The sequence below is a fragment of the Kitasatospora misakiensis genome (assembly GCF_042656005.1).
In the GTDB taxonomy this organism is placed as follows: domain Bacteria; phylum Actinomycetota; class Actinomycetes; order Streptomycetales; family Streptomycetaceae; genus Kitasatospora; species Kitasatospora misakiensis.
This window is the reverse complement of sequence record NZ_JBHSOF010000010.1, coordinates 110,415-165,562: the sequence shown is the minus strand read 5'-3', so window position 1 is coordinate 165,562 and position 55,148 is coordinate 110,415. Positions and strand designations below refer to the sequence as shown.

Sequence of the window (55,148 nt, the reverse complement as noted above, 5' to 3'; positions counted from 1 at the left end):
CCAGGAGGGCGACCTCTCGAACCAAGTGCTGATGCTGCGCGCCGGAACCGCCAAGGTGGTGACCCGCACTGCAGATGGCACCGAGATCGTTCTCGGGCTGCGAGAGAGGCCAGAGATCATCGGCGAGCAGGCCGCCCTCAACGGCACACCGAGGTCGGCCTCGGTGATCGCGTTGACCGACGTGACGGCCCTCGCCATCTCCGCCGAAGACTTCCGAGCCCTGGTGGGAAGCCAGCCCGCGGCCGCTACCGCCGTGCTAGGGATTGTGACCCAGCGACTCCGCGAAGCCGACCAAGGCCGGCTAGAGCTGGCCACCCACACCGTTGCGCAGCGGGTTGCCGCACGCCTGGTGGCGCTGGCGCCGCAGATCGGAGTGGTCGACGAGGCGACGGGCTCCGTGCGGCTGCCCCTGTCCCAGCAAGATCTGGCCGGATGGGCAGGCGCGTCCCGCGAGGCGATCGTGAGGACTCTGCGGCTACTGCGAGACGAAGGCGTCGTGACCACCGAGCGACGGCAGATCATCATCCATGACCTGGATGCTCTGCGCGCCAAGGTCTCTGAGTGACCATCAGAATGGTATTCTGACTCAGTTGGAACGCTGAGGAATACCACTCTCGGGGGCGTGACCGCTTGATCAAGCACGTTCGCAAGATCTTCTTTGGCCTGGACATAGCTGGCTTCAACCAAACGGGCCGCACAGACATCGCCTGCCTCGCGATGCGACAAGGCCTGTACGAGGCGCTTGATCGAGCCCTGTCCGTCGGTAGTCTGGCGGCGGACAGCTACGACCTACTTGATCGCGGTGACGGCATCATGGCCGTGATCGACGACTCCGCAGGGCTCCATACCCTGGCGTGCACCGTGGCCCCAGCCCTGGCCGCTGCCATTCACGAGTACAACGACACTGCGCGCCCAGATGCCCATATCCGGCTCCGTACGGCACTGCACAGCGGCGATGTCTTCCGAGACGACCACGGCTATGTCGGCCGACACGTGAGCCACGCCTTTCGGTTGCTCGACGGCCCCGAACTGCGGGATGTGCTGTCGGGCAGCGCGTCGACCCTGGTCCTGGCCGTATCCGAGAGCGCGTGGCGCGAGCTAGAACCCTCAGGCCCTGGCTGGCCTGGGTGCACCGACATCTTGATCAGCACCAAGGAGCACGCGACCCGAGCCTGGGTCGCCAAGTTCGGGGCCAGCCCCGCCCTGGCCGGGTGAGCGCATGATCGACGCCCCGTCCTTCGCCCGCGCCTTAGCCCTTCCTCTTCGAGCCGTTCCAGCGGTACTGCTGGTCCTCTTTGCCGGCCTCATCGGGATCATCGCGCTGATGTGCCCCACTGATCGCAGGACCGACGGCATGGAACTCGCTCAGATGTGGACAGCGGCTGCCTGCGCCATCGCAATTGGGCAGAAGCCGAGTTGGCCCCGTCGCACCAGCCGAGTGCAGACGAAACCTGAGCTGCCAATATAGTCGCCCAAATACACTCGACCATGACGGGTGAAGACATTCGCCCCCAATCCAACATGGCCGACATGTAGAGAATCAGACCAAGCCCAGGCCAGCCTCGACACTGCCAGCAAGATTGCACAAGGGATAGGGCATTCACATCTCAGTGCTCTCGGATTCTTTTCAGAAATACCTGGACCAGTTTGTCGAGCTCAGCATCATCACTGGTTTCCTCCACTAGGATTCGCTCGATGTGAACGAATCCACTGTTCCGCCAATGCCGATCCCTAGTGCTGTCCGCTGCACGCCTGCCAGAATGCTGCGGACCATCCACCTCAATAATCCCCACACGCCCACCCCGGACTACCAGAAAGTCTGGCGTCCAGACATTTCCGACACCAACCCTGCCAGCAGGAAGAGGGAAGATCGATATCGTTGCATCAGACGGCAGGGCCGCTTGAGCACGCTTCAATGCTTCGTAAACGCGAACCTCCTCCCGGGAATCAAACACGCATCCGTCTCGCATTATCACCGGCCTGACGGAGCGAGTCCGGGAACGAATGGCTTGATTCGAGGAGTTTTCGTCCGAAAGCTGTCGCTGGAGCTCTTGCCGCCAGTCCGGGCCGACCGAAGGGAGCGCCGGTATGGCCGAAATCCCATGAACATCTTCCAGGCCGTTACGATGCGCAACCTGTTCAAAGATTGGCGCAATCTCCTTAAGCATCGCTTCCGTGAATCTGGGAACGAGGAACGATGGCACAACGAGCTGCGCCTCCTCGTAATCGCCGAATGAGTTCCCAGGAACCAGTTCCACAGCCTCGACATCCAGCAGCAGGGCTGCAGCTTGCGACTTTCCCTGCTCGTGCATCAAGAACGCCGTCTGCGCCAAAATTCGCTCCATCGCAGGAGAAGCAGACGGCTGGGCCGACGGGCCGGCCAATTCGATCGCCAAGGTTGAAGCCGTGCTCGAGTTCGGCGCCAGATCACTGGCAGGCTCACCTTGAACTGCAAAAAGGATCTCCGACTTGAGGCCCGTCACAGCCTCCACCGCAGCTTGCAGCACTTCGACGCTACCAGAGCTCAGGATCACATCGCGGGCTCCAGCGTTGGTCATGTCCAAGACCAACGCGTGCTCGTTGAACAGCGTTGGCGTGGCGTTCTGTGCCAGAAGGATCCAGGTGAAGCGCCGACGCTTCTTCACTTCTTCTAGGGCCTGTTTCAGAAGTGGATCAAGGCCATGGGATGATCATCTCTCGTGGCTCGGGGAGATCTGACAGACACACAGTGGGCGGTGCTGGAACCTTTGCTGCCGACCGGCATCAAGCCCGGTCGGCCGCCGGTCCACACCAAGCGCCAGCTGATCAACGGCATACGGTTCCGAACGCGCACAGGCATACCGTGGCGCGACCTTCCCGAACGGTACGGTCCGTGGGAAACGGTGTACGGCCTTTTCCGCCGCTGGCAGCGTGACGGAACCTGGCACCGGATCCTTGAGCAGCTCCAGGCCCGGGCCGACGCGAGGGGCCTGATCACCTGGGACATCTCCGTCGACTCCACGATCGCCCGCGCGCACCAGCACGCGGCTGGTGCGCGCAAAAGGGGGACCTGCAGGTCGAGCCGCCCGGCGGCGTCCTCGCCGAGCCCGACGACCATGGACTCGGACGCTCTCGCGGTGGACTGACCACCAAGATCCACTTGGCGGTCGAGCAGGCCCAGAAGGTGATGTCGCTCGTGATCACGGCCGGGCAGCGCGGAGACTCACCGCAGTTCCAGGTCGTCCTGGGCCGCATCCGGGTGCCGCGGCTCGGCCCGGGACGGCCGCGCACCCGACCGGACAAGGTCCGCGCGGACAAGGCCTACGGCTCCCGCGCGAACCGCGTCTACCTGCGCCGACGCGATATCCGGTGCACGATCCCGGAGAAGCGCGACCAGGTCGCCAACCGCAAGAAGCGCGGCGCCCACGGGGGTCGGCCGCCGAAGTTCGACAAGGACGACTACAAGCAGCGCCACGCGGTGGAATGCGGGATCAACCGCCTGAAGCGCCACCGCGCGGTGGCCACGAGGTTCGACAAGCTCGCTGTCCGCTACGAGGCCACTGTGCTGGTCGCGGCGATCAGCGACTGGCTCTGAGGACAGCAGCCAGCGCAGGAACGTCGACAGGGCCGATGGTGTCCACGCGGTGGACGGTCCCCAGCCCGAGCGGCTCGGCACTGCGAGACCACAACTCCCAGTCCCCGCCGAAACCGCCAAGGCGCTCGGGATGCACCGGATGCCGTTCGGCCATCCGCTCAGCAAACCGGCGGCGGGCCACGTCCACCGGCACCTCGCACCAGACCTCTTGCACCTCGGCCACGCCCGCGCGTTGAAGGCCGGCCTTCACGATCGGCCGCATGTGGGCCAACCAAGGGTTCTCCAGAACGGCCCCGCCCCGCGCGTCGGCGAGCAGCGTCCACAGGGTCTCGCCGGCGGCAACCCCCAGAATCCGGCTCCACTCGTGATCTGGATACTCTGGCGCCCGAAGGCCCGCCAGAGTATCCGCCAAGGTCTCCTTGACCGCGTCCTTGCTGAAGAGCGGAAGACGCATCTCAGCCGCCAAGGCCCGCGCGAGCGTTGTCTTCCCCGCTCCAGGAAGCCCGTTGACCAGCACCGTGACCATCTGATGACCCTATCGCCAGATGCTCAGGCCCCTGAGCCGCAGTCGGCCGGAAAGATCCACTTCTGAAACAGGCCCTAGGATCACCGGCCAGCGCCCCACCAGGCTAGCCCCACCATCAACGCTCACAGACACGCTGCCTCCCAGCTTCCGGCTGCACCAAGGGTAGGGCCTACCGCCGACAACTGACCTTCGCTGCAAGGGATAGCGGCCAACATGCGACTTCAGCATCCTGCTGGCCCCCTGCGGCTCGCACCCCAATGAGCGCATGAACGGACAGAGCGCACTCCTGTCCGCCGTGTTTGCCCTACCGTCGATCCATGCCCACTCTCCCCACGCCGACCTCCAGCAACGTCGACCTGACCCCCGCCCTACGGGAGGCGATAGCAGGGACCATCCTCGACTGCTTGGTGATCGCAGAAGCCGCCTTCCCCGACCTCGCCTCCGGACAGGGCGCCCAGGCAGACAAGGCCGCCATTCGGGAGAACTCCATGGAAGGCATGGAGCTTGCAGGACGACTCACCTTGCATCGAATCGCCCTCGGCGTCGGCAAGATCACCTGGAGTAGCGGACGCGACTACCTGCGCGCCGCCGCACACGATCTCACCCGTCACGACCCAGACGCTGCCTGGTCCACCACATCCCTGGTGCGCAGCGCGCTGGAAGCCGAGGCGGGGTTCGGGTACCTGTTCAAGGCGGAGTCGAACGTCCAAAAGCGCCTTGGTCGAACCGCTTCCATGCTGCTGACTGACGCGCGTTACGTCAGCCAACAAGCAAGGGCGCTGGGGGAACCAACGATCAGCAAGATCGACAGCTCCGCGCACGGTCTTGACCGGATCTGCAGCCACGCCGGCGTTCGAGTTCTGGAGGACGGTGAGAGGAGCAAACAGCAGATCGAGGTCGGCGGAGCGAGGGTCAGCCACGAGCTGGTCATAGCGAACGTCATCAGCGGGTTCTGGCCGAAGGAGGCTGTGCACCCGTACACGTTGCTCTCCGGCGCCGCTCACAGCCGCCCGTGGATGCTTGCTTCTGGTGTCTCACGTGGTCCCACCGCGATCAACGTGCTGATCGTCAGCGGCTTGGTGCTTTCGACGTGGCTCGATCTGGCCGGAACGTACGCAGGGGTCGATCTGACAGCGGAGATGGACCAGGTAAGCGGGTACATAGCCGGGACTGCCACCGAAGCATTGAACGGCGTCCACTCCTGATCAACGAAGGATGCCAGGAGTGCCCACCGAGGGCACATCCAGGGCACATGCGGACGGAAAACGGCGCCGACCAGTGAAAACTCCCGACAAGAGTTTTCCCAGGTCAGCGCCGTGATCACCGAAAACCTGCAGGTCAGCGCGGCGCTCATGCAGTACGTGAACTACCGCTGATCGAACCCTCCGGGGGCGGGCACATCGAGCCCGCCCCCGGCGGCTTTCGGGACGGGCGGGGCGTGGGGTGCGGGCAGACCATACGATCGGGGGCATGGTCGCGTATGACGTCTTCCTGTCCGACTGTCCGGCCCGTACGACGTTGGACCTGGTGTCGGACACCTGGTCGCTGATGGCCGTCGTGGCGCTGGCGGACGGGCCGGCCCGATACTCGGAACTGCGGGAGCGGATCGGTGGGGTGAGCAAGAAGATGCTGACCCAGACGTTGCGCCGGCTGGAGGCCAACGGTCTGGTGGAACGGCGGGTGCTGCGGACGGCGCCGCCCGGGACGGAGTACCGGCTGACCGCGCTGGGTGGCACGCTGCTCGCGCCGGTGCGGGCGCTGACCGAGTGGGCGGAGGTGCACACCGGCGAACTCCTGGACGCACAGGACCGGTTCGTGGGGGCGGGGTGATCCGTGGGGAACCCGCGGGTTCCCCACGGCCTTCTAGCGTGATGGCCAACGGTTCATCACCAGGAGGAAATGCCATGCGAATCGGGATACTCGGTGCCGGTCGGATGACCGAGGCGCTGGCCCCGCAGTGGATCCGCGCCGGACACGAGGTGCTGATCGGCGGCCGGACGCCGGGGAAGGCGAAGGAGCTGGCCGAGCGGATCGGCGCCCGGGTCGGAACGCTGCGCGAGGCGGCCGAGTTCGGCGAGGTCGTGCTGCTCGCCGTCCTGCACGAGGGGCTTGAACCGACGCTGGCGGAGGCTGGCGCGGCGGAGGGCACGCTGGCCGGGAAGACCGTCATCGACTGCGGGAACGCCGTGCTGCTCGACGGCTACACCCAGGTCACCTGGGACGGCCGCTCGATGGCCGAGGAGCTGGCGCGGCTGGCGCCCGGCAGCCGGGTGGTCAAGGCGTTCAACCTGTCCCACGCCGACGTCTGGGCGCTGACGCCGCCGGCCTTCGACGGTCGGCCGCTGACGGTGCCGTTCGCCGGCGCGGAGGAGGGCAAGGCGGACGCCCGGCGGCTGATCGCCGACCTCGGCGCCGAACCGCTGGACGTGGGCGACCTCTCCCAGACGCGGCACCTGGAGGCGATGGCGATCATCGTGATCCGGCTGCTGTTCGCCGGGGCCCACCCGCACTCGGTGTTCACCTACCTCAGCCCGGACCGGGGTGACGCCCCGGCCCCGGCCTGATCCCCGGGATCCCCGGAGCCGCCGGGATCCCCGGGGCCGCCGGGACCACCGCACGCCGGCGGCCCCGGTCGGGAGCCCGCTGGGGGCTTCCGACCGGGGCCGCCGGCGTGCGTCGTCAGCGGGTGGCCGCCGTGGCGGCGGCCGCGTCGCCGAGGGCCTTGGCCTGGGACTTGAGGGTGGCCAGTTGGTCCGTCAGCGAGGCCGGCGGTGCCGGGGTGGTCGCCCTCGGGGGCGTCACGCCCGGGGGTGTGACGGTCGGGGGCGGGGTGGGGACGGTGGGCGGGGCCGGGAGCTGGCCGAGCAGCGCCGCGATGGTGCTCTGCAACGTGGCGAGGAGCCCCTGGACGGCGCTGAGGTCGACCGCGCCCAGCAACGGGGTGACGGACGAGAGCAGCCCGCCGACGAGGTCGAGGACGCCACCGAGGGCGGAGGTCGGGTCGGGGGCCGCGGCCGGGAGCCCGGGGGCAGCGGGGAGTCCAGGAGCAGCGGGCAGCCCGGGGATCGTGGGAGCCGCGGGGAGTCCGGTGAGCGCCGTCGGGGCGGCGGGGGGCGCCGGGACGGCAGGCGCGGCGGGGATGCCGGGCACGCCGGAGAGGCCGGGAAGGCCGGGGACGGTGATGGGGGTGAGGGGGCTGGTCGTGCGGTGGGGGGCGGCAGCTCCGTTGCCGACGGCGGCGGAGGCCGTCGCGACCGGGGTCAGCGCGAGGGCTGCGGTCAGCGCGGCGGCCATCCAGGTGGTGCGCATGGGGGATGCTTTCCTCTCGGTGCGGATCAGGCGAGATGCCTGATTCACACCGTGGGGCAGCCCCCTCGGCCCAGCCACCGCGTGTACGCCGAACGGTGCACGACACGCGGCGACACGCGGTGACACGCGACGGCAGGCGACGGCAGGCGGCGACACGCGGTGGGGATCCGGCCGCGGGTGAGCGGGCGTCAGCCGGCCGAGACCCAGGAGACCGTGGCGCGGTGCGCCCCGAGCCCGACCGCGTCGAACTCGTCCCGGACGGCGTCGTCGCCCTCCGTCACCCGGGCGCCGAGCCGGCGCAGCGCCCGGGAGATCGGGCTGCCCTCGGGCGGGAAGGGTTCGAGCTCGGCGCTGGTGATCGGGCCGAGGTCGAGCCGGCCGTCGGCCCAGACGGCGGCGCGCTGGGTGCCGGTGCCGCCGAAGTAGTCGGCCTCGACGCAGGCGATCGGCCCGGCCTTGGACCAGGCGGCGAGCCGGCGTTCGAGACCGCCCGGGAACCAGTCGAAGCCGGCCGAGGCGGCCGTACCGCTTGGGGAAACGGCAGCGGCCGGAGCGGCCGTTGCCTCGTCGCCGACCCGGAAGGCGGCCAGGAACTCGGGGGTCGCCGGTATCAGCGCCAGCCCCTGTGCGAGCAGCCGGGGGCGGGCCGCCGGAACCTCGGCGGCCGCCACCGCGACCAGTTCCGCCGGGCCGATCAGCGCCTGAAGTTCGTATGACATTCAGTCATCCTGAACCATGACACTGACAGTCCGCCCGGCGTTTACGATTCCGTGCCCCGGCGGCTACCGCTCCGAGAGTCGGCGACCGACGTCGGCGGAGGCCCCGGCAAGTCGATCGCCCGTGCGGGCGCACGCCGCATGCGGGCGCATCGCCAACCGGGTGAACTGGCCGGGTACGGCCCGCCCCGGGGCCACCCCCGGACCAGTGCTGTCGGGCCACCCCAGGAGGACCCATGAGCTCCATGGACATACCGTCGTCCGGCCGAGGAAGTCCCGGCGGCGGCGTACCGGGCACAAGCGGCAGTCCCGGCGGCGGCCGCTCGGCGCAGGCGACCCGCGAGCGCACCGGTTCGGTGGCCACCAGAATCGCGAACGCGCCCCGGATGTCCTGGCTGACGCTCGCCCTCATGACCACCAGTTCGGTCGCCAGCCTCCGCGCCGCCCCGACCATGGCGGTCTACGGCCTCGCCTGCGTCTTCCTCTACCTCCTCCCCGCCGTGGTCTTCCTGCTGCCGACCGCGCTGGTCTCGGCCGAGCTGGCCTCCGGCTGGGAGGGCGGCGTCTACCGCTGGGTGTCGGAGGGCCTGTCGAAGCCGCTGGGGTTCCTGGCCGTCTGGTGCCAGTTCGCGATGACGATCTTCTACTACCCGTCCCTGCTCGCCTACGTGGCGTCCACCATCGCCTACGTGGTCGATCCCTCGCTCGCGAGCAACGGCCCGTACACCGCGATCGTGATCGTGGTGCTCTACTGGGCCGGCGTCTGGGTGTCCTCCCGGGGCACCAAGGCGGTGGCCGGGCTCTCCTCGATGGGCCTGGTCATCGGCACGCTGATCCCCGGCACCCTGCTCGTCGTGCTCGGCCTCGTCTTCCTCGGCCAGGGCAACAGCTCCGCCGCACCGATGGACTCCGCCCACCTGTTCCCGCAGTGGACCGGTCTGGCCAGCCTGGTGCTGATCGTCAACAACTTCCTCAGCTACTCCGGCATGGAGATGAACGCCGTCCACGTCTCCTCGCTGCGCGAGCCGGCCCGGGAGTTCCCGCGGGCGATGTTCACCGCCTCGGCGATGGTGCTGGCGATCTTCATCCTCCCCGCGCTGGCGATCAGCTGGGTGGTGCCGTCCAGCGAACTGAGCCTGACGGCCGGCGTGATGCAGGCCTTCGACTCCTTCTTCCAGTACTTCCACATCGGCTGGCTCACCCCGGTGATCGCGGTGGCGCTGATCGCCGCCTCGCTCGGCGGCATGCTCACCTGGCTCGCCGGACCCTCCAAGGGCCTGCTGATGATCTCCCGCCAGGAGGGCTACCTCCCGCCGTTCCTGCAACGGCTCAACAAGGAGGGCGTCCAGCAGAACCTGCTGGTCACCCAGGGTGTGGTCACCACGGTCATCGCGCTGGCGTACGCGCTGATCCCGAACGTCTCCAGCGCCTACTGGATCTTCTCGGTGATCACCACGCAGGTGTACCTGATCGTCTACCTGCTGATGTTCGCGGCGGCGATCCGGCTGCGCCGCACCCGGCCCGACCACCCGCGCGGCTACCGCGCGCCGGCGCTGGTGCCGGTCGCCGTCACCGGCCTGGTGGCCTCGGCGGCGGCCATGGCGATCGGGTTCGTGCCGTCCTCGCAGTTCGGCAGCGGCTCGGTCTGGTCGTACGTGCTGATCGTCGGCGGCGGCCTGGTGGTGCTGGGCCTGCTGATCCCGTACCTGTTCCTGCGGCTGCGCAAGCCGGAGTGGCGCACACCCGGCGGCGCTCCCGGCGGCGCTCCAGGCCCGAAGCAGGGCGGCACACCCGTCCCGGAGACGGGCGGTGCGGCATGACCCGCAGCATGATGGCCTCCCGGCACCGCTGGATCTACCTCGGCGCGATCGTCCTGCTGGTCGGCATGCTGATCACCGGCCTGCTCACCTACACCCAGCTGCACGAGACCAACGAGGCCAACCGCAAGGCCCAGCAGCTGAGCGAGGCGCTGAGCGCCGCCGACTACCCGGTGCCGGCCCAGCACCAGATCGTGCACACGCTGGGCGAGGACGGCGGCGCCGTCTGCGAGGACCCGGCCAACGCGCTGAAGCAGGCGCAGTGGAAGTACGGCATGTCCAACGGCGCGGGCGGCCCCGGCCAGCGCCCGGTGCTCTCCGACCGCGAGGTGGTCTTCGCCGAGTCGATCGTGCTCTCGGTGTACTGCCCGGACAGGCTCGCCGCCATCAAGGACAGGATCGCGGACCTCAAGCTCCACGACACCGTCCGCAACTGACACCGTCCGCAACTGACACCGGCACACTGCCCGCCGCACCGCACGCCCGGCCCACAGTTCCCGGAGGAGCCGCCCCCATGACCGACGAACTCGCCCGCCGGATCGCCGACCTGATGCCGCGGGCCAAGGCCGACCTCGCCGAGCTGGTCGCCATCCCCTCCGTCGCCGACCCGCGCCAGTACCCGCCCGAGCAGTGCCGCCGGGCCGCCGAGTGGGTCGCCGGGGCGTTCGCCGAGGCCGGGCTGCGCGACGTCCACCTGGAGGAGACCCCGGACGGCAGCCACGCCGTGATCGGCCACCGCCCGCCGCCGCCCGGCGCGCCGACCGTGCTGCTCTACGCCCACTACGACGTCCAGCCCCCGCTCGACGACGCCGCCTGGACCTCCCCGCCGTTCGAGTTCACCGAGCACGACGGCCGCTGGTACGGGCGCGGCACCGCCGACTGCAAGGGCAACATCGTCATGCACCTCACCGCGCTGCGGGCGCTCGGCGACGACCTGCCGGTCGGACTCAAGCTGGTCGTCGAAGGCTCGGAGGAGCAGGGCACCGGCGGACTGGAGGCCTATGTGCCGCCGCACGCCGGGGAGTTGCACGCCGACGCGCTGCTGATCTGCGACACCGGCAACGCGGCCGTCGGCCTCCCCACCGCCACCACCTCGCTGCGCGGCCTGGCCAACGTGGTGGTCGCCGTCTCCGCGCTCCGCGGCGACATGCACTCCGGCATGTTCGGCGGCCCGGCCCCGGACGCCCTGGCCGCGCTGATCCGGGTACTCGACTCGCTGCGCGACGCCGACGGCGGCACCCGGATCGACGGCCTGGACTGCACCGGCACCTGGAGCGGCGTCGGCTACGACGAGCAGCGGTTCCGCGCCGACGCCGGGGTGCTGGACGGCGTCCGGCTGACCGGCTCCGGCACCGTCGCCGACCGGCTGTGGGCCCGGCCCGCCGTCACCGTGCTCGGCATCGACTGCCCGCCGGTGGTGGGGTCCGCCGCCGCGATCCCGGCCACCGCCCGGGCCCGGGTCAGCCTGCGCGTCCCGCCCGGGACCGACGCGTCCGCCGCCCGGGCCGCGCTCACCGCCCACCTGGAGGCCGCCGCGCCGTGGGGCGTGCGGATCGAGGTGACGCCGGAGAGCACCGGTTCGCCGTTCCGCGCCGCCACCGGCGGGCCGGCGTACGCGGCGCTCGACCAGGCGGCGCGGGAGGTCTACGGCCGGCCGCTGTCCTTCCTCGGCCAGGGCGGCTCGATCCCGCTCTGCAACGTGTTCGCCCGGACCTTCCCGGAGGCGGAGATCATCCTGATGGGCGTCGAGGAGCCGCGCTGCCTGATCCACGCGCCCAACGAGAGCGTCGACCCCGGCGAGATCGAGCAGATGGCCAACGTCGAGGCGCTGTTCCTCCGGTACTACGCCGACTCGCGCCGTCCGTGATGAAGTTGACGCGCACCCGGCCGGCGAGCAGCCGGCTCCCGCCCGTCCGCGTCGCGACCAGGAGACCCGCATGCCCGATCCAGGAGAATCCCGGATGCCCCGCCCCTTCACCACCGAGGACTACCGCGTCCGCCTGGACCGGGCCGGCGCCGCCGCCACCGCCGCCGGACTGGCCGGCCTGGTCGTCGCCCCCGGCCCCGACCTCGTCCACCTGACCGGCTACCGGCCCACCGCGATCACCGAACGGCTCACCGCCCTCGTCCTGACCGCCGGACGCGAACCCGCGCTGATCGTCCCCACCCTGGAGCGCCCCGACGCCGAGCGGGCGCCCGGCGCCCCGGCCGTCCGGCTGCTCGACTGGACCGACGGCCAGGACCCGTACGCCACCGCCGCCCCGCTGCTCGACCCGGCCGGGCGGTACGGGATCTCCGACAACGCCTGGGCGATGCACCTGCTCGGCCTGCGGGCCGCCCTGCCGGGCACGAGCTGGACCTCGCTCACCGAGACCCTGCCGATGCTCCGCGCGGTCAAGGGCCCGGACGAGCTGGAGCGCCTCGCCGCGGCCGGCGGCGCCGCCGACGCCGCCTACCGGGGCATCCTGGAGGTCGCCTTCGCCGGCCGCCGGGAGACCGACGTGGCCGCCGACCTCAGCGCGCTGCTCATCCAGTACGGGCACAGCCAGGTCGACTTCACCGTGGTCGGCTCCGGCCCCAACGGCGCCAACCCGCACCACGAGGCCGGCGAGCGGATCATCGGGGCGGGCGACACCGTCGTACTGGACTTCGGCGGACTCAAGGACGGCTACGGCTCCGACACCACCCGCACCGTGCACGTCGGCACCGACGTCCCGGACGAGGTGCGGAAGGTCCACGACGTCGTCCGGCAGGCGCAGCAGACCGCGTTCGAGGCCGTCCGGCCCGGGGTGAGCTGCCAGGAGATCGACCGGATCGCCCGCCGGGTGATCACCGAGGCCGGGTACGGGGAGTACTTCATCCACCGCACCGGCCACGGCATCGGCATCACCACGCACGAGCCGCCGTACCTGGTCGAGGGCGAGGAGCAGCCGCTCGTCCCCGGCATGTGCTTCTCGATCGAGCCGGGCGTCTACCTGCCGGGCCGTTTCGGGGTGCGGATCGAGGACATCGTGACGGTCACCGAGCACGGCGGACGGCGGTTCAACAACACCCCGCACGAGTTGGGCATCGTGTCCTGACGCCGCGCGGCCCGGCCGGCTGTGACTCCCGGTCAGCCGCTCCGCCCGGTCGGCCCGCAGCCCCCGGTCGGCCGATCCGCTGCACCAACCGGGGCAATTCTGAACACTTCCTGAACGGACCGGACGTTCGGAGCAAGAGTTCTCAAAGAATGGCTTGCTAGCTTCGGCCGCCATGACCAGAATGCTCCGCCCGGCGTCGCCCACACCGTCCGCGAGCGCCGGGCGGCTTCGTCCGGCCACCGGTTCCCGGAGCGGCGCGCGCACCGGCGCCGCGGCCCGGCTCCGGCTGCTGGCGTGGCCGCTCTACCTCGCCGCCCTGCTGTGGTACCTCCGCGCGTACGGCCTGCCGTACACCAATGACCTGGTCTTCCTGTGGCTGATCGGCGCGCTGCTGGCCGCCGGCGTGCACAGCGGCCACGGCCCGCGCGGCTTCCTGCTGGTGCTGCGCGACTGGGTCCCGGTGATGGCCGTGGTCTGGGCGTACTCGCTGCTGCGCGGCTACGGCGCGCACACCCCGTGGGGTCCGTACCTGTGGCCGCAGCTGCGCGCCGACGAACTGCTCGGCTTCGGCGAGACGCTGACGGTCCGGCTCCAGCACGCGCTCTACACGCCCGGCTCGCCGCAGTGGTACGACTACGCGGCGGTCACCGTCTACATGTCGCACTTCTTCACGGTGTTCGTGGTGCTCGCGGTGCTCTGGCGCCGCCACCACGACCGGTTCCGGCAGCTGCTCACCTGCTACCTGCTGCTGACCTTCGCCGGCTTCGCGACCTACCTCCTGTACCCGGCGGTGCCGCCGTGGCTGGCGGCCCAGGAGGGGCACCTGCCGGCGCTGACCCGGGTGGTCTCGGACGTGCTCTCCCAGAGCGGGCTGCCCCGGGCCGCGTCGGTGTTCGAGAACGGCAGCCAGTTCGCCAACGACGTCGCGGCGATGCCCTCGCTGCACTCGGCGTACCCGGCGATGCTGCTGTTCTTCTTCTGGCCGACCGCCGCCCGGTGGCTGCGGGTGCTGCTGGTCGCGTACCCGCTCGCGATGACCTTCACCCTGGTGTACGGGGCGGAGCACTTCCTCGTGGACGTCTTCGTCGGCTGGGCGTACGCGGCGCTGGCGGTGTACGGCGTGCGGTGGCTGCGGGAGCGGCGCCGGGCCCGGTCGCTGGCGGCGAGCGGGCCGGTGCCGGTGCCGGCCGTGCCCGAGGCGGCGGGCGCGGGGTCGGGCGTCGGAGCGACGGTGCCCACCGGCAGACTGGACCCGTGACCGAGAAGCCGCCCGCGGACCCCGTACCCGGTCCGGTGGTCAAGCCGACCGCCGAGCAGCTGCTGGCCGCCCGCGACACCACCATCGAGGACGTCGTCGCGCCCGGCCTGCGCGTCCTGTTCTGCGGCATCAACCCCGGGCTGTGGTCCGGCGCCACCGGCCACCACTTCGCCCGCCCGGGCAACCGGTTCTGGCCCGCGCTGCACCGCTCCGGCTTCACGCCCCGGCAGTTCCGCCCGGACGAGCAACGGCAGCTCCTCGACCTCGGCCTCGGCATCACCAACGTCGCCCCGCGCGCCACCGCCAAGGCCGACGAGCTGACCGCCGAGGAACTGCGCGCGGGCGGTGCCGCGCTCACCGAGCGGGTGCTGCGGCTGCGTCCGCGCGTGCTCGCGGTACTCGGCATCGGCGCCTACCGCACCGCCTTCGGGCGGCGGACGGCGTCGATCGGGCGGCAGGAGCAGGGCATCGGCGACTCCGCGGTCTGGGTGCTCCCCAACCCCAGCGGCCTCAATGCGCACTACACGCTGGACGCGCTGGCGGCCGAGTTCGCCGGGCTCCGCACGGCGCTGGACTGACCGGCCGGTCGCGGAACGGCGCACGCGGGTCAGGCCCGGAGGAACTCCAGCACCGCCAGCACCCGGCGGTGCGTCTCCTCCGCCGGCGGCAGGTCCAGCTTCATCAGGATGTTGCCGATGTGCTTGCCCACCGCCGCCTCCGACACCACCAGCGCCCGGCAGATCGACGCGTTCGACCGGCCCTCCGCCATCAGCGCCAGCACCTCGCGCTCGCGCGGGGTCAGCCGCTCCAGCGGGTCCCGCCGGCGGCGCAGCAGCTGCCGGACCACCTCCGGGTCGACCACCGTCCCGCCGGCCGCCACCTCGGCGACCGCCGCCACGAACTCCTCGATCTGACCGATCCGGTCCTTCAGCAGGTAGCCGACCCCGGAGCCGTCCCCGGAGTCCAGCAGCTCCGCCGCGTACGAGCGCTGCACGTACTGGCTGAGCACCAGGACCGGCAGGCCCGGCCGCCGCTCGCGCAGGGCGACGGCCGCGCGCAGCCCTTCGTCGGTCTGCCCCGGCGGCATCCGGACGTCGGTGACGACGAGGTCGGGCCGGTGCTCCTCGACCGCCGCGCGCAGGGCCTCGGCGTCGCCGACGGCGGCCACCACCCGGTGTCCGAACCGGCCCAGCAGGCCGACCAGCCCCTCCCGGAGCAGGACGCCGTCCTCGGCGAGCACGATCCTCAGGTTCATCGGGCGGATTCTCCTCCGTCGGCCGGGGCGCAGGGGATCTCCACCCGCACCAGGGTCGGTCCGCCGGGCGGACTGCTGACCGTCAGTGTGCCGTCCACGACCGCGACCCGGTCGGCCAGCCCGGTCAGTCCGCTGCCACGCCCCGGGTCGGCGCCGCCGCGGCCGTCGTCGACGACCTCGATGGTCAGCCGCCCGTCCGCGTACCGGCCCTCGACGCTCGCCGTGCCCGCGCCGCTGTGCTTGGCGATGTTGGCGAGGGCCTCGGTGACGGCGAAGTAGCCGGCCGACTCGACCGGCGCCGGGAGCCGGCCGGGCAGTGCGAAGCGGGTGGCGACCGGGACCGGCGAACGGTCGGCGGCGTCCGCGCAGGCCTCCGGCAGGCCGCGGTCGGTGAGCACCTGGGGGTGGATGCCGTTGATCAGCTCCCGCAGTTCGGCGAGCACCTCGCCGGCCTCCCGGTGCGCCTCGGTGAGCCGGGCGGCCAGCGGTCCGTCCGGCGGGGCGTCCAGGCGGGCGAGGCCGAGCGTCATCCGCAGGGCCACCAGGCGCTGCTGGGCGCCGTCGTGCAGATCGCGTTCGATCCGGCGCCGCTCCGCCTCGAAGGCGTCCACCAGCCGGGCGCGGGAGCGGACGAGCTCACCGATCCGCCGCTCCTGCCGGCCGGGACCGAGCAGCCTCCGGACGAGACCCGCCCGGGCGGCCGCCACCAGCGCCAGCGGGTGGCCGAGGAGCGGCAGCAGGGCGAGGCCGGCCAGCCCGCACAGGGCCGCCGCCCCGAGCGAGTGGACCTGCCAGAGCTTGAGCACGTTGACCTGCTCGCCGTCGAGCAGCAGCAGCGGGACGGCGGCCAGCAGATGGGCGGGGACGACGAGGGCGCCGCCGGCCAGCGTCAGGTCGACCGGCCAGAGCACGAACGCGGCGAGCACGGTGAAGCCCAGCTCCCGCCAGGTCGCCCGCTCCCGGTAGCGCAGCCGCAGCCAGGCCCCGAGGCCGGGGCGGTCGGGGACGCGGTGCGGGTCCGGCACCCGGCCGCCGTCCAGGAACCGGGCCAGCCGGCGCTCCCAGGCCGCGACCGGCAGGCCGACCAGGGCGAGCGCGGCCAGCAGGGGCAGCCCGACCAGCAGGGCCGCCAGCACCCCGCCGGCCGCCAGCGACACCAGCAGTCCTGCGCAGAGCAGCAGCCCGGTCAGCCCGGTCGCCAACAGGTACCCGGCCGCCCGCCACGGCGCCGCCGACCGCAGGAACCCCGGCCGCAGCACCGGGGCCCACCAGCCGTCGTCCATCCCGCCTCCCCCTGCTGTCGGCCGTCGGACCGACACGGCTGCCCACCCTAGGACCTCGCCGACGGCCCGTCGGTAGGGCCAGGGCCACCTTCCGCCGGCCTCGTGCGTGGGAAGTCGGCGGGGCCGACTTTCCACGCACGATCCCCTACGGGTAGGGCCTGCCCCACCTCCCGAAGTGGCCCCTGGCCCGCTGCGCCGCACCGCCCCGTGGCGGTTCGCTGGACGCCATGAGAATGCTGCGGATCGCGCTCAGGTCCCTGAAAGCCCGCCAGGTGTCGTTGCTCGGCGCCTTCCTCGCGCTCGCCCTCGGCGTCGCGATGACCGCCGTCATGCTGCTCGGCCTCGCCTCCACGCTCGGCGCCCCCGGCGGGGAGGACCTGGTGTCGCTGGTCGCCGCGCTCGGCACCGCCGGCGGGGTGAGCGCGTTCGTCTCGGCGTTCGTCGTCGCCTCCACCTACTCCTACGCCGTCGCCCAGCGCCGCCGCGAACTCGGTCTGCTCCGCCTCGCCGGCGCCACCCGCGCGCAGGTCCGCCGGACCGTCCTCGCCGAGGCGCTGCTGCTCGCCGGGGCCGCCTCCGCCACCGGCTGCCTGCTCGGCCGGCTCGGTGCTCCCCGGCTCGTCCGCTGGCTCGCCGAGGTCGGCATGGCCCCGCCCGGCTTCACCCTCGCCCCCGCCGCCTGGCCGCTGCCCACCGCGTTCGGCACCGGGCTGCTGGTCGCCCTCGCCGGCGTGGCCGTCGCCGCCCGCCGGGCCGGCCGGGTCGGACCGCTCGACGCCCTGCGCGCGGCCGACCTCGACACCGGCGTGCTGACCGCCGGGCGACTCCTCACCGGCCTCGGCCTGCTGCTCACCGCCGCCGCCCTGGCCGGCACCGCGCTCGCCACCGACCCCGCCGACCTGCTGCACCGCAAGACCTGGACCACCCAGCCGATGTGGCTGATCTCCGCGGCCGGGCTGCTCTCCCCGCTGCTGGCCCCGCCGCTCGTCCGCCTCCTCGGCCGCGCCCCCGCCCGCGCCCTCCCCGCCCGGTTCACCGGGTACGCCGGCCGCCTGGTGCCCGCCAACGCCGCCGCCGCGCTCCGCCGCACCGGCGCGGTGGCCGCGCCCGTGCTGGTCGCGGTGGCGCTGACCGGTTCGCTGGCGGGCGCGTTGGACACGGTGGGCGCCGCCCGTTCCGCCGAGACCCGCGCCCGCACCGCCGCCGACCTGGTCGTCGTCCCGGCCGCCGGCCCCGTCGGCCCGCTGCTCACGGCACTGCGCGCCGCCCCCGGCGTGGCGGCGCTCTCCGCCACCGGACCGACCGCCCTCTCCCTCGTCGAACCGGACGGCGTGACGGTCTGCGCCGAGGCCCGGGTGGCCGCCGATCCGGCCGCGCTGGCCGCGCTCTCCCGGCTGCCCCTGCTGGCCGGGTCGCCGGCCGAGCTCGACGACGACTCCCTGGTGCTGCCGACCGAGTGGGGGCACACCACGGTCGGCGAGCCGGTCCCGGTGGTCCGCGCCGACGGCAGCCGGACCACCCTGCGGGTCGCGGCCGTCCTGCGGGACGGCCTCGCCGACAACGGTCTGTACGTGACCGCCGCCAACGCCCCGGGCGCCCGCGTCGACCGCGTCGACGTCCGCCTCTCCCCCACCGCGCGCGCTGGGACCGACGTCCGCACCGCCGTACGGCCGTACGGCGCCACCGTGTTCACCCGCGGCGAGTGGCTCGACGCCGCCGCCGCCGGCGGCCGGACCGCCTGGCTGCGGATCCTGCTCGTGCTCGGTCTGGCCCTCGTCTACAGCGGCATCGCGCTCGCGAACACCCTGCTCATGGCCACCGCCGACCGCCGCCGGGAACTCGCCCTGCTCCGGCTGGCCGGGGCGACCCGGGCTCAGGTGGTGCGCCTGGTGACCGCCGAGGCGGTGCTGGTGACGGCGGTCGGCGCGGTGCTCGGCTGCGCGGTCGCCGCCGTCCAACTCGGCCTCATGCACGCCGCGTTGGCCGTCCTGCACGCGCCCGCGCCGCTCGTCGTCCCCTGGCGGCCGGTCGGCGCGGTGACGGCCGGCGCGCTGCTGCTCGCCGCCGTCTGCGCCGTCCCCGCCGCCGCCTGGGCCCTGCGACACCGCCCGGTCACCGCCGCCGCCCGCTGAACGGTCGAATGGGACGCCGTTCACCGGTCCGGCACCGCCGCCAGCCCCTCCGGCAGGGCCTGTCCGCGCAGCTCACGCAGCTCGCGGATCAGCGCCCGCACAGCCGCCGTGCCCGCCAGCTCCGGCGTCGTCACATACCCGACGTACCGGCTCGGCGGGCGCGGGCCGAGGTCGGTGACGGCCAGCCCCGACGGGGCGCCCAGCAGGGTGGTCCGGGGCATGATCGCCATACCCAGGCCCTGGGAGACCAGCGAGACGGCCACCGTGTCGTCCTCGACGTCGATGGTCGCCGGCGGGATCCAGTCCTGCCGGCCCCACCAGTCCCGGGTGTAGGAGCCGCAGTTCTCGTCCCAGTCGACCAGCGGCAGTCCGCGCGGCGCCGGGTGCCCGACCGGGTGCGCGAGCGCATACGTCTCCTCGAAGAGCCGGGCCGCGACCAGGCCGGGGACGGGCGGCGGCGCGGCCGGGTCGAGCGTCGCCAGGCCGAGGTCGGCCCGGCCGTCCACGACCTCCCCGGCGGCGCCCGGCCGATCTCGCGAACGATCCGCACCTGCGGCGCGAGCCCCGGGTGGCGGGCGGTCGGCCCACCTCGACGCCCGCCCCGAGCTCTACGACTTCCTCGTCCCCCACCTGCGCTCGGGCGCGGTCACCTCGGACGAGACGGTCGTGCGGGGCTTCGAGAACGCCGTCGACGCCTTCCTCGGCATGCTCAAGGGCGCCAACACCGGCAAGATGCTCGTCCAACTCACCGACGAGCCCCGCTAGGCCCCCGTCCGAAGCCCGGCGCCCGAGACCGCCAACCGCGCACGAAAGGGGCCGGCGGGAACTCCCGCCGACCCCTTCCGTCCCGTCCGCTACCGCCCGCCCCACGGCTCGTCCGTCGGCACGATCTCCCGCCCCAGCGGCATCAGCGACACCGGGATCAGCTTGAGGTTGGCCCACCCGAAGGGGATCCCGATGATCGACAGGAACAGCGGAATGCTGGTGATCAGATGCGCCAGCGCCAGCCACCACCCCGCGAACACCAGCCAGATCACATTCCCGACGCACGACGGCGCCCCGGCATCCGCCCGCTCCACGGCCTTCCGCCCGAACGGCCAGATCACGAACCCGGCCAGCCGGAACGAGGCGATGCCGAAGGGGATGGTGATGATCAGGACGCAGCAGATGATCCCCGCGATCACATAGCCGATCGCCATCCAGATGCCGCAGAAGATCAGCCAGATCACATTCAGAACAAAGTCGATCACCTTCATGCCTGGCACCTTCTCACGTACGACGGCTCACCCCTACGACCGGCCGATTCCCGCCTCCCGCCGTGTCTACGCCCCCGGAGCCCCCACCTCGGGGATCGCTCCGGGTCCCGGCCCACCCCACGGAGGAGACGGCCCTGGCCCTAGGCCGGTCGGGTCAGAGGGGTGTGACGGCCTTGAGGATGAGGAGGAGGGCGATGGCCGCGTTGAGGGCGGAGAGGGCGGAGGCGGCGGTGCCGAGGGCGGCGACCAGGGCGGCGAGGCCGGCTGGGGTGCGGGCGGGGGGCCAGTTGCGGGCGGTGGGGACGGGGCCCAGGAGGGCGGCGACCCGGCGGGGGACGGGGCCGGGGGCGGCGAAGGCGGGGAAGGCCGGGTAGGCGTCGGGCGCCCGGTGGGAGGCGAGGGCGGCCCGGGCGACGGCGCGGGCGGTGATCCGGCGGTCACCGACGGCCTGCGCGGACTCCTCGTCGGCCCAGCGCTCCGCGCTGTAGGCGACGGCGCGCTGCAGCGGGCGCAGGAACGGGTTGACGCAGCCGGCCAGCTGGGTGGCCAGCAGGTGGCGGTGGTGCCGGTGGGTCAGGTGGGCGCGTTCGTGGGCGAGCAGCGCGGCGCGCTCGTCCTCGTCGAGGCCGGCGAGCATGCCGGTGGAGACGACCACCCGCCCGGGCGAGCGCGGCGAACCGGGCAGCGCGTAGGCGTACGGGGCCGGGTCGGGGAGCAGCGCGACGTCGGAGGAGCCGGGCAGGGCGCGGCCGAGGGCGCGCCGGGCGCGGGCGCGGATCCGCAGGTGGCGGACGAGCGTGCGGCCCACGGCGAGCAGGACGACGGCGAGGACGAGCAGCGCCGCCGTGCCGACGGTCTCGTGGTACGGCAGGGCGGCCCGGACCTCGGGGTCGGACCAGCTGTCGGGCAGCGGGTTGCCGGGGATCTGCGCGGTGCCGACCACGCCGATCAGGCCGAGGCTGACGGCGCTGCACAGCGCCATGGCGATGCTGATCCCGGTGAGCAGCCGGGCGGCGCCGCGCGGGTGGAGGTGCTGCTCGGTGAGGCGAGCGATCGGCAGCGCCGTCAGCGGCAGGATGAGCGGGAGGAAGACGAAGACGTCCACGGTGAGGTTCTCGGGTCCGGTTCTCGGGGTCAGCGCTCACGGTCGGGGGCCGGGGCGGTGACGCTGTCGAGCAGGGTGCGCAGCAGTTCCTCGTCGTGCGGGAGCAGGGCGGTGACGAAGCTGGCGAGCACGGCGTCCCGGTCGCGTTCGCCGTCCAGGACGCGGCGCATCCGCAGCGCGGCGAGGCCGGCCGCGTCCGAGGAGGCCTGCCAGAGGTAGGCACGGCCGGAGCGGGTGCGGGTGACGGCGTCCTTGGCGTGCAGCCGGGACAGGATGGTCATCACGGTGGTGTACGCCAGGTCGCCGTCGAGGCGCTCCTGGACCCAGCCGGCGCTGGCGGGGCCGGGTGCCTGTTGGAGCACCGCCAGTACCTGTGCCTCCAGTTCGCCCTGGCCGCGCCGGCGGGCCCGCGGGTCGCCGACCACCGGGTCGCCGGCCACCGGGGCGTGGGTGTCCTCTGCGGGGTCCGCGGTGTCCTCTGCCATGCCGGTCATCCTAACGAGGAGGTAAAGGACCGGGAATCAGCGCTGTGGTTCGCGGGCGTTCTGCCGCCGGTCGAGTTCGGCGATCGCGGGGTGGTGGAGGTCGAAGGCGGGCGACTCGGAGCGGATCCGGGGCAGGGTGACGAAGTTGTGCCGGGGCGGCGGGCAGGAGGTGGCCCACTCCAGGGAGCGGCCGTAGCCCCACGGGTCGTCGTCGGTGACCCGCTGCCCGTACCGGGCGGTGTGCCAGACGTTGTAGAGGAACGGCAGGGTGGAGATGCCGAGCAGGAAGGAGCCGATGCTGGAGACGGTGTTGAGCGTGGTGAAGCCGTCGGCGGCGAGGTAGTCGGCGTACCGGCGGGGCATGCCCTCGGCGCCGAGCCAGTGCTGGACGAGGAAGGTGGCGTGGAAGCCGGCGAAGAGGGTCCAGAAGTGGATCCGCCCGAGTCGCTCGTCGAGCATCCGGCCGGTGAACTTGGGCCACCAGAAGTGGAAGCCGCCGAACATCGCGAAGACCACCGTCCCGAACACCACGTAGTGGAAGTGCGCGACGACGAAGTACGAGTCGGAGACGTGGAAGTCGATCGGCGGGGCCGCGAGCAGCACCCCGGTGAGGCCGCCGAAGAGGAAGGTGACCAGGAAGCCGACGGTCCACAGCATCGGGGCCTCGAAGCTGAGCGAGCCCCGCCACATGGTGCCGATCCAGTTGAAGAACTTCACCCCGGTGGGCACCGCGATCAGCATCGTCATGACCGAGAAGAAGGGCAGCAGCACCTGCCCGGTGACGAACATGTGGTGCGCCCAGACGGTGATCGACAGGCCGGTGATGGCGACGGTCGCGGCGATCAGGCCGGAGTAGCCGAAGACCGGTTTGCGGCTGAAGACCGGGATGATCTCGGTGACGATGCCGAAGAACGGCAGCGCGATGATGTAGACCTCCGGGTGCCCGAAGAACCAGAACAGGTGCTGCCAGAGCAGCGCCCCGCCGTTGGCCGCGTCGAAGGCGTGCGAGCCGAACCGCCGGTCGGACTCCAGGCAGAGCAGCGCGGCCGCCAGCACGGGGAAGGCGAAGAGCACCAGGACGGCGGTGAGCAGGGTGTTCCAGACGAAGATCGGCATCCGGAAGAGCGTCATCCCCGGTGCCCGGAAGCAGATGATCGTGGTCACGAAGTTGACCGAGCCCAGGATGGTGCCGAAGCCGGAGAAGGCCAGGCCCATGATCCACAGGTCGGCGCCGAGGCCGGGGCTGTGCTCGGCGCTGTTGAGCGGCGCGTAGGCGAACCAGCCGAAGTCGGCCGCGCCGTCCGGGGTGAGGAAGCCGTAGACGGCGATCAGCGAGCCGAACAGGTACAGCCAGTAGGCGAGCGCGTTCAGCCGGGGGAAGGCGACGTCGGGGGCGCCGAGCTGCAGCGGCATGATCCAGTTCGCGAACCCGGCGAACAGGGGGGTCGCGAACATCAGCAGCATGATCGTGCCGTGCATGGTGAAGAGCTGGTTGAACTGCTCGTTGGAGAGCAGTTGCCGCCCGGGGCGGGCCAGCTCGATCCGCATCAGCATCGCCATCAGCCCGCCGAGCAGGAAGAACAGGAAGGCGGTGGTGAGGTAGAGGGTGCCGATCCGCTTGTGGTCGGTGGTGGTGAGCCAGCCGACCAGGGCCCGGCCGCGCCGGCGGCGGGCGGCGGCGCGGCGGCGTTCCAGCCTGGGGGCGCGCGGCCGGCGCGGGGGCTGCTCCACGGCGTCCTTCGGCAGAAGAGTCACGCGCTGCGCCTTCCAGGTCCGGGCAGGGGTCGGACCAGCAGTACCGGCCGGCGGTCCGGGACGGCCGGGGGCGCGCGGGGCGGGTCACCCGAACAGGCGCGCTCCGGTTGCCGGGGGGCGGCGGCAGGCGGACGGTCGAATCCCGGACATCCGTTCGAGTGGGTTCCGGGATGGCGGCCCCGATTCGGGGCAGCCCGGACCGGGGCCCGAGGACCCGGATTCAAGGAGGTCCCATGAGCAGCACCACGCCGCCGACACCGCCGACGCCCCCGTCGTCGGGTGCGACGCCGCCACCCGGGCAGCCGGCCGGCTCGGCCGCGCCGCCGCCGTCACACCGCGGCACCAGCGGCTGGGTCACCGGCGGGGTGCTCTTCGCCGGTGTGCTGATGATGATGACCGGCGTGCTCGACGTCACCCGGGGCATCATGGCGATCGCCGAGGACGACGTCTTCGTCGCCACCCGGAACTACGTGTTCGAGTTCAACCTCACCGGCTGGGGCTGGATCCACCTGATCATCGGCGTGCTGATCGCGGTGACCGGCTTCTTCGTCGTCAGGGGCGCCACCTGGGCGCAGTACGCGGGTATCGGCCTGGTGGTGCTGGGCGGCATCGAGAGCTTCCTCTCGCTGCCGTACTACCCGCTCTGGTCGGTGATCGTGCTCGCGCTGGACGTGTTCATCATCTGGGCGCTGTGCACCAACGCCCAGACGAAGTACTGACCGCGGACCGGCCGTCGGCGGCGCTCCCGAAAGGGGGACCGCCGGCGGCCGGTCACGTCCGCCCGGTACCGGTCAGGCCCCGGCCCGCCGGGTGAGCGCGATGCGGAGCGGCACCGCCACCGCCGTCACCGGCGCGGCCCTGGCGGTCGCGGCCGACCGGGTCGGGCTCAGGCCCGGTGGCCCGCCATCCGCTCCAGCCGGGCGATCCGCTCGGCCATCGGCGGGTGGGTGGAGAAGAGCTTCGCGCCGGCCTCGCCCGGCCGGAACGGGCTGGCGATCATCATGTGGCTGGCGGTCTGGATCTGCGGCTCCGGCGGCAGCGGCAGCTGACGGGTACCGGCCTCCAGCTTGCGCAGCGCACTCGCCAGGGCCAGCGGGTCGCCGGTGATCCGGGCGCCGTCGGCGTCGGCCTGGTACTCGCGGGAGCGGCTGACGGCCAGCTGGATCAGCGAGGCGGCGATCGGGCCGAGGATCATGATCGCGAGCAGCCCGAACAGGCCAGGCCCGTCGTCGTCGTCACTACGGCCGAACGGGATCAGCCAGGCGAAGTTCACCAGGAACATCACCACCGAGGCCAGCGCGCCGGCCACCGAGGAGATCAGGATGTCCCGGTTGTAGACGTGGCTCAGCTCGTGGCCGAGGACGCCGCGCAGCTCGCGCTCGTCGAGCAGCTGCAGGATGCCGTCGGTGCAGCAGACCGCCGCGTTGCGCGGGTTGCGCCCGGTGGCGAAGGCGTTCGGGGCCGGGGTCGGCGAGATGTAGAGCCGGGGCATCGGCTGGCGGGCCGAGGTGGAGAGCTCCCGGACGATCCGGTACAGCTGCGGTGCCTCGATCTCGCTCACCGGGCGGGCCCGCATGGCGCGCAGGGCGAGCCGGTCGCTGTTCCAGTAGGCGTAGGCGTTGGTGCCGAGGGCGACCAGCAGGGCGATCACGAAGCCCGTACGTCCGAAGAAGGAGCCGATCACCAGGATCAGCGCCGAGAGGCCGCCGAGCAGGGCGGCGGTCCTCAGTCCGTTGTGCCGGCGGTGCACGGGTGGCCCTCCAATGGTGCGTGGGGAAGCCCTTTCTGCCTCGTCCCTCCTGCCCGCTCAACGGGTGGGGGACGGGGCCTTGTTCCCTTGTGACCAGCGCGACACCCGACCGGGGGGACCGGCCGCCACCTCGGCGCATCCGCCGGGCGGGGGTCAGAACAGCGAGCCGCCAACCACCTGGAGCACCAGCTGAGGGGCCACCGAGAGCACCACCGCCGCCGAGGCGGTGAGCCCCAGGGCGGCCGTCAGCGGGACCGGCAGGCGCCGCTCGGGGGCCGTCCCGGCGACCGGGGCCGCTGCGGTCGACGCCCCCTCCGACGCACCCTCCGCCGGGGCGAACAGCAGGGCGGTCCAGCGCAGGTAGTAGTACAGCGCGACGACCACATTGACGGCCATCACCACGGCGAGCCAGCCCAGCCCGGCGTCGACGGCGGCGCGGAACACCACGACCTTGCCGAACAGGCCGATCACACCCGGCGGCAGCCCGGCCAGGCAGAGCAGGAAGAACGCCAGCGCCAACGCCGTCCAGCGGCGCCGCGCGAACAGGCCGCGGAAGTCGTCCAGCCCGGCCCCGGCCCGGCGGCCGACCGTCGCCACCACGCCGAAGGCGCCGAGGTTGACCACGCCGTAGATCAGCGCGTACGCGGCGGTGGCGCCCAGCGGGTCGGTCGTGGTGGGCGCGTAACCGGCCGCGGCCAGCGGGACCAGCAGGTAGCCGGCCTGGCCCACCGAGGACCAGGCGAGCATCCGCACCGCGCTGAACCGGGTGTCGAAGCGCTGGCGCAGCGCGCCCACGTTGCCGGCCGTCATGGTGACGGCGGCCAGCACCGCGAGCGCCAGGCCCCAGGTGTGTGCGTACGGGCGGAAGGCGATGGTGGTGGCCAGCGCCAGACCGGCCAGACCGGCCGCCTTGCCGACCACCGAGAGGTAGCCGGCCACCGGCAGCGGGGCGCCGGTGTAGGTGTCCGGCACCCAGAAGTGGAACGGGACGGCGGCGACCTTGAAGGCGAAGCCGACCAGGGTGAGCACGGCCCCCGCCTCGGCCAGCGGCTTCAGCTGCGCGGGCGCGTGCTCAAGGCCGGTGCCGACGGCGCCCAGGTGCAGGCTGCCACTCGCCGCGTAGACGAAGCCGATGCCGAGCAGCATCACGGCGGTCGCGGTGACGGAGGAGAGGAAGAACTTGAGCGCGGCCTCGGCGCCCCGGCCGTCCCGGCGCAGGGCGACCAGGGCGAAGGCCGGCAGCGAGGTCACCTCCAGGGCGATCACCAGGGTGGCGAGGTCGCGGGAGGCGGGCAGCAGGGCGGCGCCCGAGGCGCTGGAGAGCAGCAGGAACCAGTACTCGCCGCCCGGCAGCCGCTCCTCGTCCACGGTGTGCGCGGACAGCAGCGCGGCGATCAGCGCGCCGCCGAGCGCGAGTAGCTGGAAGACCAGGGCGAAGTGGTCGGCGACGTAGGAGCAGCCTGCGTTGTCAGTGGCCCCTGTTACGTTCTGCGCACAGAAGGTGGCGCGGGGTGATCCACCGGTGAGCGGGAGGAGCGAGACGATGGCGAGGGCGAGTCCGGCGGCGGTGAGCCGGCCCAGCCACTTCTTGTGGTGCGCGGGCAGGAAGAGGTCGGTGACCAGCACGGCGAGGGCGGCCAGTGCGGCGATCAGCGGGGGCGCGATCGCCACCCAGTCCACGGACTGGATCAGGCTGCCCGGGTTGGCGACGGCGAGGGAGGTCACAGTGGTCTGCCCCGTGGAGTGAGATCCGAGTGCGGTGCCGAGCGTGGAGCCGAACGTGGTGCCGAGTGCGGTGCCGAGCATGGTCAGCCACCCCCGAGGAGGTGCTTGACGGCGGGGTCGGAGAGGCCGAGCAGGAGCGCGGGCCAGAGACCGGCGAGCAGGGTGAGGGCGGCCAGCGGCGTCCAGCTGACGGCCTCGTAGGGGCGCAGGTCGGCGAGCTCGGCCACCGGCGCGGGCTGCTTGGGGTCGCCCATGCAGACGCGCCTGACCACGATCAGCAGGTACGCGGCGGTGAGGAGGGTGCCGAGACCGGCCAGGACCATGTAGGTGACGAATGCGGGGCGCGAGAGGCCGTCGGCCGGGTCGAACGCGCCGAACATCGCGAGCAGCTCGCCCCAGAAGCCGGCCAGCCCGGGCAGGCCGAGGCTGGCGACGGCGGCGAAGGCGAGCAGCGCGCCGATCCGCGGCGCCCGCCCGTAGAGGGCGGCGCCGGTGGTGCCGGCCAGGGTGTCGAGGTCCGCCGTGCCGTAGCGGTCCTTGAGCGCCCCGACGAGGAAGAACAGCAGGCCGGTGATCAGACCGTGCGCGATGTTGGCGAACAGCGCGCCGTTGACCCCCACCGGGGTGAGGGAGGCGATGCCCAGCAGGACGAAGCCCATGTGGCCGACGGAGGAGTAGGCGATCAGGCGCTTGAGGTCGCCCTTGGCCCCCGTCCGGGCGAGCGCGAGGCAGGCCAGCGAGCCGTAGACGATGCCGACGGCGGCGAAGGCGCCCAGGTAGGGGGCGAGCGTCGTGGTGCCGTCGGGGACGACCGGGAGGAGGACCCGAACGAGGCCGTAGGTGCCCATCTTCAGCAGCACGCCGGCGAGCAGCACGGAGCCGACCGTCGGGGCCGCCGTGTGCGCGTCCGGGAGCCAGCTGTGCAGCGGCCAGGCGGGGGCCTTGACCGCGAGTCCGACCATGATCGCCAGGGCGGCGATCACCTGGGTGGAGTGGCTCAGGCCGGAGCCGTGGGCGGCGGCGAGGGCCTGCATGTCGAAGGTGCCCGCCTTGCCGCCGACCAGCAGGAAGCCGAGCAGCATCACGGCCGAACCGAGCAGCGTGTACAGGATGAAGCGGTTGGCGGCCGGCACCTTCGCGCCGCTCCCCCAGCGGGCGATCAGGAAGTACATCGGGATCAGCACGATCTCGAAGGCCAGGAAGAACAGCAGCAGGTCCAGCACCGCGAAGGTGGCCAGCATGCCCACTTCGAGGAGGAGGAAGAGCCCGGCGAAGGCCCGGGCCGAGGGCACGCCCTCGCCGGACGGCAGCCGCCGCTCCGAGTACAGCGCGCAGAGGAAGGTGAGCAGCGAGGTCAGGACGATCAGCGGGAGCGAGACGCCGTCCACCCCGAGGTGGAGGCGCACGCCGATGGCCGGGATCCAGGCGACGTCGGTGGTGGCCTGCATCCGGGCGGGCTGGTCGTGGTCGAAGCCGGCCGCCAGGACGACGGTGAGCACCAGGACGGCGCCGGTCACCACCGTGCTGAAGCGCAGCGCGCGCCGGTCGGCGGCGGCCTGGTCCGGGCCGAACACCGGGGCCAGGGTGAGCGCGGCGCCGAGCAGCGGCAGCGCCAGGAGGGCGATGAGGACCGCGTTCATCGGGGACTCCTAGCGACAACCACGACAGCGGGCGGGGACGGGAGGTACGGCATCGGCTACACCGCCACCAGGACGGCCAGCAGGACGACGCCGGCGAGCAGCGCGCTGAGGTAGGTCTGCGCGTTGCCGGTCTGCGCGAGCCGGACGACCCGGCCGAGCAGGTCGGCACCGGCGCCGCTGCCGCGCACGTAGGTCTCCACGACCTCGCGGTCGAGGAAGCGGACGAGCCGGGCGGCGGCCTCGACCGGGCGGACGAACAGCGCGCTGTAGAGCCGGTCGACGCCGAAGCCGTGCCGGGCCGGGCCGAACAGCGGGCCCAGCAGGGCGCGCCCGGGATCGGCGACGATCACCTCGGCGGCCGGGGCTCCGGCCTGCTCGGGCACCCGGCCGGGCTCCGCCGGGGCGGGCAGGCCCTCGGTGAGCCGGGCGGTGGCCGAGCGCCAGGCGCCGTACGCCAGCAGCGCGCCGACCACGGCGAGGCCGGTGCCGGTGACGACGGTGACCGCGGAGGGCCGCAGCGAGCCGCCGTCCAGCAGCGCGGGCAGCCAGTCCGAGCGCAGGCCGGCGACGCCGAAGCCCATGGTCGGCACGGCCAGCACCCAGAGCGGCCAGCGCATCGCGGGCGGCTCGGCGACGGCCGGGTCGGCCTCGTCGAGCTCGGGCGAGTACGGCGCGTCGGGCTCGTGGTCACCGACCACGGTGGCCCGGTCGGCGGTGACCTGGTCGACGGCTGCCCGGTCGGCGGCGGCCTGGCCGGGCCCCGCGGCGGGCAGCACCGCGGGGGCCGCCGCGGCCGCGCCCGCCGGGCTGTGGAAGGCCACCAGGAACAGCCTGGCCGCGTACGCCGCCGTGAGCAGCGCGGTGAGCCCGGCCGAGATCAGCACGATCCAGCCGGCCGCCTGCGGCACCGCCGAGGCCGGGCCGAGGCCGTTGGTCAGCGCCTCGCCGTTGGCCGCGTGCTCGGCGGCGGTCAGCACCGCCTCCTTGCTGAAGAAGCCGGCGAACGGGGGCAGGCCGACCAGGGCGATCAGCGCGATGGCCGTCGTCCAGTAGGCGTCCGGGACGCGCTTGCGCAGCCCGGGCATCCGGGACATCGCGGAGATCGAGTTGGTGTGCGCGGCGTGGATCACCACACCGGCGGCGAGGAACAGCAGCGCCTTGAACGCGCCGTGGCTGACCAGGTGGAACACCGAGGCCTCGCGGTCGCCGCTGGCCAGCGCGCCGGCCATGTAGCCGAGCTGGCCGACGGTCGAGTAGGCGAGCACCCGCTTGAGGTCGTCCTGGGCGAGCGCGCAGAGCGCCGAGCCGATCATGGTCACGGCGGCCATCACCGCCAGGACCACCAGCGCCGCCCCGGAGAGCAGGAAGACCGGCAGCAGCCGGGCCACCAGGTAGATGCCGGCGGCGACCATGGTGGCGGCGTGGATCAGCGCGGAGACCGGAGTCGGGCCGGCCATCGCGTCCGGGAGCCAGGTGTGCAGCGGGAACTGCGCGCTCTTGCCGGCCACCCCGGCCAGCAGGAGCAGCGCGACCAGCGTCGGGTGGCCGAGCCGCCCGTCGGTGGCGGCCCGCAGCACGTCCTCGATCCGGAAGCTCCCGGCGTCGGCGCCGAGCAGGAAGACGCCGAACAGGAACGGCACGTCGCCCAGCTTGGTGACCAGGAAGGCCTTCAGCGAGGCGGAGCGGGCGTCCTCGGTCTCCCAGTGGTGGCCGATCAGGAAGTACGAGCAGATGCCCATGACCTCCCAGCCGACCAGCAGCACGATCAGGTCGCCCGAGTAGACGACCAGGAACATCGCCGCCGTGAAGAGCGAGACCAGCGCCGCGTAGGAGGGGTAGCGCGGGTCGTCCTTGAGGTACGCGGTCGAGTAGACCTGCACGCAGGTGGCGACCAGGCCGACCAGTACCGAGATCAGCGAGCTGTAGCCGTCCAGGTGGATCGCCAGCGAGATGTCCGGGCCGCCGGTCGGGGTGAGCCGGGTGGCGGCGTCCAGCGTCTGGCCGGTGCCCAGCTGCAGCGCGACGACCAGGGCCAGCACGGCCGAGACGGCGACCGGCACGATCGCCAGCGGCCGGGCCAGTCCGGGCACGCGCCGGCCGGTGGCCAGGGTGGCGGCCGCGCCGAGCGCGGGCAGGGCGGGGACGAGGGCGGGCAGGGCGAGGTTCATGCGGCGGCCTGGCCCTTCAGCGCCTCGGTCCCGACCGGCGCCTCCTCGACGTCGGCGGTGGTCTCGGCCGGGTCGCCGAGCGCGGTGGCCCGGTCGATGTCCGCCGTGCCCCGGGCCCGGAACAGCAGCAGGACGATGGCGAGCCCGAGCCCGATCTCGGCGGCGGCGATGGTGATGGTGAACAGGGTCAGCGCCTGGCCGGCGTGCAGCGAGTCGCGCAGCCAGGTGTCGAAGGCGACGAGGTCGAGGTTGACGGCGTTGAGCATCAGCTCGACGGACATCAGCACCAGGATGACGTTGCGTCGGGCGAGCACGCCGTAGACGCCGACGCTGAACAGCAGCGCGGCGAGCACGACGGGGTAGGCGAGGTGCATCAGCTCTCCTCCGCCGGGGCGGTCTCGGGGGCCTTCGCCCCGGGCGCGACAGCAGCCTCCTGGGCGACCGTCCGGTTGGAGCCCACCGGCCGGCCGGCCCGGATCCGCCCCGCCCGGGGCGTCGGCACCCGCTTCCCCGCACCGCGCGACAGCACGATCGCGCCGACCAGTGCGGCCAGCAGCAGCACCGAGAGCGCCTCGAAGGGCAGCACCCAGGTCCGGAACAGGCTCGCGCCGGTCACCGCCGCCGAGCCGCCGCCCGCGCCGAGGTCGATCCAGGACGTCCGGAAGGCGTCCACGACCAGCGTCACCAGGGTCCCGGCCGAGGCCAGCGCCACCACCAGGGCGACCCAGCGGTTCTTCGAGTCGGCGTCCGGCGAGCGCCCGATCGGCGCCTTGGTGAGCATCAGCCCGAACAGCACCAGCACGACCACCGAGCCGAGGTAGATCAGCACCTGCACCCAGGCGATGAACTCGGCGGTGAGCAGCAGGAACTCCACCGCCAGCCCGCCGAGCGCGGCCACCAGCCAGAGCGCGGCGTGCACCAGCTGCCTGGTGGTCACGGCGACCACGGCCGAGCCGAGCACGGCGATGCCGACCAGCAGGAAGACGATCTCCACCCCGGTCGGGGAGAGGAACGAGCGCGCGGCCGGGTCCAGCGACCCGGTCGCGGCGAGCAGGGTGGTGGCACTCACGCGGTGTCACCCTTCTCCTCGGCGGCGTCGGCCTCCGCCGCGGCCACCGCGGCGGCCGCGAGCTTGTCGGCGGCCTTCCGCGCGGTGGCGATCTCCTTGGGCTCCTCGGCCGCCGGGTCCAGCGCCGGCGGCACCGGGACCGTCCACATCCACTCCCGGAGCCGGTCCCGCTCGTGGGTCAGCTCCAGGATGTCGGTCTCCGCGTACTCGAACTCGGGCGACCAGAACAGCGCGTCGAACGGGCACACCTCGATGCAGATCCCGCAGTACATGCAGAGCGAGAAGTCGATGGCGAACCGGTCCAGCACATTGCGGGTGCGGGCGCGCGCGTTCGGGTCGGCGGCCGGCAGCGTCTCCTTGTGGGAGTCGATGTAGATACACCAGTCCGGGCACTCACGGGCGCAGAGCATGCAGACCGTGCAGTTCTCCTCCAGCAGCGCGATCACCCCGCGCGAACGCGGCGGGAGGGCGGGCTGGGTGTCGGGGTACTGCGCGGTGACGGTCTTCCTCGTCATCGTCCGCAGCGTGACGGCCAGGCCCTTGGCCAGACCCGCACCGGGGAAACTCATGAGATCGCCACCTTGATGATGCCGGTGAGGGCCAGCTGGGCGAGGGCGAGCGGGATCAGCACCGTCCACGCGAATCGCATCAGCTGGTCCTCGCGCAGCCGGGGGTAGGTGACCCGCAGCCAGATCACCACGAAGGCCAGCGCGAAGGTCTTCAGCAGGGTCCACAGCCAGCCGAGCTGGTCCGGCAGCGGGCCGTGCCAGCCGCCGAGGAAGAGCACCGCGGTCAGTCCGGAGACCACCAGGATGCCCACGTACTCGGAGAGCAGGAACAGCGCGAAGCGCAGACCGGTGTACTCGGTGTACGCGCCGAAGATGATCTCCGAGTCGGCGACCGGCATGTCGAACGGCGGGCGCTGCAGCTCGGCCAGGCCGGCCGTGAAGAACACGAAGGCGCCGATGATCTGCCACGGGATCCAGTACCACTCCCAGGCGTCCACGATCCCGGGCAGCGAGAGCGTCCCGGCGGCCATCGCCACGGAGGCCGCGGCGAGCACCATCGGCAGCTCGTAGGACATCAGCTGCGCGGCCGTGCGCAGACCACCGAGCAGCGAGAACTTGTTGGCCGAGGCCCAGCCGGCCATCAGCTTGCCGATCACGCCGACGCCCATGACGGCCAGCACGAAGAACAGGCCGGCGTCGATCGCCTGCCCGACGAAGCCGTCCGGGCCGACCGGGATCGCCAGCAGCACGAAGAGGTACGGCAGCAGCGAGACGGCGGGCGCCAGCTGGAAGATCCGCCGGTCGGCGCCGGCCGGGACGATGTCCTCCTTCTGCGCGAACTTCACGCCGTCCGCGATCAGCTGCGCCCAGCCGTGGAAGCCGCCGGCGTACATCGGGCCGAGCCGGCCCTGCATGTGCGCCATCACCTTGTGCTCGGTCTGGCCGATGATCAGGGGGAGGGTGAGGAAGACGACCAGCGTGGCGACGCAGCGCAGCACCGTGTCGAACAGGTTCACGCGCCGTCTCCGTCCTGGCCGGCCGACTCGGCCGGCGGCTCGCTCGTCTTCTTCTCCCCGGCCCCCGGCTGCTCCTCGGCACCCGGCCCGACGGGCTTCGCGGGCTCGACGGCCGGCTCGACGGCCGGCTCGACGGCCGGCTCGACGGCGGGCCGCTGCGGCTCCTCGTGGGCCGGCACCGGGTTGTGCCAGGGCGCGTCGGCGGACTGCGTCCGGGACGGCGCGGTCCGCGCGGGCCCGGCGTCCGGAGCCGCGGCGGTCTCACCCGCCTCCCCGGCCGCCTGGCTCACCGAGCCGTCGGAGACCGACCTGGTCCGCCGGGGCCGGTCGGCCCGCACCGGGGGCGCGGCCGGCGCGGCGGCACCCTCGACGGGGGCCCCCTCGGCGGCGGCCCCCTCGCCCGGAGCGGCGGCCACCTGGCTCGCCGACCCCTCGGAGACCGACCTGGTCCGGCGCGGACGGTCCGCCCGCACCGCGGCGGCGCCCTCAGCCCCGGCCCCGGCCGCGCCCGCGTCTGCACTCGCGGCACCCGCACCCGCGGCTCCCGCAGCCGCCGCACGCGGCGTGCGCGCCGCGCCGGCCGCCCGGGCGTCCCCGGCGGGCCGCTCGGAGACCGGCGGCAGGGTGCCCTTGAGCGGCCCCCACTCGTTCGGGTCCGGCACACCGGCCGGCTGCATCTTGCGCCGCGCCGGCCCGTCGCCGTGGTCGGACTCGCCCGGCTCCTTGGCGCCCGGCCAGGCCTTGGCGACCCGCGCCGCGAGGACGAACTCCTTGCGCAGCGGGTGCCCCTCGAAGCCGTCCGGCAGCAGCAGGGTGATCAGGTGGGGGTGCCCGGGGAAGTCGATGCCGAACATCTCGTGCGTCTCGCGCTCGTGCCAGGCGGCCCCGGCGTACACCGCGACGGCGGTCGGCAGCGCGGCCCCGTCACGCGGCACCCGGGTGCGCAGCGCCAGGTGGCGCACGCCCGGGGCGTCGACGGCGGCGAGGTGGGCGACCACCGAGAAGCCCTCGGCGAGCTCGTCGACGGCGCTGAGCCAGTCGAAGAAGGTCAGCCCGAGGGTGTCCCGGGCGGCGGTGAGCGCCTCGATCCAGTGCTCGGCGGGCACGTCGACGGTGATCAGCCCGTACGCCTCGGCGCCGGTCGCCCACTCCCCGACCGACGCCGCGTACTGCTCGGCCGTGGTCACGAGACGCCTCCCTCGGCGGTGCCGGAGCCCTCGGTGCCGGAGCCCTCGGCGGTGCCGGAGGAGCCCGCAGCGGTGCCGGGCCCGGGCACCGGCGGACGCCGCAGCGCCGCCGCGGGCGCGGTGTAGCGGCCGGGCAGCGACTCGGCGGCGATCTTCTCCTGGAGCTTGAGGATGCCCTGGAGCAGCGCCTCCGGCCGGGGCGGGCAGCCGGGCACGTAGACGTCGACCGGGATGATCTGGTCGACGCCCTTGGTGACGGAGTAGGAGTCCCAGTACGGGCCGCCGGAGTTGGAGCAGGCGCCGAAGGAGATGACGTACTTCGGCTCGGGCATCTGCTCGTAGAGCCGCTTGACGGCGGGCGCCATCTTGTCCGTCACCGTCCCCGAGACGATCATCAGATCGGCCTGCCGGGGGCCCGGCGCGAAGGGAATGACACCCATCCGGATGAAGTCGTGCTTGGCCATCGACGCCGCGATGAACTCGATCGCGCAGCAGGCCAGACCGAAGTTGAAGCACCAGAGGCTGTAGCGCCGCCCCCAGTTGAGGACGACCTTGACCGGGTCCGGCGCCAGCCGGGCCAGCGGGCCGATACCGCGCCGCTCGACGGCGGCACCGGGGTGCGACGGGTCCGGCACGCCCAGCGGAACCGGACCGCCGGAGGCGCCGTGCCCGTGCGAGTGGGTGTGCGTCACGTCCATTCGAGAACGCCCTTCTTCCAGGCGTAGAGCAGTCCGACCGCGAGGAACCCGATGAAGACGAACATCTCGATCAGCGTCCCGGCGCCGTATCCGGCGGAGGCGAAGACGGTCGCCCACGGGAACAGGTAGATCGCGTCGACCGCGAAGATCACGTACAGGAAGGCGTAGACGTAGTAGCGGACCTGGGTGTGCGCCCAGTCCTCCCCCACCGGATCCACGCCGCACTCGTAGGCGAGGAGCTTCTCCGGCGAGTACACCACCGGCCGCAGCAGCCGGTTGGCGGTGAACGCCACCGTCACGAAGAGCACGCCGACGACGGCGAGCAGGCCCATCGCGGCGTACGCGTCGAAGTAGCCGCTGCCGGCCGCCGGGTCGGCCGCGACCGAAGCCGCCCGCTGCCCCACCATGCCCTCGCCTCCACATCGGCCGCGGAACCCGCCCCTCGGGGCGGTTCTACGACGTTTCCTTTACACGCTCATAACCATCGCCAGTGCGTGAGTCTAAGTGCACGGCCCCCGTGCCCCGCATCCTGCCCGCTCCGCAAGACATCGGATGGACAGCCGGTGGACACCCGGCGACGCGCGGCGGTCAACCCCGCGGTCACCGGAGCGGTTCCGGCCGGGGTGGGGATAACCCCCGGTCGGGGAGACGTATCACCCCCATGGCCCCATCCACACCCGACCGGCCAAGCTATGTGCACAGCTCGACCGAGAGGGACGGTAGACCGAGATGAAGCCAATGGACCGCCGGGCCGGTGACACCGGCCAGGAGCCGCCGGCGCCCGCCGAACGCACCCCGCTGTACGGCTCGCGGATGTGGCGGCAGGTCGGGCGGCTGCTGCTGAACATGCCGCTCGGGATCGCGGGCTTCGTCTTCACCGTCGTGACGCTGTCGATCGGCCTCGCCCTGTCGATCACCGTGATCGGGCTGCCGCTGCTCGCCGCCGGACTGGCCGGCTGCCGGGCGATGGGCGGCTTCGCCCGCGGCCGGGCCCGGTCGCTGTACGGCTCCGAGGTGCACGACCCGGAGCCGGTGCGGCGCCGCCGGCCGGGCGTCACCGGCTTCGCGATCGCCCACCTGACCGACGCCCTCTCCTGGCGCTCGGCCCTGTACAACGTGCTGATGCTGCCGTGGGGCGTGCTGAGCTTCGCCGTGACGCTGGTCTTCGTCCTGGTCGGCTGGCCGGCCCTGCCCTGGGTGATCCGCGCCCAGTCGGCGGTGGACCGGATGCTGGTGGAGACCCTGCTGTACCCGGGCGCGCTCTCCGAGCGGGTCCGCGAGCTGGAGGACGACCGCGGCACCGTCGTCGACACCGCCGCCGCCGACCTGCGCCGGATCGAGCGCGACCTGCACGACGGCGCCCAGGCCCGGCTGGTGGCGCTGGCGATGGACCTCGGCATGGCCAAGGAGCGGCTGCGGGAGACCGAGACGCCGGACGACGTGGCCGCCGCCGCGAAGATGGTGGACAACGCCCACGGCGAGGTGAAGCTGGCCCTCCAGGAGCTGCGCGACCTGGCCCGCGGCATCCACCCGGCGGTGCTGACCGACCGCGGCCTGGACGCGGCGCTCTCCTCGGTGGCCGCGCGCTGCACGGTGCCGGAGGGGGTCAAGGTGCACGTCGACATGAAGGCCTCGGACGGCGGCACCGACCGGCCGGACTCGGCGGTCGAGGGCATCGCCTACTTCACCGTGAGCGAGCTGCTGACCAACATCTCCAAGCACTCCGGCGCCCGCTCCGCCACGGTGGACGTCTGGCGGGCCGGCGAGCAGCTGATGGTCCTGGTCCAGGACAACGGCAAGGGCGGCGCGGCCCCCTACCCGGGCAGCGGCCTGGCCGGCCTGGCCGAGCGGATCCGGGCGGTGGACGGGGTGTTCCTGGTCGAGAGCCCGGCCGGCGGACCGACCACGGTGACCGTCGAACTCCCCTGGCGAACCCGCACCCCCCGCCGCTGAGCCCGCCGCGGCTCCCGGCTGATCGCCGAACACCGCACCGGCGGCGGCCGGGCGAGTAGCCTCCCGCCCCGAGCCGAAGGGGCGCGCCGGTGCCGAAAGGGAGAAGCGAGGACGACGCGACGAAGGAGCGGCGTTGGAGCGCCGACCGTCGGCACCGGACAAAAGCGCCCCGGAGGCGAGCGGGCGAAAACACAGTCCCGGACGGCGGCCGGCCGCGGAACCCTTGCGCGGTGTGCGGCCGGCGGCCGTCCGGGGGTTTCCGGGGGCGCCTAGGGAGTGCCCAGGGTGCCGAGGGTGACGTCGGCGCTCGCGCTCGTGCCGCCCCGGCTGTAGGTCACGGTGGCCTTGCTGCCCGGCGCGAGCGAGGCCAGCGCGCTGGTGAGCGAGTTCAGCGAGTCGACCGGGGTGTCCCCGATCTTGGTGATCACGTCCTCGGGCCGGATGCCGGCCGCGTCGGCCGGGCCGCCCGCCACGACGGCGACCACGACGGCGCCCGCCGGGCGGAAGTTCTGGTCGAAGTAGTTCCGGGCGGTGATGCCGAGCGCGGCCCGGCCGGAGTTGGTGACCTTGCCGTCCTTGATCAGCTGGTCGGCGATGCTGGTGACGGTGGACGCCGGGATGGCGAAGCCGATGCCGGGCGCGGCGGCGCCGTTGGCCTCCGGCTCGGTGGCGGCGAGCGTGTTGATGCCGATCACCTGGCCGTCCAGGTTGACGAGCGCGCCGCCGCTGTTGCCGGGGTTGATGGCGGCCGAGGTCTGCACCATGTTGCCGATGACGGCGCCCGGCGAGCCCCCGCCGCGCGGCTCGGTGACGGTCCGGCCGGTGGCCGAGACGATGCCCTGGGTGACGCTGCTGGCGAGCCCGAGCGGGCTGCCCATGGCGAGGGTGATCTGGCCCAGCTCGACCTTGGTGGAGTCCCCGAAGGCGGCCGGCCGGAGGGCGGAGGGCGGGTTGCTCAGCTTGATCACCGCGAGGTCGGAGTCCGGGTAGGCGGCGACCAGGGTGGCGTCCAGCGGCTTGGTGCTGCCGGCCAGGGTGACGGTGAAGGTGGTGGCGGTGCCGACCACGTGGGCGTTGGTGACGATGTCGCCCTTGTCGTCGTAGACGATCCCGGAGCCGAGGTCGCTCGCGGTGGTGATCTGCACCACCGAGGGCAGCACGTTCTTGATCACCTTCTGGTAGTCGGCCTGGAGCTGGTTGGAGCCGCCCGGCCCGGCGGAGGAGCTCGCGGACCCACCGGCCGACGAGGGCGACGACGACACCACGGAGGAAGAGGACGACGAGGAGGACGACCCACTGCTGCACCCGGCCACCGCGAGCGCGGTCAGCACAGCGACCGCCCCCGGCCCCAGCAGCCCCCGCTCGAAGGCCTTCGGCCCGGTGGGCCGCGGCCCGGCCGGAATCGGACGGGTGGGCTCCTTCTTGCGGTTCACCGTGACGGCCTCCGGATTCCTCAGCACGCGGCCACCCGGGGCCACTCGGACACAACGCAGAGATCTTTGTCAGCATTTCACCGAAATGTCCGATTGCCCGGCTCCGACTCGCCCACGGCGCCGACCCGAAGAAGACGGGCCCCCAGGGCCCGTCTTCGAACCCCCGCCTGCGGGCCGACGCCGGGGCACGCACCTCGACGGCTTCTCGTCAGTCGCCGATGGCCCCCAGCCTCCGGCCGGGAGGTACCCCCACCGCATGGACTCCCTCCTCGGCACCGCCGATGCACGCACCCCAACGCCGCCCCGCCCGCCCTCCGGGCGGACGACGGGGGTTCGAAGACGGGCCCTAGGATTCGGCCATGACTTGGTTGATCACCGGCGGTGCCGGATACATCGGCGGGCACGTCGTGCAGCAGCTCCTCGACGCGGGCGAGCGCGTGGCCGTACTGGACGACCTCAGCACCGGTGACCGGACCCGGCTGCCGAAGGAGGTCGCCCTGGTCGAGGGGTCGACCCTGGACCGGGCCGCCCTGGACGCGGCCATTCGCGAGCACCAGGTGGAGGGCGTCCTCCACTTCGCCGCCAAGAAGCAGGTCGGCGAGTCGGTCGAGCAGCCCTTCCTGTACTACCGGGAGAACGTGATCGGTCTCCAGACCGTCCTGGAGGCCGCGGCCGAGGGCGGCGTCAAGCGCTTCCTGTTCTCCTCCTCCGCCGCCGTCTACGGCATGCCGGACGTCGACCTGGTGACCGAGTCCACCCCGTGCGCGCCGATGAGCCCGTACGGCGAGACCAAGCTGGCCGGCGAGTGGCTGGTCGCGGCGGCCGGCAAGGCGTACGGGATGTCCACCGTCGCGCTGCGCTACTTCAACGTGGCCGGCGCCGCCTCGCCGGAGCTCTCGGACGCCGGGGTCTTCAACCTGATCCCGATGGTCTTCGAGCGGCTGACCGCCGGCCAGGCCCCGCGGGTGTTCGGCGACGACTACCCCACGCCGGACGGCACCTGCGTCCGCGACTTCATCCACGTCTCCGACATCGCGTCGGCGCACGTGGCCGCGGCCAAGCGGCTCGCCGCCGACCCGGCCGGCGCGACCTCCCTGGTGCTCAACATCGGCCGCGGCGAGGGCGTCAGCGTGCGGGAGATGCTGGACGTGATCGGCAAGGTCACCGGCTACGACGCCACGCCGGAGATCACCCCCCGCCGCGCCGGCGACCCGGCCCGGGTGGTGGCCTCGGCCGACCTGATCAACCGCGAGCTGGACTGGACCGCCCGGCACGGTGTCGAGTCCATGGTGGCCTCGGCCTGGGAGGGCTGGTGCAGCCGCCACCCGGAGGCCCGGAAGTAGTCCGCACCCGGCACCGCACCCGGCACCGTGCGCGGCGGGGGCTCCGGCCCCCGCCGCGCCGGGGTCAGTGCGAGGGCACCGCCGTGCCGTAGAAGGCGTCCAGCGCGTACACGCAGCGGTCCTTGCTGCCCACGAAGACCTTGCCGCCGATCGCCACCGGCGAGCCGGTCAGCTCGCCCTTGGTGCCGAGTTCCCAGCGCAGCTGACCGCCGGCCAGGTCCAGGGTGTGCAGCGAGTGGTCCCGGCTGCCGAGGTGGACCAGCCCGTCGGCGACCGCCGGGGAGCCGACGATCTCGCCCCGCGCGGTGTAGCGCCAGCGCTCCCGGCCGCTGCCCGCCTCGAAGGCGTACAGCACCTCGCCGCTGCCGACCAGCACCATGCCGTCCCCGACCACGACCGGCTCGGCGCCCTGCCGGGTGCCGGTGACCGCGCGCCAGCGGTCCCGTCCGGTGGCCGCGTCCAGCGCGTACACGGTGCCCAGGTAGTCGGCGACGTAGACCGCGTCGGCCTCCAGGGCCGGCGGGGTGAACAGCACCACCGGCGCCTCGAACCGCCAGCGCTCGGCGCCGCTCGCCGCGTCCAGCGCGTACACCCTGGTGCCGGCCGTCACGTACAGCACGCCGGCCCGCTCGACCGGGCGGGACGGCACGTCCTCGCCGACCGGGACCGACCAGCGCAGGCCGGCGCCGCGCGGGTCCACGCAGCGCAGCCGGCCGCCGCCGTAGTAGTACGCCGCGCCGCCCACCAGGGCGGGCCCGGACTGCGGGTTCTCGTAGTCCTGCTGGGCGTCGTCGGCGCGCCACAGCTCGGCGCCGGTGGCCGCCGAGCGCAGCTGCACGCCGCCGCCCCGGATGCCGCAGCAGAGCACGCCGTCGGCCGCGTCCAGCGCGTACACCCAGCCGTCCAGCGAGTGCCGCCAGCGCTCGGTGCCGTCCGCGACGTCGACCGTGTAGAGGTGCGGGCCGTCGGCCGCGTGCACCCGCCCGGCGTCCACGGCCAGCGCCCAGGCGACGTCCCGGGTCTTGTAGCGGCGCTGCCCGGACGCGATGTCCAGGGCGTGCACCTCGAAGCTGGAGACGAACAGGGTGCCGTCGGCGACCACCGGGGTGCCCCAGACGTCGTTGGACATCCGGAACCGCCAGGGGCGCCAGCGGGCCGCGCGGGCCGGGGGCGGGGTGAACCGCCGGACCCAGTCCGTCTCGGCGGGCGGCGCACCCGGGCCGGTCTGTTCGGCGCGCGGCCCCGGCCCTATCCGGACCGAGGCGCCGGGCAGCCGGACCTCCGCCTCGGCCGCGCCGGCCGGTCGGCGGTGGCGCGTCGGGGCGGCCAGCTTCTCGGTGGCGGCCTCCGTGTCCGGGCTCGACGGCGCGCTGTGCACCGGACCGCCGGACAGCGGGGCGTGCCCGAGGCCCTGCCGGGTGCGCGGGTCGTCCAGGCCCGGGCCCGGGCCCGGAGCGGGCTGCGGCACCGGCTGGGGCGCCGGCTGGTGCTGCGGCACCGGCTGCGGCGGGACGGCCGGCGGCGGAGCGGCCGGGGCCAGCCGGCGGCCGCGCTTGTGCTCGATCAGGGCGAGCGCGTTGGGCGGCAGCCAGTCCCCGGCCTCGCCGGAGGCGTCGTCCCGGGAGAACAGGTGCGGGGCCAGCTCGACCTGGATCTGCTCCGGGGTCGGCCGGTGCTCGGGGGACGGGCGCATACAGGCGCGCACCAGGTCCACCAGCTCGGCCGGCAGGCCGGACAGGTCGGGCTGCTCGCGCAACAGCTGGAACACCGTCTCCACCGGGTTGGCGCCCCGGTACGGCGGGTGGCCGGTGGCGCAGAACACCAGCAGCGAGCCGAGCGAGAAGACGTCGCTGGCGCCGGTGACGCCCCGGCTGTCCCTGGCCTGCTCCGGCGACATGTACGCCGGGGTGCCGACCGCGACGTTGGTCATGGTGAGCCGGGTGCTGGAGACCCCGGCGGCGATGCCGAAGTCGATCACCCGGGGGCCGTCCTCGACCACCAGGACGTTGGACGGCTTGAGGTCCCGGTGGACCAGCCCGGCCGCGTGGATGGACTGCAGGGCCTCGGCGATGCCGGCGACCAGCCAGCGCACCGCCCCGGCCGGCAGCGGCCCGCACTCGGTGACCAGGTCCTCCAGGGACGGGGCCGGGACGTACGCGGTGGCGAGCCAGGGCACCCGGGCGTCCGCGTCGGCGTCGACCACGGCCGCCGTGTAGAAGCCGCCGACCGTCTTGGCCGCCGCGATCTCCCGCGCGAAGCGGACCCGGAACAACTCGTCCTCGGCCAGTTCCCCCCGGACGGTCTTGATCGCCACCCGCCGGCCGGACGCGGAGCGCGCCAGGTAGACCAGGCCCATGCCACCCGCCCCGAGCCGCCCCAGCACTTCGAAGGGCCCGATCCGCCTCGGATCGTGCGCCGTCAGCTGGTCCACCCGCTGCACCTCCCCGTCTTGTAGCACCGCCCGCGTGGTGCCGAGCACCCGCCGCGTGGTGCCGGACCCGATTCTCCAACGCCGCCGGGCCCATCTCCAACCTCCCCCGCCCAGAGCCCTGTCCGGCCGGCAGCGGGCCCACGGCCCGGTCAGCGGATCCGGAACGGCCGGAATCTGACGTCCGCTCCGGCTCCGGCTTGCACCCGCCACGCCCGGGGCTGTCATGAGTGACGACTCACACCCCCGGCCGATTCGTCACGCTCCGTTACTCGATAACCCCTCAGCGAAGGGGTCGTCACCCTGTGGCGTCAGCGGCACACGGGGGGGCGTCATGACCGGCCCCGGAGGCCGGTGAATATTCGTCCGAAGGGCCCCGCGCCCCTATACCAACCCCCCGTGCGGAGTAATTGTCACATCACCGAATCGCGCCAAGATCGGGCCACGGTAAGCTGACGGCATGACAGGACAAGTTCGCACCGTCGACGGTCGCGTCGCCGGGCGACGCGGACAGGAGACGCGGCAGAAGCTGCTCGACTGCCTCCGCGAGATGCTCAGCACGTCGCCCTATCGGGACGTCAAGGTCATCGACGTCGCCCGTATGGCGGGTACCTCCCCCGCGACCTTCTACCAGTACTTCCCGGATGTCGAGGGCGCCGTCCTCGAAATCGCCGAGGAAATGGCCAAGGACGCCGACACGCTCAAAGAGCTGGTGGCCGGAAAGTCCTGGGCAGGGAAGTCCGGCACGACCACTTCGGAAGAACTGGTCGACGGATTCCTCGCCTTCTGGCGCAAGAACGACGCCATTCTCCGAGTGGTCACGCTCGGTGCCGCCGAAGGGGACAAGCGGTTCTTCAAGATCCGCATGACGGTCCTCAACGCGGTCGCCAAGCCACTCACGGAAGCCGTCAAGGAACTCCAGGCGAAGGGCCAGGCCGACAAGGCACTGGATCCGGCCGCCGTCGCCGGGTCACTGGTCTCGTTGCTCGCCTCGGCGGCCGAGCACCAGAAGGCCTTCACCTCCTGGGGCGTCAAGGTCAAGGACCTCAAGCCCAACCTCGCTCCCCTGGTGTACCTGGGCGTCACCGGCAAGAAGGCGCCCAAGTAGACGATCCGCTTCGACCCACCCTTCCGCTTCGCGCGCGCCCCGGCCTCCTGTCCGGGGTACGACGGACGGCGGCCGTGTCCTCGGGGGAGGTCCGCCGGCGGTCCGCAGTGCGCCACGACACGCCTGTGGGCGGCCACCCCGTGCGGGGTGACCGCCCACAGGCGTGTCGGAGGATGTCGAACGGAAGCGCCAGGAAGGCACCAGGAGGGCGCCAGGAAGGCGTCAGGGGCAGCGGACGACCTGGCCGGCGTACGCCAGGCCGCCGCCGAAGCCGAACAGCAGGACGGGGTCGCCGGGCGACAGCTCGCCGCGCTCGACCAGCTTGGAGAAGGCCAGCGGGACCGAGGCCGCCGAGGTGTTGCCGGAGTCCACCACGTCCCGGGCGACCACCGCGTCGGTGACCCCCAGCTTGGTCGCGATCGCGTCGATGATCCGCAGGTTGGCCTGGTGCGGCACGAAGCCCTTGAGCTCGGACGGGTCGATCCCGGCCCGCTCGCAGGCCTGCCGGGCCAGCGGGGCGATCTGCGTGGTCGCCCAGCGGAACACCGACTGGCCCTGCTGGCTGATCACCGGGTCCCAGCCCGTGATCACCACGGCGTCACCCCGCTCCGGCTCCGAACCCCAGACCACCGGGCCGATGCCCGGCTCGGCGCCCTCCTCCTGGGCCTCGACCAGCGCCGCGCCGGCGCCGTCGCCGAAGATCACGCAGGTGGACCGGTCGGTCCAGTCGAGGGTGTCGGACATCCGCTCGGCGCCGATCACCAGGGCCGTCCGGGCCGCCCCGGCCCGGATCGCGTGGTCGGCGGTGGCCAGCGCGTACGAGAAGCCCGAGCAGACCGTGTTGATGTCGTAGGCGGCCGGGGAGCGGATCCCGAGCCGGGCGGCGACGGCGGCGGCCGTGTTGGGGCTGCGCTCCACCGCGGTGCAGGTGGCCACCACGACCAGGTCGACCTCGGCGGCCGACCGGCCGCTGTTGGCCAGGGCCTTCTGCGCCGCCTCGGTGGCGAGGTCGACGACGGTCTCGTCCTCCGCGATGTGCCGCGTCCGGATGCCGACGCGGCTGCGGATCCACTCGTCGTCGGTGTCGACCAGCTTCGCCAGGTCGTCGTTGGTGAGGACCTTGGGGGGCTGGTAGTGGCCGAGTGCCACGATGCGCGAACCGGTCATACTGCCAACTCAACCCGGTTACCCACTGGTCAGTCGGGCGCGACCGGCTACAGGATCCGCACCGGGATGCTGTAGGAGGCCGACAAGGACCGTTGCGGCAGACGGGTTCCGGGCGGGCGCGAATATGGATTCGTTGACGAACGACCGGCCGGGCGGGGGTCGCTCAGGCGGCCAGTGAGCCCGTGTCGCCCATCACGATCACCGGATGGGCGGCCGGGTCGAGCGTGCGGATCAACTGCGCCATCTTGTCCTCCGGGATGGAGACGCAGCCGTGCGTCGGGCCGCCGTGGTCGACGTGGATCCAGATCCCGCCGCCCTTGGTCGAGCCGTTGGGGCGGCGCCGGTCCAGCGGGGAGTTGCCGGGCACCCGGTTGTAGTTGATCGCGACGACGTAGTCGAAGGAGCCGGCCAGTTGCTCGCCGGCGAAGCCCGTCCCGGAGACGACGAAGCTGGAGTCCTTGTCGTACGGGAGCCTGCTGCCCGGGTCGGCCTTGCGGCCGCCGGCGTCGGTGAGCGAGAAGACGCCGATCGGGCTGCGCAGGTCGCCCTCGTTGTGGTCGGTGGTCCAGCCCTTGAAGGCGTTGTGGCCCTGCCAGCTCTCGCCGGCCAGCCAGCGGCCCTCGGCGGTGCGGGTCCACAGCGTGACGGTGGCCCGGTTGGTGTCCTTGCCCTCGCCGGAGGCCAGCACCACCTGGGTGGTCTCGGCGGGTATCCGCCCGGCGAAGGAGGCGCCGAGGCCCGGTATCGCGGCGACCGAGCCGTCGGCGCGGGCCTCGCTGCGGTCGGCGGCGGGGGTCTCGTCCTGGCGGGCGTCGGCGGCCTGGGCGGCCGGGGCGGCGGTCGGCGAGGGCTGGTCGGCCCCCGGCCGCGCGGCGGCGTGGTCCGGGGCGGCGACGCCCTCGGGGCCGGCGGCGGTGGTCACACCGGTCTTGGCGTCGTCCTGGCCGACGGTGTACCAGCCGGCGGCGGCCGCCAGCAGCAGGGCGGTGCCGGCGGTGACGGCCCGGCCGGTGCGCTTCTTCGGGGGCTTGCGGCGGCGGCCGCGGGCGGCCGCCCGGGACCCTGGGGCTGCGGCCTCGGACGCCGGGGCCGGGGACGCGGTGGCCTGCCGCGGGACGACCGGCTGCGCGGGCCCGGCCGCGGGCCGGGGCTCCGGCTCCCAGGCCGGCTCGGCCGGGGAGTCCTGGAACGGCCGGTCGTAGACGTCGTGCTCGGCGAGGCTCCGGTAGCCGTACACCGAGTGGTCCTGCTCGCCGTAGGAGGCCTCGTACGGCGCCTGGTACGGCTCCGCGTGCCACGCCCCGGCCTGGTCCCCGTACGCCCCGGCGGGCGGCCCGTACGGCGCCCCGTAGGGCTGGGCGGGCTGGGCGTACGGCTGCGGGTGGGGCTGCCCGTCCGGCCACTGCTGCGGCTGCCGGTACTGCTGCTCGTACTGCTGCTCGTAAGGCTGCCGGTCCTGCTGCCCGTGCCACTGGTCGTCCGCCTGGTCGCCGCCGTACGGCTGCCGGGACGCCTCGTGGCCCTGCTCGTACACCTGCTCGTACACCGGTTCGTACGACGGGTACGGGGAGGTACGACGGTAACCGGACATGTGGCCGATCCTGCCAAACCCGTGCCGCGTTGGGAAACCCGGGGGCTGTGCGGGCCCGGTGAAGAAGCCGCCGCCCGGACCGCGGGGGTCCGGGCGGCGGGCCCGTGCGTCAGAGGCGCATCGCCTGCGGGGTCTCCCGGCGGCCCAGGTCGGGGCCGTCGTACTCGCGGATGATCTCGTAGCGGGTGTTGCGCTCGACCGGGCGGAAACCGGCGTCCCGGATCAGGCCGAGCAGGTCCTCGCGGTTCAGCTTGTTCGGGGTGCCGAAGTTGTCCGCGTCGTGGGTGATCTTGTACTCGACCACCGAGCCGTCCATGTCGTCCGCGCCGTGGCTGAGCGCCAGCTGGGCGGTGGTGACGCCGTGCATCACCCAGAAGACCTTGACGTGCGGCACGTTGTCGAAGAGCAGCCGGGAGACCGCGAAGGTCTTCAGCGCCTCCGCGCCGGTGGCCATCTCGGTGCGCTCCATCAGCCGGTTGCGCACGACGCCGTCCTTGGAGTCGTGGAAGTCGTGCTGGTAGCGCAGCGGGATGAAGACCTGGAAGCCGCCGGTCTCGTCCTGCAGCTCGCGCAGCCGCAGTACGTGGTCCACCCGGTGGCGGGGCTCCTCGATGTGGCCGTACAGCATGGTGGCCGGGGTCTTGAGGCCCTTGCTGTGCGCGAGCCGGTGGATCCGCGACCAGTCCTCCCAGTGGGTGTCGTGGTCGACGATGTGCTGGCGGACCTCCCAGTCGAAGATCTCCGCGCCGCCGCCGGTCAGCGACTCCAGGCCGGCGTCGATCAGCTCGTCGAGGATCTCGTCGGCGGGCAGGCCGCTGATCCGCTCGAACCAGTGGATCTCGGTGGCGGTGAAGGCCTTGAGCGAGACGTTCGGCAGCGCGGCCTTCAGCTCCCGCAGCGAGCGCGGGTAGTAGCGCCACGGCAGGGTGGGGTGCAGGCCGTTGACGATGTGCAGCTCGGTGAGGGAGTCGACCTCCATCGCCTTGGCGAGGCGGACGGCCTCCTCGATGCGCATCGTGTACGCGTCCTTCTCGCCCGGCTTGCGCTGGAACGAGCAGTACGCGCAGGACGCGCTGCACACATTGGTCATGTTGAGGTGGCGGTTGACGTTGAAGTGGACGACGTCGCCGTTCTTCCTCGTCCGCACGTGGTGGGCGAGCCCGCCCAGCCAGGCCAGGTCGTCGCTCCCGTAGAGCGCGATCCCGTCCTCCCGGGTCAGCCGCTCCCCCGCGTAGACCTTCGCCTCCAGCTCGCGCTTGAGCCCTGCGTCCATGCGGTGCCCCGCCTCCTCCGACTTCGAATCGTTGCCGGAACGAGCGTACGCCCCCACCCGCGTCGACTCGCGGGCAGCCGCCCCGCGCGGGTCAGCCGGCCAGGAGTTCGGCGAGCAGCGCGGGCTCGATGTTGCCGCCGCTCACCACCGCGGCCACCGCCCGCCCGCCGGTCTCGGCGGCCCGGTGGAAGTACGCGGCCGGGGCGACCGCGCCGGACGGCTCGGCGACGATCCGCCCGCGCCGGGCCAGCAGCGCCACCGTGGCGCGGATCTCGTCCTCGGTGACCGTGACGATGTCGTCCACGTAGGCGGTGAGGTGCTCGTACGGCAGCACGCCCACCGAGGGGGTGCGCAGGCCGTCGGCGATGGTCCGGTAGGTGTCGGCGACCGGCCAGCTGATCCGTTCGCCGGCCCGCAGGCTGGCCTGCGCGTCGGCGGCCAGCTCGGGCTCGACGCCGATCACCCGGACGCCCGGGCGGGTCAGCTTGAGCGCGGCCGCCGTGCCGCTGATCAGCCCGCCGCCGCTGACCGGGACGAGCACGGTGTCCAGCTCCGCCGGGGCGTCGTCGGCGATCTCCAGGCCGACCGTGCCCTGGCCCGCGATGATGAACGGGTCGTCGTACGGCGGCACCCAGACGTAGCCGTGCCGCTCGGCCAGCTCGCCGGGCAGGATGTCCCGCTGCTCAGGCGTCACCACGACCACCTCGGCGCCGAACGACCGGGTGGCCTCGATCTTGACCGCCGGAGAGGTGTCCGGCATCACGATCACGGCCTTGATCCCGAGCAGCTGCGCGGCGTACGCCACCGCCTGCGCGTGGTTGCCGCTGGACTGGGCGACCACGCCGCGGGAGCGCTCGTCCTCGGTCAGCGCGGCGAGCCGGTTGTACGCGCCGCGGGTCTTGAACGCCCCGGTCGGCTGGAGGTTCTCCGGCTTGAGCCAGAGCCGGCGCTCGCCGTCCGCCGCCCAGGGGGCGGGGACCAGCGGGGTGCGCACCGCGACCCCCGCGATCCGCTCCCGGGCCGCCCGCAGCTCCTCCAGACCGACCAGTGCCATGTCCGCCACTCCCCCGCGCTCTTCGTCCGTGCTGTCCGTGCTGTCCGTACCGGCGTGGTTGTTCGCCGTTGTCCGCCGTTACTCGCTGTCGACGAGCGGCAGCTCGCTGACCCGGCTCTCCCACTTGGTGGAGAGTACGACGGTCGTACGGGTGCGAGCCACACCCTTCGTGCCCGAGATCCGCTTCACCACCGATTCCAGGCCCTCGACGTCCGGCACCCGGACCTTGAGCATGTACGAGTCGTCACCGGCGATGAACCAGCAGTCCTCGACCTCGCCCAGGTCCTTCAGCCGGAACGCGACGTCCTCGTGGTCCGCCGCGTCGGTCAGCTGGAGGCCGATCAGGGCCGTGACACCGAAGCCGAGCGAGGCCGGATTGACCGTCGCGCGGTAGCCGGTGATGACCCCGGCCTGCTCCAGGCGGTTGATGCGGTCCGTGACGCTCGGGCCGGAGAGGCCGACCAGCCGGCCCAGCTCGGCGTAGGACGCGCGGCCGTTCTCCCGGAGCGCCTGGATGAGCTGTCTGTCCACCGTGTCCATATACCGTCCGCGTCCTTCCGAACCTCACCAGACCCACAGATCATTATCCGGATTCAAAGGCGCCATGCGCGGACCAACCCGGATATCGCAGAGAACATACTCTCCCGTCACGCGGTAGCTCACTCCCCCTCAGACCGACCGCCCGGTCCGCTCCGTCCCGCGCGCCGCCGCGCCCAGCTCGCCCTCCCACCGTCGGTACAGCGTGTGGGGCACGTCGACCGCGTCCAGCACCCGTCCGGCGACGAAGTCGACCAGCTCGCGGACGGTGGAGCCGCCGGCGTAGAAACCGGGCGAGGCGGGCAGGACGACCGCGCCCTGCGCGTCCAGCTCCACCAGGTGCTTCAACGTCACCCCGTTGAGTGGTGTCTCGCGGACGCAGACGACCAGCGGACGCCGCTCCTTGAGGGTGACGCTGGCCACCCGCTGGAGCAGGTCCTTGCTGAGGCCGAGCGCGATCCCGGCCACCGCGCCGGTGGTCGCGGGCACCACCAGCATCCCCTTCGCCGGGTACGAGCCGCTGGACGGGCCGGCCGCGAAGTCCCCGGCCGGCCAGTACCGGACGTCCTCCGGGCCGTCCGCCGCGATGCCCAGCCACTCGGCCAGATCGGTGCGCCAGTGCGCGTCACGGAAGGCGATGCCGGTCTCGTCGAGGATCGTCAGCCGGGCCGCCCGGCTGACCACCAGGTCGACGGCCTCGCCGGCGGCGAGGAGGGCGCGGATCACGGAGGCGGCGTACGGGGTGCCGGACGCGCCGGAGACCCCGACGATCCAGGGGCGGCGGACTGGCTGCTCAGGCTTTTCCATAGTGCTTACTTTCTATCCCCACCCGGCCCCGGCCCGCCCTGGGAGGATGGCGGCATGGCCCCGACCCTCGTCGACCTGACCCACCAGGTGACCACCGCGATGCCGGTCTATCCCGGCGATCCGGCCGTCCTCCTGGAGCCCGCCCTGACCACCGCCACCGCCGGGGTGAACGTGCTCGCGGTGCACCTCGGCTCGCAGTCCGGCACCCACGTCGACGCGCCGTACCACGTCGACGTCACCTGGCCGACGCTGGACGGCCTGCCGCTGGAGCGGTTCACCGGCCCGGCCGTGGTGGCCGACCTGCGCGGTCTTGAGCCGCGCGCCGCGGTCACCGCCGAGCAGCTCGCGCCCGCCCTGGAGCGGGTCGGCGAGGGCACCGTCCTGCTGCTCGCCACCGGGTGGGCGCGGCACTGGGGCACCGACGCCTACCTCGCCCACCCGAGCCTGACCGCGCGGGCCGCGGAGGCGATCGTGGCCGCAGGGGTCCGCACGGTCGGGGTGGACGCGCTCAGCGTCGACCCCACGCCCGACCCGGGCCCGGGCGACCCGGCGGTGGCCGCGCTGCTCGCCGACCTCACCGACGAGCACGACCAGCCGGCCGCCGAGGAGCCCACCCTGGCGGCCCACCGGGTGCTGCTCGGGGCGCCGGGCGGCGGGGTGATCGCGGAGAACCTGACCGATCTGCGGGCGCTGCTGGCGGCGCAGGAGGCGGGGCGGCCGGTCGAGGTGTCGCTCTTCCCGCTCCGGCTGGTCGCGGCGGACGGTGCTCCGGTCCGGGCGGTGGCCCGGTTGGGGTGACGCCCTCGCGGGGTGACGCCGTGTGGGTGAAGGCCTTGCGGGGTGAAGCCCTTGCCGCGACGGGGACTTGGTCTAGACCATCATCGGCGGGCACCGGTACGCTGTCCGGCCATGGCAGAGATCATCGGAGTCATCGAGCAGCTCTGGCGCTACCCCGTGAAGTCCACCGGCGGCGAGCGGCTCGACTCGGTCGAGGTGGACGCCCGCGGGCTCGCGGGCGACCGCCTCTACGCCGTGCGCGACGGCCACGGCAAGTTCGGCTCCGGCAAGAACACCCGACGCTTCCGGCGGATGGACGGCCTGCTGCGGCTCTCCTCCCGGCTCGGCCACCGGCTCGACGGCCCCGAGCTGTTCGACCCGCTCGGCCGGCCCGTCGCCGACCCGACCGCCTTCCTCCGCGCCTACCTGCAACGCGAGGACGTCGAACTCGCCCGCGAGGACGCCGTCTCGCACTTCGACCAGCTCCCGGTCAGCGTGCTCACCACCGCCACCCTGGACTGGGTCGCCGAGGCCGCGCTGTCCGCCGTGGTCGACGTCCGCCGGTTCCGCCCGAACATCCTGCTGCGCACCCCGCCGGGCACCCCGCCCTTCGTCGAGGACGACTGGTTCGGCCACCACGCCCGCGGCGCGGCGGGCTCCGGCGCCCGGCTCGTCTTCGTCCGCTCCAGCGAGCGCTGCGCCATGACCACCGCCGCCCAGCCGGGCCTGCCGCACGCCCCCGAGATCCTCAAGGCCGTCGCCCAGGCCCATGACACCCGCCTCGACGCCCTCGCCGAGGTCGCCGCCCCCGGCCGCCTCACCGTCGGCGACACCCTGACGCTGGACTGACGCCGGACCGCCGGACCGGCGCCGGGCTCAACCGGAGTGGCGGGCCGGGAGGAGGCAGATCGGGTGGCCGGCGGGATCGGCGTAGACGCGCCAGGAGCCGGCGTCCTGGAGGAGGGTGGCCCCGAGGGCGCGCACGGCGGGTTCGGCGGTGGCGAGGTCGGGGACGTCGACGTCCAGGTGGGCCTGCTGCGGGTGCGCCGGATCGGGCCAGCGGGGCGGCCGGTGGTCGGCGACGCGCTGGAAGCAGAGCACCCGGCCGTCCGGGGTGTGCAGGGTCGACCAGTCCTCGCCGAGGGACCAGCGCCGGTCCGGCCGGTCCACCTCGCCGCCGAGCAGCCCGGCGTAGAACGCGGCCAGCACGGCCGGGTCCGGGCAGTCCAGCACGACGCACTGCAACCGGCCGATCATCGGGGCTCCTTCGGGAGGGTGGGGGCGGCGGTGGGGGTCCGCCATCGGTCCGCCACCGGTCCGCCGGACAGTCCAGCCCGCGGACGGCCGGCCTGTCGAACGCTTTTCGGCCGTCGCCCGCGGCCGCTTGTCCGATCATGCTGGACATGCGGCCCGAAGATCGCCAGCATGCTCGGATGGCCACTGGAGACGAATCCGTCCACGCACAGCTCGACCGGCTGCGCCGGGAGCGCGGGCTGCTGACGCCCGCCGAACTGCTCGGACTCGCCGAGCGCGGCATCACCGTTCTCGACCCGTTCTCGGTGATCGTCTCCCGGCGGGTGGAGCTCGGGCCGGACAACGTGCTCTACCCCGGCGTCGTCGTCGAGTGCGACGAGCGGAGCCATTGCGCGGTGGGCCCCGGCAACGTGCTGCACGGCGGCACCCGGATCACCGCCGCCGACGGCGGGAGCATCACCATCGGGGCGCGCTCGCAGATCGGCGACGGCGGCACCCGGATCACGGCCGGGGCGCACGAGCGCATCGACATCGGCGACGAGGTGCGGCTCTCGGGCGGCGCCGAGGTCACCGGCGACAGCCTGCTCGGGCACGGCTCGCAGATCCTGGGCCAGATCTCGGCGCGCTCGGTCGAACTCGCCGCCGGCCACCCGCACACCTTCCCGGACCCGGACGGGCGCGGCGGCGTGCTCAAGGGGTACGGGAAGGTGTCGGGCGTCCTGGTCGGACAGGGCGATGTGCTGCCCGACGTCGACCTCGACATGGACGAGCGGTACATCCAACGCCAGCGCACCTACCACGCGGAGTCGCCCCGGCTCGGCCCCGGCCCCGCGGTCGAGCGGCTGACGGCCGGGCACGCGGGCGCCGTCCTGGCGTTCGAGCAGGCCAACCGGGAGTACTTCTCCGACTCGGTGCCCGACCGCGGGGACGAGTACTTCACCCCCGACGGCTTCGCCGACCGGCACCGGGCACTGCTCGCCGAACAGGCCGACGGCCGCTGCCACTTCCACGTCGTCCTGAACGCCTACGGCCGGATCGTCGGCCGGGTGAACCTGGTGGACGTCGCCGACGGCAGCGCCGAACTCGGCTACCGGGTCGGGGAGGCCGACACCGAGCAGGGCGTGGGCCGGGCGGCCGTCGAGCAGGTCTGCCGACTGGCCGCCACCGAGTACGGGTTGAGCGCGCTCACCGCCGTGACCACGCTGGACAACGAGGCCTCCCGGGCCCTGCTCGCCCGCGTCGGATTCACCGAGACGGGCGAGCAACTGGTCGACGGCAGGCCGGGCATGGCGTACCGCCGCACCCTCTGACCGGCCGGCGGAGGCCGCTGGCCGAGCTGCCCGAGCTACCCGAGCTGCCCGATCCGCTCCCGCACGGCCGGCGAGGCCTTCGCCCAGGAGCCGCTGTCGAAGGGCGGCAGCGGGTCGTACTCGGCGTGCAGTTGGATCGCCCGGGCGGTGGTCTCGTCGGTGAGCAGCGCGGCGAGGTGGAGCGCCATGTCGATGCCCGCCGAGACGCCGGCCGCCGTGACGATCCGCCCCCGGCGCACCACCCGCTCGGGGGTGTACGCGGCGCCGTGGGCGGCGAGTTCGCCGGCGGCCGCCCAGTGCGTGGTGGCGGCCAGGCCGTCGAGCAGCCCGGCGGCGCCGAGGAGCAGCGCGCCGGTGCACACCGACGCGGTGAACCGGGTGGTCGCGTGCGTCCGGCGCAGCCAGCCGAGGAAGGCCTCGTCGTCCATCAGCGGCCGGGTGCCGTGCCCGCCCGGGACGAGCAGCACGTCGCAGGCGTCGACGTCGGCGTACCGGGTGGGGACGTCGAGCCGCAGCCCGCCGATGCTGTCCACCACCCCGCCCCGCTCCCCCGCCGACACGAACCGCACGGCGGCCCCGGGGAGGTACCCGAGCACCTGGTACGGGCCGATCGCGTCGAGCGGCTCGAAGTCGTCGAAGAGCGGGATGACGATGTCCATGTCCCGCAGCGTAGGGGCGGGTTGGACCGGCGCACCGGCGCCGGGCAGCGGATTCACGAGAACGAGTGGCCCGCGGAATGTGACCGGCATCACACCCGGAGTCCGATGAGTTCGCGCCCCGGCTCCGGTCCTACGGGCATGACGAACACGACGACGGCGCGCACCGCCCCCGCCAACGGCCCCGCCAGCTACTTCCCGTCCATCGAGAAGAAGCACGGGCACCCGATCGCCCACTGGGTCGAGCTGATCCGCGCCTCCCCGCTGACCAGGCACATGGAGCTGGTCGCCTGGCTGAAGGCGGAGCACGGACTCGGCCACGGACACGCGAACGCCCTCGTCAAGCACACGCTCGACGAGGGCAGGTAGCGGGCCCCGGGCGGGGCGCGGCCTCAGATGCCGAGGCCGCGCACCACCAGGTCGACCAGCGCGAAGAAGAACAGCGAGATGCCGACGAAGCCGTTGGTCTGGAAGAACGCCCGGTTCAGCCGCGACAGGTCGTTCGGCTTCACGATGGTGTGCTCGTAGACGAAGGCGCCGGCCACCACCAGCAGGCCGACCCAGAACGCGGGGCCCGCGTCGGTGAGCACCGCGTACCAGCCGAGCAGCAGGGTGGTCAGCACGTGGCAGGCGCGCGCGCCGCGGATCGCGGCCGGGACGCCGAACCGGGCCGGCACCGAGCGGACCCCGCCCGCCCGGTCGGACGCGACGTCCTGGCAGGCGTAGATGAGGTCGAAGCCGCCGATCCAGATGCCGACGGCCGCGCCGAGCACCACCGCGTCCCAGGACCAGGTGCCGGTGACGGCCAGCCAGGCGCCCACCGGGCCCATCGCCTGGGCCAGGCCGAGGATCGCCTGCGGGAAGTCGGTGAACCGCTTGCCGTACGGGTAGACCACCATCGGCACGACGGCGACCGGTGCGAGCACCAGGCAGAGCGGGTTGAGCAGCGCGGCCGCGCCCAGGAAGACCACCAGGGCGACCGCCGAGCCGGCGTACGCGGTCTTCAGGGACACCGCGCCGGTGACGAGCTCCCGCCCGGCCGTGCGCGGGTTGCGGGCGTCGATCTCCCGGTCGATGATCCGGTTGGCCGCCATGGCGAAGGTCCGCAGCCCGACCATGCACACCGTGACGATGAACAGCTCGC

General features: G+C 73.1%; 53 protein-coding genes and 1 pseudogene (2 of these 54 cut by a window edge). 21 read left to right on the top strand and 33 right to left on the bottom strand.

The window, feature by feature from the left end; genetic code table 11:
* Positions 1-565, top strand: the 3' portion of a protein-coding gene (locus tag ACFP3U_RS11315; RefSeq protein WP_380225224.1) for a Crp/Fnr family transcriptional regulator. The gene continues 104 nt to the left of window position 1, outside the view; 565 of the gene's 669 nt are visible here — the last part of the coding sequence; its start codon lies beyond the left edge, outside the window; it ends in the stop codon at positions 563-565.
* A 65-nt stretch (positions 566-630) separates the two neighbouring features.
* The gene (locus tag ACFP3U_RS11310) at positions 631-1,215 is read left to right on the top strand and encodes a nucleotidyl cyclase domain-containing protein (protein ID WP_380225223.1); all 585 of its coding nucleotides are present in this window, start codon (positions 631-633) and stop codon (positions 1,213-1,215) included.
* A gap of 392 nt (positions 1,216-1,607) precedes the next feature.
* On the opposite strand, the gene ACFP3U_RS11305 is transcribed toward ACFP3U_RS11310, so the two are convergent.
* A complete protein-coding gene (locus ACFP3U_RS11305) occupies positions 1,608-2,645 on the bottom strand; it encodes a hypothetical protein (RefSeq protein WP_380225222.1) in 1,038 nt (345 codons plus the stop codon).
* 54 nt (positions 2,646-2,699) lie between these two features.
* Here ACFP3U_RS11305 and ACFP3U_RS11300 point away from each other — a divergent pair.
* A protein-coding gene (locus tag ACFP3U_RS11300; RefSeq protein WP_380225221.1) for an IS5 family transposase occupies positions 2,700-3,574 on the top strand; the annotation gives its coding sequence in 2 pieces (ribosomal slippage) (positions 2,700-3,089 and positions 3,092-3,574; 873 coding nt in all).
* On the opposite strand, the gene ACFP3U_RS11295 is transcribed toward ACFP3U_RS11300, so the two are convergent.
* On the bottom strand, positions 3,558-4,100 hold the full coding sequence (locus tag ACFP3U_RS11295; RefSeq protein ID WP_380225220.1) for a P-loop nucleotide/nucleoside kinase family protein: 543 nt from the start codon (positions 4,098-4,100) through the stop codon (positions 3,558-3,560). The two genes, ACFP3U_RS11300 and ACFP3U_RS11295, sit on opposite strands and share 17 nt — an antisense overlap.
* Positions 4,101-4,417: 317 nt before the next feature.
* Here ACFP3U_RS11295 and ACFP3U_RS11290 point away from each other — a divergent pair, with 317 nt between their 5' ends.
* The 3 genes from ACFP3U_RS11290 (at position 4,418) to ACFP3U_RS11280 (ending at position 6,664) form a co-directional block, all read left to right on the top strand.
* A complete protein-coding gene (locus tag ACFP3U_RS11290; RefSeq protein WP_380225219.1) occupies positions 4,418-5,305 on the top strand; it encodes a hypothetical protein in 888 nt (295 codons plus the stop codon).
* A gap of 265 nt (positions 5,306-5,570) precedes the next feature.
* The gene (locus tag ACFP3U_RS11285) at positions 5,571-5,930 is read left to right on the top strand and encodes a winged helix-turn-helix transcriptional regulator (protein WP_380225218.1); all 360 of its coding nucleotides are present in this window, start codon (positions 5,571-5,573) and stop codon (positions 5,928-5,930) included.
* Positions 5,931-6,004: 74 nt separating this feature from the next.
* A complete protein-coding gene (locus tag ACFP3U_RS11280) occupies positions 6,005-6,664 on the top strand; it encodes an NADPH-dependent F420 reductase (RefSeq protein ID WP_380225217.1) in 660 nt (219 codons plus the stop codon).
* A gap of 115 nt (positions 6,665-6,779) precedes the next feature.
* Here the strand turns inward: ACFP3U_RS11280 and ACFP3U_RS11275 are convergent, their stop codons facing one another.
* Complete coding sequence (locus ACFP3U_RS11275; RefSeq protein WP_380225216.1) at positions 6,780-7,409, bottom strand: hypothetical protein; 630 nt, start codon at positions 7,407-7,409, stop codon at positions 6,780-6,782.
* Between the two features lie 188 nt (positions 7,410-7,597).
* Positions 7,598-8,128, bottom strand: coding sequence for a hypothetical protein (locus ACFP3U_RS11270; RefSeq protein WP_380225214.1), 531 nt, complete (start codon positions 8,126-8,128; stop codon positions 7,598-7,600).
* 383 nt (positions 8,129-8,511) lie between these two features.
* Between ACFP3U_RS11270 and ACFP3U_RS11265 the strand changes: the two genes are divergently transcribed.
* The 6 genes from ACFP3U_RS11265 (at position 8,512) to mug (ending at position 14,858) form a co-directional block, all read left to right on the top strand.
* Positions 8,512-9,945: an APC family permease gene (locus tag ACFP3U_RS11265; RefSeq protein ID WP_380225241.1), complete on the top strand. Its 1,434-nt coding sequence runs from the start codon at positions 8,512-8,514 to the stop codon at positions 9,943-9,945.
* Entirely contained in the window at positions 9,942-10,379 is a 438-nt protein-coding gene (locus ACFP3U_RS11260; protein ID WP_380225213.1) for a hypothetical protein, read from the top strand. The genes ACFP3U_RS11265 and ACFP3U_RS11260 overlap by 4 nt, the downstream gene beginning before the upstream one ends.
* Positions 10,380-10,456: 77 nt before the next feature.
* A complete protein-coding gene (locus tag ACFP3U_RS11255) occupies positions 10,457-11,809 on the top strand; it encodes a dipeptidase (protein WP_380225212.1) in 1,353 nt (450 codons plus the stop codon).
* Between the two features lie 70 nt (positions 11,810-11,879).
* Positions 11,880-13,022, top strand: a complete 1,143-nt coding sequence (locus tag ACFP3U_RS11250) for a M24 family metallopeptidase (protein WP_380225211.1) — start codon at positions 11,880-11,882, stop codon at positions 13,020-13,022.
* Between the two features lie 172 nt (positions 13,023-13,194).
* Positions 13,195-14,280 carry a phosphatase PAP2 family protein gene (locus tag ACFP3U_RS11245; protein WP_380225210.1) on the top strand — a complete coding sequence of 362 codons (1,086 nt, stop codon included), beginning with the start codon at positions 13,195-13,197 and terminating at the stop codon, positions 14,278-14,280.
* Positions 14,277-14,858, top strand: a complete 582-nt coding sequence (mug, locus tag ACFP3U_RS11240) for a G/U mismatch-specific DNA glycosylase (protein WP_380225208.1) — start codon at positions 14,277-14,279, stop codon at positions 14,856-14,858. The genes ACFP3U_RS11245 and mug overlap by 4 nt, the downstream gene beginning before the upstream one ends.
* A 29-nt stretch (positions 14,859-14,887) precedes the next feature.
* Here the strand turns inward: mug and ACFP3U_RS11235 are convergent, their stop codons facing one another.
* Positions 14,888-15,535 (bottom strand): response regulator, encoded by a 648-nt coding sequence (locus tag ACFP3U_RS11235; RefSeq protein ID WP_380225207.1) that lies wholly within the window; start codon positions 15,533-15,535, stop codon positions 14,888-14,890.
* Positions 15,532-16,818, bottom strand: a complete 1,287-nt coding sequence (locus ACFP3U_RS11230; protein WP_380225206.1) for a sensor histidine kinase — start codon at positions 16,816-16,818, stop codon at positions 15,532-15,534. Before ACFP3U_RS11230 ends, ACFP3U_RS11235 begins: the two co-directional genes overlap by 4 nt.
* Before the next feature lie 227 nt (positions 16,819-17,045).
* Between ACFP3U_RS11230 and ACFP3U_RS11225 the strand changes: the two genes are divergently transcribed.
* Positions 17,046-18,950, top strand: coding sequence for an FtsX-like permease family protein (locus ACFP3U_RS11225; RefSeq protein ID WP_380225205.1), 1,905 nt, complete (start codon positions 17,046-17,048; stop codon positions 18,948-18,950).
* Between the two features lie 20 nt (positions 18,951-18,970).
* On the opposite strand, the pseudogene ACFP3U_RS11220 reads toward ACFP3U_RS11225, so the two are convergent.
* The 5 genes and pseudogenes from ACFP3U_RS11220 to ctaD form a co-directional block, all read right to left on the bottom strand.
* Positions 18,971-19,527, bottom strand: a pseudogene (locus tag ACFP3U_RS11220) (LysR family transcriptional regulator substrate-binding protein); the annotation flags it as partial.
* 277 nt (positions 19,528-19,804) lie between these two features.
* Positions 19,805-20,206: a YccF domain-containing protein gene (locus tag ACFP3U_RS11215; RefSeq protein WP_380225204.1), complete on the bottom strand. Its 402-nt coding sequence runs from the start codon at positions 20,204-20,206 to the stop codon at positions 19,805-19,807.
* A gap of 154 nt (positions 20,207-20,360) precedes the next feature.
* Complete coding sequence (locus tag ACFP3U_RS11210) at positions 20,361-21,311, bottom strand: M48 family metalloprotease (RefSeq protein ID WP_380225203.1); 951 nt, start codon at positions 21,309-21,311, stop codon at positions 20,361-20,363.
* 29 nt (positions 21,312-21,340) lie between these two features.
* The gene (locus ACFP3U_RS11205) at positions 21,341-21,796 is read right to left on the bottom strand and encodes a BlaI/MecI/CopY family transcriptional regulator (RefSeq protein WP_380225202.1); all 456 of its coding nucleotides are present in this window, start codon (positions 21,794-21,796) and stop codon (positions 21,341-21,343) included.
* Positions 21,797-21,832: 36 nt separating this feature from the next.
* Entirely contained in the window at positions 21,833-23,491 is a 1,659-nt protein-coding gene (gene ctaD / locus ACFP3U_RS11200) for an aa3-type cytochrome oxidase subunit I (protein ID WP_380225239.1), read from the bottom strand.
* 293 nt (positions 23,492-23,784) lie between these two features.
* Here ctaD and ACFP3U_RS11195 point away from each other — a divergent pair, with 293 nt between their 5' ends.
* Positions 23,785-24,270: a DUF7144 family membrane protein gene (locus ACFP3U_RS11195; protein WP_380225201.1), complete on the top strand. Its 486-nt coding sequence runs from the start codon at positions 23,785-23,787 to the stop codon at positions 24,268-24,270.
* Positions 24,271-24,437: 167 nt separating this feature from the next.
* Here ACFP3U_RS11195 and htpX read toward each other — a convergent pair whose 3' ends face one another.
* The 11 genes from htpX to ACFP3U_RS11140 all read right to left on the bottom strand — a co-directional run bounded on the left by htpX (position 24,438) and on the right by ACFP3U_RS11140 (position 35,720).
* Positions 24,438-25,301, bottom strand: coding sequence for a zinc metalloprotease HtpX (gene htpX / locus ACFP3U_RS11190; RefSeq protein WP_380225200.1), 864 nt, complete (start codon positions 25,299-25,301; stop codon positions 24,438-24,440).
* A 153-nt stretch (positions 25,302-25,454) separates the two neighbouring features.
* Complete coding sequence (locus ACFP3U_RS11185; protein ID WP_380225199.1) at positions 25,455-27,107, bottom strand: NADH-quinone oxidoreductase subunit N; 1,653 nt, start codon at positions 27,105-27,107, stop codon at positions 25,455-25,457.
* A 2-nt stretch (positions 27,108-27,109) separates the two neighbouring features.
* The gene (locus tag ACFP3U_RS11180) at positions 27,110-28,666 is read right to left on the bottom strand and encodes a complex I subunit 4 family protein (protein ID WP_380225198.1); all 1,557 of its coding nucleotides are present in this window, start codon (positions 28,664-28,666) and stop codon (positions 27,110-27,112) included.
* A 56-nt stretch (positions 28,667-28,722) separates the two neighbouring features.
* Positions 28,723-30,834 carry an NADH-quinone oxidoreductase subunit 5 family protein gene (locus ACFP3U_RS11175; protein WP_380225197.1) on the bottom strand — a complete coding sequence of 704 codons (2,112 nt, stop codon included), beginning with the start codon at positions 30,832-30,834 and terminating at the stop codon, positions 28,723-28,725.
* Entirely contained in the window at positions 30,831-31,208 is a 378-nt protein-coding gene (gene nuoK / locus ACFP3U_RS11170; RefSeq protein ID WP_380225196.1) for an NADH-quinone oxidoreductase subunit NuoK, read from the bottom strand. The genes ACFP3U_RS11175 and nuoK overlap by 4 nt, the downstream gene beginning before the upstream one ends.
* Complete coding sequence (locus ACFP3U_RS11165; RefSeq protein ID WP_380225195.1) at positions 31,208-31,903, bottom strand: NADH-quinone oxidoreductase subunit J family protein; 696 nt, start codon at positions 31,901-31,903, stop codon at positions 31,208-31,210. The genes nuoK and ACFP3U_RS11165 overlap by 1 nt, the downstream gene beginning before the upstream one ends.
* Positions 31,900-32,472, bottom strand: a complete 573-nt coding sequence (locus ACFP3U_RS11160) for a NuoI/complex I 23 kDa subunit family protein (RefSeq protein ID WP_380225194.1) — start codon at positions 32,470-32,472, stop codon at positions 31,900-31,902. The genes ACFP3U_RS11165 and ACFP3U_RS11160 overlap by 4 nt, the downstream gene beginning before the upstream one ends.
* Positions 32,469-33,428 carry an NADH-quinone oxidoreductase subunit NuoH gene (nuoH, locus tag ACFP3U_RS11155; protein WP_380225193.1) on the bottom strand — a complete coding sequence of 320 codons (960 nt, stop codon included), beginning with the start codon at positions 33,426-33,428 and terminating at the stop codon, positions 32,469-32,471. Before nuoH ends, ACFP3U_RS11160 begins: the two co-directional genes overlap by 4 nt.
* Entirely contained in the window at positions 33,425-34,615 is a 1,191-nt protein-coding gene (locus tag ACFP3U_RS11150) for an NADH-quinone oxidoreductase subunit C (RefSeq protein WP_380225192.1), read from the bottom strand. Before ACFP3U_RS11150 ends, nuoH begins: the two co-directional genes overlap by 4 nt.
* Positions 34,612-35,313 carry an NADH-quinone oxidoreductase subunit B gene (locus tag ACFP3U_RS11145; protein WP_380225191.1) on the bottom strand — a complete coding sequence of 234 codons (702 nt, stop codon included), beginning with the start codon at positions 35,311-35,313 and terminating at the stop codon, positions 34,612-34,614. The genes ACFP3U_RS11150 and ACFP3U_RS11145 overlap by 4 nt, the downstream gene beginning before the upstream one ends.
* Complete coding sequence (locus ACFP3U_RS11140; protein WP_030304700.1) at positions 35,304-35,720, bottom strand: NADH-quinone oxidoreductase subunit A; 417 nt, start codon at positions 35,718-35,720, stop codon at positions 35,304-35,306. Before ACFP3U_RS11140 ends, ACFP3U_RS11145 begins: the two co-directional genes overlap by 10 nt.
* Before the next feature lie 406 nt (positions 35,721-36,126).
* Between ACFP3U_RS11140 and ACFP3U_RS11135 the strand changes: the two genes are divergently transcribed.
* Entirely contained in the window at positions 36,127-37,266 is a 1,140-nt protein-coding gene (locus tag ACFP3U_RS11135) for a sensor histidine kinase (protein ID WP_380225238.1), read from the top strand.
* Between the two features lie 269 nt (positions 37,267-37,535).
* Here the strand turns inward: ACFP3U_RS11135 and ACFP3U_RS11130 are convergent, their stop codons facing one another.
* A complete protein-coding gene (locus ACFP3U_RS11130; protein WP_380225236.1) occupies positions 37,536-38,621 on the bottom strand; it encodes a S1C family serine protease in 1,086 nt (361 codons plus the stop codon).
* 437 nt (positions 38,622-39,058) lie between these two features.
* On the opposite strand from ACFP3U_RS11130, the gene galE reads away from it, so the two are divergent.
* Entirely contained in the window at positions 39,059-40,042 is a 984-nt protein-coding gene (galE, locus tag ACFP3U_RS11125) for a UDP-glucose 4-epimerase GalE (protein ID WP_380225190.1), read from the top strand.
* A gap of 64 nt (positions 40,043-40,106) precedes the next feature.
* Here the strand turns inward: galE and ACFP3U_RS11120 are convergent, their stop codons facing one another.
* On the bottom strand, positions 40,107-42,473 hold the full coding sequence (locus tag ACFP3U_RS11120; RefSeq protein WP_380225189.1) for an outer membrane protein assembly factor BamB family protein: 2,367 nt from the start codon (positions 42,471-42,473) through the stop codon (positions 40,107-40,109).
* Between the two features lie 457 nt (positions 42,474-42,930).
* Between ACFP3U_RS11120 and ACFP3U_RS11115 the strand changes: the two genes are divergently transcribed.
* Entirely contained in the window at positions 42,931-43,578 is a 648-nt protein-coding gene (locus ACFP3U_RS11115; RefSeq protein ID WP_380225188.1) for a TetR family transcriptional regulator, read from the top strand.
* Positions 43,579-43,800: 222 nt separating this feature from the next.
* Here ACFP3U_RS11115 and ACFP3U_RS11110 read toward each other — a convergent pair whose 3' ends face one another.
* From ACFP3U_RS11110 to ACFP3U_RS11085, 6 genes are all read right to left on the bottom strand, one after another.
* The gene (locus ACFP3U_RS11110) at positions 43,801-44,745 is read right to left on the bottom strand and encodes a beta-ketoacyl-ACP synthase III (RefSeq protein ID WP_380225187.1); all 945 of its coding nucleotides are present in this window, start codon (positions 44,743-44,745) and stop codon (positions 43,801-43,803) included.
* Between the two features lie 163 nt (positions 44,746-44,908).
* The gene (locus ACFP3U_RS11105) at positions 44,909-46,336 is read right to left on the bottom strand and encodes a L,D-transpeptidase family protein (RefSeq protein ID WP_380225186.1); all 1,428 of its coding nucleotides are present in this window, start codon (positions 46,334-46,336) and stop codon (positions 44,909-44,911) included.
* A 109-nt stretch (positions 46,337-46,445) separates the two neighbouring features.
* Complete coding sequence (gene mqnE, locus ACFP3U_RS11100; RefSeq protein ID WP_380225185.1) at positions 46,446-47,609, bottom strand: aminofutalosine synthase MqnE; 1,164 nt, start codon at positions 47,607-47,609, stop codon at positions 46,446-46,448.
* A gap of 91 nt (positions 47,610-47,700) precedes the next feature.
* On the bottom strand, positions 47,701-48,663 hold the full coding sequence (locus tag ACFP3U_RS11095) for a threonine ammonia-lyase (RefSeq protein WP_380225184.1): 963 nt from the start codon (positions 48,661-48,663) through the stop codon (positions 47,701-47,703).
* A 78-nt stretch (positions 48,664-48,741) separates the two neighbouring features.
* Positions 48,742-49,203 carry an Lrp/AsnC family transcriptional regulator gene (locus ACFP3U_RS11090; RefSeq protein WP_380225183.1) on the bottom strand — a complete coding sequence of 154 codons (462 nt, stop codon included), beginning with the start codon at positions 49,201-49,203 and terminating at the stop codon, positions 48,742-48,744.
* A 129-nt stretch (positions 49,204-49,332) separates the two neighbouring features.
* Positions 49,333-50,007: a UbiX family flavin prenyltransferase gene (locus tag ACFP3U_RS11085; protein WP_380225182.1), complete on the bottom strand. Its 675-nt coding sequence runs from the start codon at positions 50,005-50,007 to the stop codon at positions 49,333-49,335.
* 54 nt (positions 50,008-50,061) lie between these two features.
* On the opposite strand from ACFP3U_RS11085, the gene ACFP3U_RS11080 reads away from it, so the two are divergent.
* The gene (locus ACFP3U_RS11080) at positions 50,062-50,805 is read left to right on the top strand and encodes a cyclase family protein (RefSeq protein ID WP_380225181.1); all 744 of its coding nucleotides are present in this window, start codon (positions 50,062-50,064) and stop codon (positions 50,803-50,805) included.
* 111 nt (positions 50,806-50,916) lie between these two features.
* Positions 50,917-51,633, top strand: coding sequence for an MOSC domain-containing protein (locus ACFP3U_RS11075; protein WP_380225180.1), 717 nt, complete (start codon positions 50,917-50,919; stop codon positions 51,631-51,633).
* 27 nt (positions 51,634-51,660) lie between these two features.
* On the opposite strand, the gene ACFP3U_RS11070 is transcribed toward ACFP3U_RS11075, so the two are convergent.
* Positions 51,661-52,041, bottom strand: a complete 381-nt coding sequence (locus tag ACFP3U_RS11070; RefSeq protein WP_380225179.1) for a VOC family protein — start codon at positions 52,039-52,041, stop codon at positions 51,661-51,663.
* Positions 52,042-52,217: 176 nt separating this feature from the next.
* Here ACFP3U_RS11070 and ACFP3U_RS11065 point away from each other — a divergent pair, with 176 nt between their 5' ends.
* A complete protein-coding gene (locus tag ACFP3U_RS11065; protein ID WP_380225178.1) occupies positions 52,218-53,348 on the top strand; it encodes a GNAT family N-acetyltransferase in 1,131 nt (376 codons plus the stop codon).
* A 35-nt stretch (positions 53,349-53,383) separates the two neighbouring features.
* Here ACFP3U_RS11065 and ACFP3U_RS11060 read toward each other — a convergent pair whose 3' ends face one another.
* On the bottom strand, positions 53,384-54,007 hold the full coding sequence (locus ACFP3U_RS11060; protein WP_380225177.1) for a DJ-1/PfpI family protein: 624 nt from the start codon (positions 54,005-54,007) through the stop codon (positions 53,384-53,386).
* A gap of 138 nt (positions 54,008-54,145) precedes the next feature.
* Here ACFP3U_RS11060 and ACFP3U_RS11055 point away from each other — a divergent pair, with 138 nt between their 5' ends.
* Complete coding sequence (locus ACFP3U_RS11055) at positions 54,146-54,373, top strand: DUF4287 domain-containing protein (RefSeq protein WP_380225176.1); 228 nt, start codon at positions 54,146-54,148, stop codon at positions 54,371-54,373.
* A gap of 23 nt (positions 54,374-54,396) precedes the next feature.
* Here ACFP3U_RS11055 and mqnP read toward each other — a convergent pair whose 3' ends face one another.
* Positions 54,397-55,148 carry the 3' portion of a menaquinone biosynthesis prenyltransferase MqnP gene (mqnP, locus tag ACFP3U_RS11050; RefSeq protein WP_380225175.1) on the bottom strand. 154 nt of this gene lie beyond the right edge of the window, so 752 of the gene's 906 nt are visible here — the last part of the coding sequence; its start codon lies off the right edge, out of view; it ends in the stop codon at positions 54,397-54,399.

Excerpts from the sequence above, each read along its gene's own strand:
- ACFP3U_RS11295 (WP_380225220.1), bottom strand. The coding sequence starts at position 4,100 with ATGGTCACGGTGCTGGTCAACGGGCTTCCTGGAGCGGGGAAGACAACG.
- ACFP3U_RS11290 (WP_380225219.1), top strand. The coding sequence starts at position 4,418 with ATGCCCACTCTCCCCACGCCGACCTCCAGCAACGTCGACCTGACCCCC.
- ACFP3U_RS11285 (WP_380225218.1), top strand. The coding sequence starts at position 5,571 with ATGGTCGCGTATGACGTCTTCCTGTCCGACTGTCCGGCCCGTACGACG.
- ACFP3U_RS11280 (WP_380225217.1), top strand. The coding sequence starts at position 6,005 with ATGCGAATCGGGATACTCGGTGCCGGTCGGATGACCGAGGCGCTGGCC.
- ACFP3U_RS11275 (WP_380225216.1), bottom strand. The coding sequence starts at position 7,409 with ATGCGCACCACCTGGATGGCCGCCGCGCTGACCGCAGCCCTCGCGCTG.
- ACFP3U_RS11270 (WP_380225214.1), bottom strand. The coding sequence starts at position 8,128 with ATGTCATACGAACTTCAGGCGCTGATCGGCCCGGCGGAACTGGTCGCG.
- ACFP3U_RS11265 (WP_380225241.1), top strand. The coding sequence starts at position 8,512 with ATGTCCTGGCTGACGCTCGCCCTCATGACCACCAGTTCGGTCGCCAGC.
- ACFP3U_RS11260 (WP_380225213.1), top strand. The coding sequence starts at position 9,942 with ATGACCCGCAGCATGATGGCCTCCCGGCACCGCTGGATCTACCTCGGC.
- ACFP3U_RS11255 (WP_380225212.1), top strand. The coding sequence starts at position 10,457 with ATGACCGACGAACTCGCCCGCCGGATCGCCGACCTGATGCCGCGGGCC.
- ACFP3U_RS11250 (WP_380225211.1), top strand. The coding sequence starts at position 11,880 with ATGCCCGATCCAGGAGAATCCCGGATGCCCCGCCCCTTCACCACCGAG.
- ACFP3U_RS11245 (WP_380225210.1), top strand. The coding sequence starts at position 13,195 with ATGACCAGAATGCTCCGCCCGGCGTCGCCCACACCGTCCGCGAGCGCC.
- ACFP3U_RS11235 (WP_380225207.1), bottom strand. The coding sequence starts at position 15,535 with ATGAACCTGAGGATCGTGCTCGCCGAGGACGGCGTCCTGCTCCGGGAG.
- ACFP3U_RS11230 (WP_380225206.1), bottom strand. The coding sequence starts at position 16,818 with ATGGACGACGGCTGGTGGGCCCCGGTGCTGCGGCCGGGGTTCCTGCGG.
- ACFP3U_RS11225 (WP_380225205.1), top strand. The coding sequence starts at position 17,046 with ATGAGAATGCTGCGGATCGCGCTCAGGTCCCTGAAAGCCCGCCAGGTG.
- ACFP3U_RS11215 (WP_380225204.1), bottom strand. The coding sequence starts at position 20,206 with ATGAAGGTGATCGACTTTGTTCTGAATGTGATCTGGCTGATCTTCTGC.
- ACFP3U_RS11205 (WP_380225202.1), bottom strand. The coding sequence starts at position 21,796 with ATGGCAGAGGACACCGCGGACCCCGCAGAGGACACCCACGCCCCGGTG.
- ACFP3U_RS11195 (WP_380225201.1), top strand. The coding sequence starts at position 23,785 with ATGAGCAGCACCACGCCGCCGACACCGCCGACGCCCCCGTCGTCGGGT.
- ACFP3U_RS11185 (WP_380225199.1), bottom strand. The coding sequence starts at position 27,107 with ATGCTCGGCACCGCACTCGGCACCACGTTCGGCTCCACGCTCGGCACC.
- ACFP3U_RS11180 (WP_380225198.1), bottom strand. The coding sequence starts at position 28,666 with ATGAACGCGGTCCTCATCGCCCTCCTGGCGCTGCCGCTGCTCGGCGCC.
- ACFP3U_RS11175 (WP_380225197.1), bottom strand. The coding sequence starts at position 30,834 with ATGAACCTCGCCCTGCCCGCCCTCGTCCCCGCCCTGCCCGCGCTCGGC.
- nuoK (WP_380225196.1), bottom strand. The coding sequence starts at position 31,208 with ATGCACCTCGCCTACCCCGTCGTGCTCGCCGCGCTGCTGTTCAGCGTC.
- ACFP3U_RS11160 (WP_380225194.1), bottom strand. The coding sequence starts at position 32,472 with ATGAGTTTCCCCGGTGCGGGTCTGGCCAAGGGCCTGGCCGTCACGCTG.
- ACFP3U_RS11145 (WP_380225191.1), bottom strand. The coding sequence starts at position 35,313 with ATGGACGTGACGCACACCCACTCGCACGGGCACGGCGCCTCCGGCGGT.
- ACFP3U_RS11140 (WP_030304700.1), bottom strand. The coding sequence starts at position 35,720 with ATGGTGGGGCAGCGGGCGGCTTCGGTCGCGGCCGACCCGGCGGCCGGC.
- ACFP3U_RS11135 (WP_380225238.1), top strand. The coding sequence starts at position 36,127 with ATGTGGCGGCAGGTCGGGCGGCTGCTGCTGAACATGCCGCTCGGGATC.
- galE (WP_380225190.1), top strand. The coding sequence starts at position 39,059 with ATGACTTGGTTGATCACCGGCGGTGCCGGATACATCGGCGGGCACGTC.
- ACFP3U_RS11115 (WP_380225188.1), top strand. The coding sequence starts at position 42,931 with ATGACAGGACAAGTTCGCACCGTCGACGGTCGCGTCGCCGGGCGACGC.
- ACFP3U_RS11110 (WP_380225187.1), bottom strand. The coding sequence starts at position 44,745 with ATGACCGGTTCGCGCATCGTGGCACTCGGCCACTACCAGCCCCCCAAG.
- ACFP3U_RS11105 (WP_380225186.1), bottom strand. The coding sequence starts at position 46,336 with ATGTCCGGTTACCGTCGTACCTCCCCGTACCCGTCGTACGAACCGGTG.
- mqnE (WP_380225185.1), bottom strand. The coding sequence starts at position 47,609 with ATGGACGCAGGGCTCAAGCGCGAGCTGGAGGCGAAGGTCTACGCGGGG.
- ACFP3U_RS11095 (WP_380225184.1), bottom strand. The coding sequence starts at position 48,663 with ATGGCACTGGTCGGTCTGGAGGAGCTGCGGGCGGCCCGGGAGCGGATC.
- ACFP3U_RS11090 (WP_380225183.1), bottom strand. The coding sequence starts at position 49,203 with ATGGACACGGTGGACAGACAGCTCATCCAGGCGCTCCGGGAGAACGGC.
- ACFP3U_RS11085 (WP_380225182.1), bottom strand. The coding sequence starts at position 50,007 with ATGGAAAAGCCTGAGCAGCCAGTCCGCCGCCCCTGGATCGTCGGGGTC.
- ACFP3U_RS11080 (WP_380225181.1), top strand. The coding sequence starts at position 50,062 with ATGGCCCCGACCCTCGTCGACCTGACCCACCAGGTGACCACCGCGATG.
- ACFP3U_RS11075 (WP_380225180.1), top strand. The coding sequence starts at position 50,917 with ATGGCAGAGATCATCGGAGTCATCGAGCAGCTCTGGCGCTACCCCGTG.
- ACFP3U_RS11070 (WP_380225179.1), bottom strand. The coding sequence starts at position 52,041 with ATGATCGGCCGGTTGCAGTGCGTCGTGCTGGACTGCCCGGACCCGGCC.
- ACFP3U_RS11065 (WP_380225178.1), top strand. The coding sequence starts at position 52,218 with ATGGCCACTGGAGACGAATCCGTCCACGCACAGCTCGACCGGCTGCGC.
- ACFP3U_RS11060 (WP_380225177.1), bottom strand. The coding sequence starts at position 54,007 with ATGGACATCGTCATCCCGCTCTTCGACGACTTCGAGCCGCTCGACGCG.
- ACFP3U_RS11055 (WP_380225176.1), top strand. The coding sequence starts at position 54,146 with ATGACGAACACGACGACGGCGCGCACCGCCCCCGCCAACGGCCCCGCC.